Annotated in this window: 46 protein-coding genes and 6 tRNA genes (2 of these 52 only partly in view); 19 read left to right on the plus strand and 33 right to left on the minus strand. The window is 59.0% G+C overall.

Going from position 1 to position 57671, the window contains the following annotated elements; translation table 11 throughout:
• The 13 genes from AAAX73_RS01410 to rpsF all read right to left on the minus strand — a co-directional run.
• Positions 1–2001 carry the 5' end (the start) of a discoidin domain-containing protein gene (locus AAAX73_RS01410; RefSeq protein ID WP_349124829.1) on the minus strand. 4413 nt of this gene lie to the left of the window's left edge, so only the first 2001 of its 6414 coding nucleotides appear in the window; the start codon lies at positions 1999–2001; its stop codon lies beyond the left edge, outside the window.
• Between the two features lie 725 nt (positions 2002–2726).
• Positions 2727–6041 carry a carbamoyl-phosphate synthase large subunit gene (carB, locus tag AAAX73_RS01415; RefSeq protein WP_349124830.1) on the minus strand — a complete coding sequence of 1105 codons (3315 nt, stop codon included), beginning with the start codon at positions 6039–6041 and terminating at the stop codon, positions 2727–2729.
• A 1-nt stretch (position 6042) separates the two neighbouring features.
• Positions 6043–7482, minus strand: coding sequence for a glutamine-hydrolyzing carbamoyl-phosphate synthase small subunit (carA, locus tag AAAX73_RS01420; RefSeq protein WP_117584039.1), 1440 nt, complete (start codon positions 7480–7482; stop codon positions 6043–6045).
• Between the two features lie 207 nt (positions 7483–7689).
• A complete protein-coding gene (locus tag AAAX73_RS01425) occupies positions 7690–8655 on the minus strand; it encodes a hypothetical protein (protein WP_117584038.1) in 966 nt (321 codons plus the stop codon).
• 19 nt (positions 8656–8674) lie between these two features.
• On the minus strand, positions 8675–10447 hold the full coding sequence (locus AAAX73_RS01430; RefSeq protein ID WP_349124831.1) for an ABC transporter ATP-binding protein: 1773 nt from the start codon (positions 10445–10447) through the stop codon (positions 8675–8677).
• Between the two features lie 247 nt (positions 10448–10694).
• Positions 10695–11390 (minus strand): NUDIX hydrolase, encoded by a 696-nt coding sequence (locus AAAX73_RS01435; protein WP_349124832.1) that lies wholly within the window; start codon positions 11388–11390, stop codon positions 10695–10697.
• 21 nt (positions 11391–11411) lie between these two features.
• Positions 11412–12716, minus strand: a complete 1305-nt coding sequence (gene purD / locus AAAX73_RS01440; RefSeq protein WP_349124833.1) for a phosphoribosylamine--glycine ligase — start codon at positions 12714–12716, stop codon at positions 11412–11414.
• A gap of 118 nt (positions 12717–12834) precedes the next feature.
• A complete protein-coding gene (locus AAAX73_RS01445) occupies positions 12835–14121 on the minus strand; it encodes an adenylosuccinate synthase (RefSeq protein ID WP_349124834.1) in 1287 nt (428 codons plus the stop codon).
• A gap of 91 nt (positions 14122–14212) precedes the next feature.
• Positions 14213–15610: a replicative DNA helicase gene (gene dnaB / locus AAAX73_RS01450; protein WP_117778659.1), complete on the minus strand. Its 1398-nt coding sequence runs from the start codon at positions 15608–15610 to the stop codon at positions 14213–14215.
• Between the two features lie 218 nt (positions 15611–15828).
• Complete coding sequence (gene rplI, locus AAAX73_RS01455; protein ID WP_161194402.1) at positions 15829–16368, minus strand: 50S ribosomal protein L9; 540 nt, start codon at positions 16366–16368, stop codon at positions 15829–15831.
• Between the two features lie 15 nt (positions 16369–16383).
• The gene (gene rpsR, locus AAAX73_RS01460) at positions 16384–16650 is read right to left on the minus strand and encodes a 30S ribosomal protein S18 (protein WP_117778657.1); all 267 of its coding nucleotides are present in this window, start codon (positions 16648–16650) and stop codon (positions 16384–16386) included.
• A 72-nt stretch (positions 16651–16722) separates the two neighbouring features.
• On the minus strand, positions 16723–17175 hold the full coding sequence (ssb, locus tag AAAX73_RS01465) for a single-stranded DNA-binding protein (RefSeq protein ID WP_006235830.1): 453 nt from the start codon (positions 17173–17175) through the stop codon (positions 16723–16725).
• A gap of 48 nt (positions 17176–17223) precedes the next feature.
• On the minus strand, positions 17224–17517 hold the full coding sequence (rpsF, locus tag AAAX73_RS01470) for a 30S ribosomal protein S6 (RefSeq protein WP_006235831.1): 294 nt from the start codon (positions 17515–17517) through the stop codon (positions 17224–17226).
• 275 nt (positions 17518–17792) lie between these two features.
• On the opposite strand from rpsF, the gene AAAX73_RS01475 reads away from it, so the two are divergent.
• The 5 genes from AAAX73_RS01475 (at position 17793) to AAAX73_RS01495 (ending at position 20623) form a co-directional block, all read left to right on the plus strand.
• A complete protein-coding gene (locus AAAX73_RS01475) occupies positions 17793–17960 on the plus strand; it encodes a hypothetical protein (protein WP_195246532.1) in 168 nt (55 codons plus the stop codon).
• Positions 17961–18023: 63 nt separating this feature from the next.
• Positions 18024–18114 (plus strand) — tRNA-Ser (locus AAAX73_RS01480).
• A 48-nt stretch (positions 18115–18162) separates the two neighbouring features.
• Positions 18163–18253, plus strand: a tRNA-Ser gene (locus AAAX73_RS01485).
• Between the two features lie 428 nt (positions 18254–18681).
• Positions 18682–19371 (plus strand): TRIC cation channel family protein, encoded by a 690-nt coding sequence (locus AAAX73_RS01490; RefSeq protein WP_349124835.1) that lies wholly within the window; start codon positions 18682–18684, stop codon positions 19369–19371.
• A 106-nt stretch (positions 19372–19477) separates the two neighbouring features.
• Complete coding sequence (locus tag AAAX73_RS01495; protein ID WP_349124836.1) at positions 19478–20623, plus strand: polymer-forming cytoskeletal protein; 1146 nt, start codon at positions 19478–19480, stop codon at positions 20621–20623.
• Between the two features lie 129 nt (positions 20624–20752).
• On the opposite strand, the gene typA is transcribed toward AAAX73_RS01495, so the two are convergent.
• The 14 genes from typA to AAAX73_RS01565 form a co-directional block, all read right to left on the minus strand.
• Entirely contained in the window at positions 20753–22591 is a 1839-nt protein-coding gene (gene typA / locus AAAX73_RS01500; protein WP_118226034.1) for a translational GTPase TypA, read from the minus strand.
• A gap of 117 nt (positions 22592–22708) precedes the next feature.
• The gene (locus AAAX73_RS01505; protein ID WP_035136509.1) at positions 22709–23158 is read right to left on the minus strand and encodes a hypothetical protein; all 450 of its coding nucleotides are present in this window, start codon (positions 23156–23158) and stop codon (positions 22709–22711) included.
• 30 nt (positions 23159–23188) lie between these two features.
• Positions 23189–23578 (minus strand): hypothetical protein, encoded by a 390-nt coding sequence (locus tag AAAX73_RS01510; protein WP_349124837.1) that lies wholly within the window; start codon positions 23576–23578, stop codon positions 23189–23191.
• Positions 23579–24079, minus strand: coding sequence for a bifunctional nuclease domain-containing protein (locus tag AAAX73_RS01515; protein ID WP_195363842.1), 501 nt, complete (start codon positions 24077–24079; stop codon positions 23579–23581).
• 159 nt (positions 24080–24238) lie between these two features.
• Positions 24239–24315, minus strand: a tRNA-Ile gene (locus AAAX73_RS01520).
• 4 nt (positions 24316–24319) lie between these two features.
• Positions 24320–24395 (minus strand) — tRNA-Ala (locus tag AAAX73_RS01525).
• 67 nt (positions 24396–24462) lie between these two features.
• Positions 24463–24539, minus strand: a tRNA-Ile gene (locus AAAX73_RS01530).
• A 300-nt stretch (positions 24540–24839) separates the two neighbouring features.
• Positions 24840–27527 (minus strand): DNA gyrase subunit A, encoded by a 2688-nt coding sequence (gene gyrA, locus AAAX73_RS01535; protein ID WP_349124869.1) that lies wholly within the window; start codon positions 27525–27527, stop codon positions 24840–24842.
• Positions 27528–27736: 209 nt separating this feature from the next.
• Positions 27737–29767 carry a DNA topoisomerase (ATP-hydrolyzing) subunit B gene (gene gyrB, locus AAAX73_RS01540; RefSeq protein ID WP_349124838.1) on the minus strand — a complete coding sequence of 677 codons (2031 nt, stop codon included), beginning with the start codon at positions 29765–29767 and terminating at the stop codon, positions 27737–27739.
• Between the two features lie 105 nt (positions 29768–29872).
• Complete coding sequence (locus AAAX73_RS01545; protein WP_349124839.1) at positions 29873–30436, minus strand: DciA family protein; 564 nt, start codon at positions 30434–30436, stop codon at positions 29873–29875.
• A complete protein-coding gene (gene recF, locus AAAX73_RS01550; protein WP_349124840.1) occupies positions 30423–31529 on the minus strand; it encodes a DNA replication and repair protein RecF in 1107 nt (368 codons plus the stop codon). The genes AAAX73_RS01545 and recF overlap by 14 nt, the downstream gene beginning before the upstream one ends.
• 9 nt (positions 31530–31538) lie before the next feature.
• Positions 31539–32642 (minus strand): DNA polymerase III subunit beta, encoded by a 1104-nt coding sequence (gene dnaN, locus AAAX73_RS01555; RefSeq protein WP_117629990.1) that lies wholly within the window; start codon positions 32640–32642, stop codon positions 31539–31541.
• Positions 32643–32880: 238 nt separating this feature from the next.
• Positions 32881–34587, minus strand: coding sequence for a DnaA/Hda family protein (locus AAAX73_RS01560; protein ID WP_349124841.1), 1707 nt, complete (start codon positions 34585–34587; stop codon positions 32881–32883).
• 15 nt (positions 34588–34602) lie between these two features.
• Positions 34603–35910 carry an ATP-binding protein gene (locus AAAX73_RS01565; RefSeq protein WP_349124842.1) on the minus strand — a complete coding sequence of 436 codons (1308 nt, stop codon included), beginning with the start codon at positions 35908–35910 and terminating at the stop codon, positions 34603–34605.
• Positions 35911–36276: 366 nt separating this feature from the next.
• Between AAAX73_RS01565 and rpmH the strand changes: the two genes are divergently transcribed.
• The 9 genes from rpmH to AAAX73_RS01610 all read left to right on the plus strand — a co-directional run bounded on the left by rpmH (position 36277) and on the right by AAAX73_RS01610 (position 41313).
• Positions 36277–36411 (plus strand): 50S ribosomal protein L34, encoded by a 135-nt coding sequence (gene rpmH, locus AAAX73_RS01570; protein ID WP_019127408.1) that lies wholly within the window; start codon positions 36277–36279, stop codon positions 36409–36411.
• A 20-nt stretch (positions 36412–36431) separates the two neighbouring features.
• The gene (gene rnpA, locus AAAX73_RS01575; RefSeq protein ID WP_117716212.1) at positions 36432–36770 is read left to right on the plus strand and encodes a ribonuclease P protein component; all 339 of its coding nucleotides are present in this window, start codon (positions 36432–36434) and stop codon (positions 36768–36770) included.
• Entirely contained in the window at positions 36767–36991 is a 225-nt protein-coding gene (yidD, locus tag AAAX73_RS01580) for a membrane protein insertion efficiency factor YidD (RefSeq protein WP_022093804.1), read from the plus strand. The genes rnpA and yidD overlap by 4 nt, the downstream gene beginning before the upstream one ends.
• Positions 36992–37020: 29 nt before the next feature.
• Positions 37021–37791, plus strand: a complete 771-nt coding sequence (locus AAAX73_RS01585) for a YidC/Oxa1 family membrane protein insertase (protein ID WP_349124843.1) — start codon at positions 37021–37023, stop codon at positions 37789–37791.
• Between the two features lie 44 nt (positions 37792–37835).
• On the plus strand, positions 37836–38405 hold the full coding sequence (locus AAAX73_RS01590; protein ID WP_349124844.1) for a R3H domain-containing nucleic acid-binding protein: 570 nt from the start codon (positions 37836–37838) through the stop codon (positions 38403–38405).
• Positions 38406–38506: 101 nt separating this feature from the next.
• Positions 38507–39238, plus strand: coding sequence for a 16S rRNA (guanine(527)-N(7))-methyltransferase RsmG (rsmG, locus tag AAAX73_RS01595; protein ID WP_349124845.1), 732 nt, complete (start codon positions 38507–38509; stop codon positions 39236–39238).
• 132 nt (positions 39239–39370) lie between these two features.
• Positions 39371–40171, plus strand: a complete 801-nt coding sequence (locus tag AAAX73_RS01600) for an AAA family ATPase (RefSeq protein WP_349124846.1) — start codon at positions 39371–39373, stop codon at positions 40169–40171.
• The gene (locus AAAX73_RS01605) at positions 40164–41069 is read left to right on the plus strand and encodes a ParB/RepB/Spo0J family partition protein (RefSeq protein ID WP_349124847.1); all 906 of its coding nucleotides are present in this window, start codon (positions 40164–40166) and stop codon (positions 41067–41069) included. Before AAAX73_RS01600 ends, AAAX73_RS01605 begins: the two co-directional genes overlap by 8 nt.
• A complete protein-coding gene (locus tag AAAX73_RS01610; RefSeq protein ID WP_349124848.1) occupies positions 41059–41313 on the plus strand; it encodes a hypothetical protein in 255 nt (84 codons plus the stop codon). Before AAAX73_RS01605 ends, AAAX73_RS01610 begins: the two co-directional genes overlap by 11 nt.
• Positions 41314–41505: 192 nt before the next feature.
• Here the strand turns inward: AAAX73_RS01610 and rlmN are convergent, their stop codons facing one another.
• Entirely contained in the window at positions 41506–42558 is a 1053-nt protein-coding gene (gene rlmN, locus AAAX73_RS01615) for a 23S rRNA (adenine(2503)-C(2))-methyltransferase RlmN (protein WP_349124849.1), read from the minus strand.
• 85 nt (positions 42559–42643) lie between these two features.
• On the opposite strand from rlmN, the gene AAAX73_RS01620 reads away from it, so the two are divergent.
• Positions 42644–43609: a D-alanine--D-alanine ligase gene (locus AAAX73_RS01620; protein WP_349124850.1), complete on the plus strand. Its 966-nt coding sequence runs from the start codon at positions 42644–42646 to the stop codon at positions 43607–43609.
• Positions 43603–46497 (plus strand): helicase C-terminal domain-containing protein, encoded by a 2895-nt coding sequence (locus AAAX73_RS01625; RefSeq protein ID WP_349124851.1) that lies wholly within the window; start codon positions 43603–43605, stop codon positions 46495–46497. Before AAAX73_RS01620 ends, AAAX73_RS01625 begins: the two co-directional genes overlap by 7 nt.
• On the opposite strand, the gene AAAX73_RS01630 is transcribed toward AAAX73_RS01625, so the two are convergent.
• Positions 46494–47411, minus strand: a complete 918-nt coding sequence (locus AAAX73_RS01630; protein ID WP_349124852.1) for a WYL domain-containing protein — start codon at positions 47409–47411, stop codon at positions 46494–46496. The genes AAAX73_RS01625 and AAAX73_RS01630 overlap by 4 nt on opposite strands.
• Positions 47398–48420, minus strand: a complete 1023-nt coding sequence (locus AAAX73_RS01635; protein WP_349124853.1) for a WYL domain-containing protein — start codon at positions 48418–48420, stop codon at positions 47398–47400. Before AAAX73_RS01635 ends, AAAX73_RS01630 begins: the two co-directional genes overlap by 14 nt.
• Positions 48421–48617: 197 nt before the next feature.
• Here AAAX73_RS01635 and AAAX73_RS01640 point away from each other — a divergent pair, with 197 nt between their 5' ends.
• Both AAAX73_RS01640 and AAAX73_RS01645 read left to right on the plus strand, forming a co-directional pair.
• The gene (locus AAAX73_RS01640) at positions 48618–51710 is read left to right on the plus strand and encodes a M28 family peptidase (protein WP_349124854.1); all 3093 of its coding nucleotides are present in this window, start codon (positions 48618–48620) and stop codon (positions 51708–51710) included.
• Positions 51711–51731: 21 nt separating this feature from the next.
• Positions 51732–51950, plus strand: a complete 219-nt coding sequence (locus tag AAAX73_RS01645) for a hypothetical protein (protein ID WP_349124855.1) — start codon at positions 51732–51734, stop codon at positions 51948–51950.
• A gap of 62 nt (positions 51951–52012) precedes the next feature.
• On the opposite strand, the gene AAAX73_RS01650 is transcribed toward AAAX73_RS01645, so the two are convergent.
• Positions 52013–55444, minus strand: coding sequence for a SpaA isopeptide-forming pilin-related protein (locus AAAX73_RS01650; protein ID WP_349124856.1), 3432 nt, complete (start codon positions 55442–55444; stop codon positions 52013–52015).
• Positions 55445–55741: 297 nt separating this feature from the next.
• Here AAAX73_RS01650 and AAAX73_RS01655 point away from each other — a divergent pair.
• A tRNA-Gly gene (locus tag AAAX73_RS01655) sits at positions 55742–55816 on the plus strand.
• 201 nt (positions 55817–56017) lie between these two features.
• Here the strand turns inward: AAAX73_RS01655 and AAAX73_RS01660 are convergent.
• Positions 56018–57418 (minus strand): hypothetical protein, encoded by a 1401-nt coding sequence (locus AAAX73_RS01660; RefSeq protein ID WP_349124858.1) that lies wholly within the window; start codon positions 57416–57418, stop codon positions 56018–56020.
• A protein-coding gene (locus AAAX73_RS01665; RefSeq protein WP_349124859.1) for an N-6 DNA methylase crosses the window boundary here: on the minus strand, positions 57415–57671 show its end. It continues 1723 nt past the right edge of the window; only the last 257 of its 1980 coding nucleotides appear in the window; its start codon lies off the right edge, out of view; its stop codon occupies positions 57415–57417. The genes AAAX73_RS01660 and AAAX73_RS01665 overlap by 4 nt, the downstream gene beginning before the upstream one ends.

The following is a 57671-nucleotide window of genomic DNA, read 5'->3' on the forward strand; positions in this document are numbered from 1 at the left end:
ATACTGGTACTGCGTCGAAGTGCTTGCGGCGTACTCGGAGTTGTCGGAAAGCAGCATGGCGCGGATCATGGGCAGGCCGGCATCGCCGTTACCCGTGTCGATGTTGGCCGCCGAGGCCGCGCTCGTGTAGATATAGGGCATGAGCTGCGCCTTGAGCTTGAGGTAGAAGCGCGAGATGCCTGTGTAGGGATCGCCGTGCGTCATGGGCGATTTACGGTAGGTGCCCCAACCGTCCATGTCAAGCATAGAGGGCGTGAACGTCTTCCACTGGTAGTCACGCGCAGAGATGATGGGGTCGCCGCCAAAGATGCCATCCATGTCGGAGCCGATGTTGGGGTTGCCCGAAAGACTCTGACCGATATACGTGGGGATATGGAAGCGAATGTACTCCCAGTTACCGCCATACTGGTCGCCGGTCCAAATGCCACCAAAGCGCTGCGTGCCGGCCCAACCATCGAGCGTGATGATGTTGGGGCGCTTGTTAGCGCCGGTCGTCACCGTGTCATAAGCTGTCTTGATGCCATTAAGACCAAAGGAGTAGCCAGATCCAACCCAGGCAACGTCGGTCTTAAGGGTAGTGATGCCTCCCGTCTTGACCTCGGCGTCGAAGTCGCGAAGCAGATGCCACGGGGTCTCAGGGTTGCTGTCGGGCTCAAGGTTGGACTGGGTCCACAAGCCCGTGCTCACACCCTTGGAGTTGGCATACTCGGTGAACTTCTTAAGGTTGTCGACATTGGCACGCACAGCGTTAAGACGGTCGGCCGAGCTCGCTCCGTCGGAGTTGACGCCGCCGGTCTTGTAGTAACCGTTCTGGCCATAGCCGGCGCCGTAGCCGTCGTTCGGCAGGAACCAACCGAGCGGCATGTCGTTGTCCTCGTAGTCATCGATAACCTGCCGAGCAGAGAACTGGCGGTCGAAATCGGTCGCTTTCATGTTCTCGGTATCAACCGAAGGGCCCTCACCGTTGAGCGTCTCGGCCGCAAGTGTGCCGTCGAGCTTGTAGCCCGTCGACATGCCAGACTCGTACTTAACGTCGCCCTTCTCGCTCGAGGACTTGCTGCCCTTGGTCTCCCACTTCTTTTGACCCGAGGTCGTTGACCAGCCATCACGGTTATAGGCATTAAGATGACCAAGGTAGAACCCGTACTCGGGCAGCAGTACCGGGTTACCGGTCACCTTGTAGTAGTCCTGCAGCATCTCGGTTGCCACGTTCGAAGCGCCCTCGTTGGTCGCCACGAAGTAGTAGGCATCAAACTCATTCTCGCTGTGCAAAGTCGTGACCGTCGATGAGTCCGTGGAACCGAAGTCGTAGGAACCCTCTGCAAACGTGTTTCGGAGTACGCCGTAGCCGTCACTCGTCCAATAAAACGGGTTGGGCGAGGCAACGCCGCCATCAGTCCAGTTGTTCGTGTTGGAGATGGCGATGGTCTGGTTGGTGTGCAGGAAGCGTCCGTTCTGGGTGCCGCCGCCAAAGAAGTTCTCGGACTTCTCCTTGGCGAGCGTCTGGACGGTACCCTTCTTATCAAGGTCGAGGGACGCGGACTCGGAAACCACGACACGGTCGCCTGACTTGATACTCATCTTGCCAGTCGCCTTGTCCAGGATCACGGTCGCCTTTCCGCCGGTGATCTCGATAGTGTCGCCCTTGTCGGCAACCGTCGCGCTCGGCTTGCTGTAGGTGTCCGAGGTATCGGGCTGAGCCTGGATTTTAGCCGTGTGGGACTTACTGCGCGGTGTGGCGTAATCGGAAAACTCACCCTTGGGGTCGACGTTATAACGGAAAATACCGTCCTCGAGGAACGTAATACGGCCCTTGATGCCGTCAGCGAAATCGATGTCGACGACATTCGAGGCAGACTGGGACACGGTCGCTGAGTCGACGCCCTTGAGTGGCGTGGCAATCGCCTGCTGGGGATTGGCAAACACGAGCGTCGCTGCAGTGGCAACGAGGACCGCGCTTCCCTTCACCCACCGTTTCGTAAAAATGGAATTCCTGCGCACCTGGGCTCCTTTCTTCCGACATGCCGAGGACGCCCCCCCCCGGCAGCATGGGAAAACGTATCAAACGGGGATGTTCGGTACATTCCGCACAATGGGGCCACCCGTTACCAAGGGGCCAACTGGTAGTAACCAGATAGCCACCTACTAGGTCATATAATATATGGGAGCACTTGCGCAACCAAGTTCGGAAGTCCACCAACGGCAGTAAAATGAGCGTCAACGGCAAGGTAGGCTTAATAAGCCATACCAATTGGTTCTTCAGTCAAATACCAATCTAGCAAAAATGTACTGTTTATCTGGTATTACACAGACCATACCTTTCCCTCGGGAACTGGGCTTCGCGAAGTTTCCCGAGAGAAAAGCTCGACCGCCGCCCTGCGACCTACCGGAGATTGCCATGACGTACGTTGGCTGATTTGGTTTGGAATGAGAGGTTGACGGAGGGTGGTGGACAGTTAGTTCAGCGGCACTCTCAGCCAGCCACAAAAAGGTCCTCCGGTGAATGCAATTCACCGGAGGACCCCATACAAAACGTGGGCTCTGCCCACACTCTCTTTTTTCTTCAGCCCTAGTCATCGCGCAAAGCTCCTTCGGCAGCACACGGTGCAGCCGAGTCACCGTAGGCCGGGGCGGAGGGGGCCGAGTTTCCCACTGAGCGACTCTGCTTGCAGCCGGAGCGAAAGGGGGAAATCTCGGCCCCTCCCGCCCCGGCCGACCAGGTCACACTACACCGTGTACTGCGGCAGGTCCTGCAGGGCGATGACGTCCATGCCCATGTCGTTGGCGCTGCCGTGACCCTGCTGGTCCTCGCGCACGGCCTCGATGGCACTCACGTACGTGTTGGCCGCAGACATCGCGGTCACGCAAGTCACGCCGCGGCGCACCGCCTCGGTACGCAACAGATAGCCGTCGCCGCGCGAGCCCGGACCGTACGGCGTGTTGATGATCACCGCGATCTTGCCATCGGCGATGAGGTCGCCGATGTTGGGGCGCTCGCCGTCGTGCGGGCCGCTAATCTTCTCCACGATCTCGCACGTCACGTTGCCTCCACGCAGCACGCGCGCCGTACCCTCGGTGGAGCAGATGTCAAAGCCCAGGTAACGCAGGATACGCGCGACCGAAAGGATGTGGCGCTTGTCGCGGTCGCACACGCTGATGAATACCTTGCCGGCGCTCGGGTCGGGCAGCTTGTAGTCGATCGCCAGCTGCGTCTTGGCGTATGCCTCGGGATAGCTCTTAGCGATACCCATGACCTCGCCCGTCGACTTCATCTCGGGCCCCAAGATGACGTCGGCGCCCGGGAAACGTCCCCAGGGCATGACGGCTTCCTTCATGCAGAACCAGTCCAGCTGACGTTCGTCGCTCGGCAGGCCCAAGCTCGCGATGGAATCGCCTGCCATGATGCGCGCCGCGCATTTGGCCAGCGGCACGCCGGTGGCCTTGGAGATAAACGGCACGGTACGGCTGGCGCGCGGGTTGGCCTCGATCACGTAGACGGTCTCGCCCTTGATGGCATATTGCACGTTGACCAGACCGCGGACTCCCAGCGCCATCGCGATGCGGCGCGTGGTCTCGCGGAGCTTCGCCTGCAGGCTCTCGCTAAAGCTGAACGGCGGGATGCAGGTCGCGGAGTCGCCGGAGTGAATACCGGCTTCCTCGATATGCTCCAGGATGCCGCCGATGTATACCTCTTCGCCATCGCACAGGGCGTCGACGTCGGACTCGATCGCACCCTCCAGGAAGCGGTCCAGGTACACCGGGTAGTCGGGGCTAATGCGCGCAGCCTCGGCCATGTAATCGCGCAGATGCTCGGCATCGTAGGCGATCATCATGCCGCGGCCGCCCAGCACATAGCTCGGGCGCACCAGCAGCGGATAGCCGATGTGCGCGGCCACGGCCTCGGCCTCCTCAAACGAGGTGGCCTGGCCCGCCGGCGGGTACATGATGCCCAGCTTGTCGAGCAGAGCGGCGAAGCGCTCGCGGTCCTCGGCAAAGTCGATGGCATCGGGCTTGGTGCCCATAATGTTCACGCCGCTCTCCTCGAGCATGCGCGCCAGCTTAAGCGGAGTCTGGCCGCCGAGCGTCACCACGACGCCGTCGGGGCACTCGACATCGATAACGTCCATGACGTCCTCGTAGGTGAGCGGCTCAAAGTACAAGCGGTCCGAGGTGTCGTAGTCAGTCGAAACGGTCTCGGGGTTGCAGTTGACCATGATGGTCTCGAAGCCGCGAGCCGCCAGTGCGTAGCTCGCGTGCACGCAGCAGTAATCGAACTCGATACCTTGGCCAATGCGGTTGGGGCCGGCGCCCAGGATCATCGCCTTGGGCTTGTCCGCCGGCGTGGTCTCGTCGGGAGCCACGCACTTCTTGGCATCCGGGCTCGTGCGGTAGATGTTCTCGTACGTCTTGTAGTGGTACTCCGTGGCGCTCGAAAACTCCGCAGCGCAGGTATCGACCGTCTTCATGCTGGGAACCACGCCCAGACCCTTGCGATAGGCGCGCACAAAGCGCTCGTCCGAGCCGGTCAGCGCGGCAATCTCGGCGTCGCTCGTGCCGTACTGCTTGAGCAGGCGCATCGCGTCGGCGTCGATATCCTCCACACGCAGGCCGCGGATGCTCTCCTGGACCTGCACCATGTCGTTGATACGGTTGAGGTACCACGGATCGATACCGCAGATGGCATGGATGTGGGCGATGTCCCAGCCACGGCGCAGGGCCTCGACCACAAAGAAGATGCGGTGCTCGGTCGGGGTTGCCACGGCCTGAGCGAGCTCATCGTCGCTCAGCTTGTCGGCACCCTCCTTGCCACCGGCGCAGATGCCCTGGTGACCGTCCTCCAGTGAGCGCATGGCCTTGCCGAAGGCCTCCTCAAAGGTGCGGCCGATCGCCATAATCTCGCCCACGGCCTTCATGCGCGTGGTGAGCGTGGGGTCGGTACCCTTAAACTTCTCGAAGGCAAAGCGCGGCACCTTGACCACACAGTAGTCGATCGTGGGCTCAAAGCAGGCGGGCGTTGCCTTGGTGATGTCGTTGACGATCTCGTCGAGCGTGTAGCCCACGGCCAGGCGAGCGGCGGCCTTGGCGATGGGGAAGCCCGTGGCCTTGGAGGCCAGTGCGGACGAACGGCTCACGCGCGGGTTCATCTCGATGACAATCAGGCGGCCGGTCTGGGGGTTCACGGCAAACTGCACGTTAGAGCCACCGGTCTCGACGCCGATCTTCTCCAAGATAGCGAGCGAGGCGACACGCATGCGCTGATACTCAAGGTCGGAGAGGGTCTGCGCCGGCGCCACGGTGATGGAGTCACCGGTATGCACGCCCATGGGGTCGAGGTTCTCGATGGAGCACACGATGATGCCGTTGCCGGCGTGGTCGCGCATGACCTCCATCTCATACTCTTTCCAACCCTCGATGGACTCCTCGACCAGCACCTCATGGGCAGGCGAGAGCTCAAGGCCCTGGCTCACGATGGAGACGAGCTCCTCGTGGGTATGCGCGATGCCGCCGCCGGCGCCACCGAGGGTAAAGCTCGGGCGCAGTACGCAGGGATATCCCACGCGCTCGGCGATAGCCTCGGCGTCGGCCACGCTGTAGGCATAGCCCGAGCGCGCGACCTCCAGGCCGATCTCGGCCATGGCCTCGTTAAAGAGTTTGCGGTCCTCGCCGCGCTCGATAGCGGCCAGGTCGCAGCCGATCATCTCGACGCCGTACTTGTCGAGCGTGCCGTCCTTTGCCAGCTCGACGGCGGCGTTCAGACCGGTCTGGCCGCCCAGCGTGGGCAGCAGCGCGTCCGGGCGCTCTTTCTTGATCACGCGCTCGATAAACTCGGCGGTGATAGGCTCAACATAGGTGCGGTCGGCCAAGCCCGGGTCGGTCATGATGGTCGCCGGATTGGAGTTGACCAGGATGACCTCAAAGCCATCCTCCTTGAGCACCTTGCAGGCCTGGGCGCCGGAGTAGTCGAACTCGCAGGCCTGGCCAATAACGATGGGGCCCGAACCAATAACGAGGATGCGCTTGATGTCAGTACGTTTAGGCATGTTAGTTCTCCTCGGTCGCAGCGTTCTCGGACTCGGCGAAATTCCAGCCGGCGAGGCGGTCCTTCGCGGTGTCGATGTCCAGGTAGTTCTCCTCGCCGTCCATGAGTCGCGTAAAGGCGGTAAAGAGATAGTGGGCATCGGTGGGGCCGGGCGAAGCCTCGGGGTGGTACTGGACCGAGAAACACGGGGCGTCGAGCAGCTGGATGCCCTCGGCGGTGCCGTCGTTGAGGTTCACATGTGTCAGGCGAATGCGACCAAAGCGCTCGTTCATCACGACCGGCGCGACGCCGCGACGCACCCAGGCGCGCAGGTCGCCATCGGCCGCATGCTCGGTTTCGCCGCCGGAAAGCTCCGGAATCAGTTTGCCCAGACTGGGGAACAGCAGGCCAAAGCCGTGGTTTTGCGCGGTGATCTCCACGCGACGGCTCACCAGATTCATAACCGGCTGGTTACCGCCACGGTGACCGAATTTAAGCTTTTCCATTTGGGCGCCGCAGGCCAAGCTGATCATCTGGTGACCCAGGCAAATACCAAAGACCGGCACCTTGCCGATCAGCTGCTGCACCTGCTCGTAGGTCTCCACCACGGCATCGGGGTCGCCGGGGCCGTTGGACAAAAAGACGCCATCAGGATTCATGTCGAGCACCTGCTGGGCGGGCGTATCCCACGGCACGACGGTGAGGTCGCAGCCGGCACGGACCAGGCCCTCCAGAATACCGCGCTTCACACCGCAGTCGTAGGCGACCACTTTGTGACGGGCAGGAGCGGCAGCCACAAGCGCAAAGCCATGCGTGGCAGGCAGGTCGGCGGCCACGAACTCGTGAGGCGCGGGACAGCTCACGGTCTTGACCAGGTTCTCGCCCACCAGCGTGGGCGCTGCGTCCAGACGCTCGGCGAGCTCGTCGACGTCGAAGATCTCTGTCGAGATAATGCCCATCTTGGAACCATTGTCGCGCAGATGGCGCACCAGAGCGCGGGTGTCGACACCCTCGATAGCGACGATGCCGTGAGCGCGCAGGTACTCCGGCACGCTGACGGCCGAGCGCCAGTTAGAAGGCGTGGCGCACATGTCGCGAACGATCATGCCGCGCATAGCCGGAGCGCTCGCAGGGCGCACGGCGTCGCCGGGGAAGGCCGACTGGACATCGGTCTCGTCGATACCGTAATTGCCGATCTGCGGATAGGTCATGGTTACAATTTGGCCGGCATAACTCGGGTCGGTCATGACCTCAAAGTAGCCCTCAAGCGAGGTGTTGAAGCAGACTTCGCCGGTCGCGGTGCCCTCGGCGCCGCATGCACGTCCATAAAAAATGGTCCCATCCTCAAGATACAGGATACAGGGACCGCAGGCGCCCTTGCTGGTTTTGGCCAGCATACGCTGGCAAAGCTCGCTGGGCGCGAAGGTGCGGGCGGCAGCGCCCGCGGTATGGTTGTTCGCCATAATTCTCCTTCCCGGTCTCACAGGACCGGCTTAAAGGTGTGTAGTTAGGCCTCGCGGTATTGTAACCGCAAGCATGCCTCATGGCGTTAATTTCATCGAAATGTTTACGAAATGATAATTATGACTTTCTATGCATAATGATTTTTTAATCCCCGTCCCGGAAAAATCATCCCGCGGGGCTTGTGGCTCACGCGGGATGATGGCGTCTTATTTTATCTTGTCCTGCTCCAGCAGTTCGGACGGTGTGCGATCGGGCTTGCCGCCGCGGAAAATCTCGCGGCCATGCAGACGATGCTCCAGGTCACGTTCGGCCTTTTCCTCGTCAATCTTGGTCTGGCTCACCACCGGGTCCTCAATCAACGACGACACCGAGTTCACCTGCTTCTGAATGCGCTCGGCGATGGTGTCATCCATACTCACGATGCGCATCTTCCAGTCGATACTCGTAGCGTTGGATGAGCTCTTGGTCCACACGAACGTCAGGATGGCGCTCTGGTGGCCCTGGGCGGGAAACATGCCAAAGAAGGAATCGTGCTGAATGTTGCTATCCTCGTCGATATAGGCGTGAACGTTATACACCACGCGGTCGATCTTATCGTTGAGCAACGCGTTGGTCGCAAGCGCCGCGGCCTGAATCTGCCCGTTGGACAGCAGCTCGAGCTCGTTGGCAGACGATGTGTCCAACACCGTCACCTCGACCGTGCCCGTACGCTCATCGGCTTCATCGACGGTAAAGTCGAGCGGGAACTGCGTAAAGCCGTTGCCCCACTCAAGGCCGCCCTTCAGCGCCGTCGAAACGGTATCGACCGAAACGCTCTCGGACAGGTTGGCGGTGTTCAGGCGACGCATCACGCCGTAGCCAATCTGCATGCCCACGATCAGCACCAAAATACCAATGACCACGGCCATCGCGGTCTTCGTAATGGTATGACTCACCTGCGAACCCGAAGGATCGTCCTCGGACAGCGGGTCGATATGTTTTGCCTGGCTCGCGCGGTCCTCGCTGCGCAGCTGCGCTAGCGCCGCTTTGTCACCGCGCTTGGCCGCCGCCTCCTTCTCGCGCATGCGCTCGGTGCGCTTTTTGGCAAGCGTGGGATCCAAGACACCGGATGCATCGATTTCGGAGAATAACTCCGTCACTTCTTCCGGAGTCAAAGGGTTCTTGTCAGCCATAAACTTCCTGTCATATCAATCAGTCGAGCTCGTGCGCACGCGCACCTTCGAACTGCATTCGATAGTAACGGGCATAGGTGCCGCCACGGGCGAGAAGCTCCTCGTGCGTGCCACGTTCCACAACGCGACCATGCTCAACGGTCGCAATCTCATCGGCGTGTTTAATGGTCGAGAGACGGTGGGCGATGATAATCGTGGTGCGGCCGCGTGCCAGCTCTTCGAGCGACTCCTGGACCGCCTCCTCGCTCTCGTTATCCAAAGCACTCGTCGCCTCGTCCAAGATCAAGATTTTGGGATTCTTGAGAAACACACGCGCGATGGCAACGCGCTGTTTCTGTCCGCCCGAAAGACGGCTGCCGCGCTCGCCCACGACCGTGTCATAGCCCTGTGGAAGCGACTCGATAAAGGCATCGATGTTGGCGCGACGGGCGGCCTCGGCGATCTCTCCTGCCGTAGCGCCCGGCTTGCCGTAGGCGATGTTCTCGCCAATCGTGCCATCAAACAGATAGACATCCTGCTGCACCAGGCCGATGGCGCGACGCAGGCTCTGCTGCGTCACATCGCGCACGTCCTGGCCGTCGATGCTAATGGATCCGGCGGCCACGTCATAAAAGCGCGGCAGCAGCGAACAGGTCGTCGATTTGCCACCGCCCGAAGGGCCAACCAAAGCGATGGTCTGCCCGGGCTTGATAGACAGATCCATATGGTCGATAACGGGACGCTCGTCGGCATCGCCCTCGCCCAGCTCAACATCCTCGTAGTTAAAGCACACGTCGTGATACTCCACGGCGCCGGCAGTCACCTGCAGATCCGTGGCGCCCGGCTTGTCCTGGATATCCGGCGCGGTCGAGAGTACCTCGTCCATACGCTTAAAGCCGGCGATAGCCTTCTGATACATTTCGGCCGAATTGACGAGTGTCTCGAGCGGCGTGCAGAACAGCGAAATGTAGAGCGCGAAGGTTGCCATATCGACTGCCTGCAGCTGGCCTTGGGCAACCAGCCAACCGCCCAGCAGCACCACGATCACATAGAGCACACCCGAGAGCAGGCCATACGTCGCGGTATAGACGCCCATGGCGTGATACATGTTCTCCTTGGACGAAAGATAGCGATTGTTGGAGGCGCGGAACTTGAAACGTTCGGTCTCCTCATTGGCAAAGCTCTTGACCACGCGCATGCCCGCCAGCGAATCCTGCAGCTGCGCATTGATGCCGCTGATCTTTTTGCGGTTGTCGCTAAAGACCTCGCGCATGCGCATGTTCTGCCAAAACATGATGACCGCAAACGCCGCCGTCACCACGGCCATGGCGAGCGCCAGCACCGGGGCGATGGTAAAGAGGATCACAAACGAGCCGATAATCTCGATGCCGCAGATGATGATCCACTCGGGCACGTGATGCGCCGCCTCGCAGATATCGAACAGGTCGTTGACCACGCGGCTCATCATGTCGCCCGAGCTGTTGCGGTCAAAGTACGCAAAGCTAAAGCGCTCATACTGGTCAAACAGGTCCTCGCGCATTTTGGACTCCATACGCGCGCCCATCACGTGACCCCAATAGCTCACAAAATAGCGGCAGGCGCAGCGGACGGCATACATCAGCACCAAGCCCACCGCGATCATGCCGAGCGCCTGCATAATGACAGCCTGACCCTGAGTAAACAGCCCACCGGTCAAATTGCGCAGGATAATGGGGAACGCCAGGTCAATGGCGGCAAGCACCAGAGCACAAACAGTATCAGCAACAAAAAGCCCCATCTGGGGCTCGTAATACGAGAGAAACCTTTTAAACATGCAATCCTCGAAGAGAAATAAATAGCGTGAGAAATCCGGTTGAACCGGTCAGGCTGAAAACAAAGCGTCCCAACAAGCATAACGCCGATGTTCTGGCAGCGTCAGCGAAAACGTCCCTAAGCGAGCAAGGTGCCTTGAAAGAGGAGCGACGCGTACTTCGGTACGCGAGCGACGATTGAAAGGCAGATTGCCGCTTAGGGGCGTTTGCAGCGTCGACTCGTTACGCGGTTTGGTAAAACCGCGTAACCTAGAGCTCTGCCCCGCCTAGTCGGTGAGCGATACTGTCGCAGGCAAGAGCGCCCACGACGGTCTTGGCGTCTTCGATCTTGCCGTCGAGCACGGCGTCGATCAGCTCGTGCAGCGGCACCAGGTCCACGTTGACAAACTCGTCATCATCGGGGTTGGGCGCATCAAACTCGAGCCTGGTAGCCAAGTAGATGTGAATGATCTCGTCGCAAAAACCACAGGACGTGACAATGGACGTCAAAAAGCGAATGCGACCGGCCCTAAAGCCCGTCTCCTCATGCAGCTCGCGTTTGGCGCAATCGAGCGGGTCCTCGCCTGGATCGAGCTTGCCGGCGGGAATCTCGACCGTCACGCGGTCGATGGCGGTGCGGTACTGACGCACCAGTACGATCTTGCCGCTCTCGGTCAGCGCCACAACGGCCGCCGCACCCGGATGGCGAACGATATCGCGGGCGCTGCGGCGACCGTTGGGCAGCTCAACCTCAAGACGGTGGACGTCGAGGATCTTGCCCTTCCAGGCGCACTCCTCCGAAAGAATCTTCTCGTGCAGCTCGGCATCGTGCGGGTCGTCGTCGCCCAGCACCAGCGCCGGCTCGTCAGCGACCTCGCCACCAGGCTCGCCCTCGGCGTGCCCATACATGCGGCTGTCCTCCTCGACGATCTGCGCGTCCACGAGTTCTTCGTTCTTCTCGTCCATCCGTCTCATTCCTCTCGGATTTTAGGCATCCCAGGCGTCGCGGCCGCGCAGCGCGCGCAGGCCGATGTCGTGACGCAGGGTCTTGCCCTCAAAATCAATCTTCTCGCAGGCCTCGTAGGCAAGGTTGCGAGCGTTCTCGAACGTGTCGCCCAGCGCGGTCACGGCAAGCACGCGGCCACCATTGGTCACGAGCTGGCCGTCCACCACGGCAGTGCCCGCGTGGTACACGGTCACGTTCTCCATGGCCTCGGCGTCGGCGATACCGGTGATGACCTTGCCCTTCTCGTAGCTGCCGGGATAGCCCGCGCTCGTCAGGACAACGGCCACGGCCCACTCGTCACGCCAGTCGAGCTCAATCTGATCGAGCTCGCAGTTGGCACAAGCCAGCATGACCTCGACCAGGTCATTCTTAAGGCGCGGCAGCACGACCTGAGTCTCGGGATCACCAAAGCGGGCATTGAACTCCAGTACCTTGGGACCGGCAGGCGTGAGCATAAAGCCACCGTACAGGCAGCCGCGGTAGTCGATACCCTCGGCAGCAAGCTCGGCCACGGTCTGCTCCATGACCTTCACCATGATGGCGTGCTCCTCGTCGGTCACGATGGGCACCGGGCTGTAGACGCCCATGCCGCCCGTGTTGGGGCCCTTGTCGCCCTCGAGCGCACGCTTGTGATCCTGCGAGGTGGCCATGGGACGCACGGTCTTACCGTCGGTAAAGGCCAGCAGCGAGCACTCGGGGCCGGTCAGCATCTCCTCGATGACCACCGTGTTGCCGGCATCGCCAAAGGTGCCGCCAAAACACTCACGCACAGCCTCCTCGGCCTGCGAAAGCTCGGTTGCCACGATAACGCCCTTGCCCGCGGCAAGGCCGTCGGCCTTGACGACCAGCGGAGCGCCCTGCTCGCGCACATAGGCAAGAGCCGAAGCCTCGTCGGTAAACGAACCATAGGCTGCCGTCGGAATGCCCGCACGCTCCATGAGCTGCTTGGAGAACAGCTTGGAGCCCTCCATCTGGGCGCCCTCGGCACCCGGGCCAAAGCAGGGAATACCCGCCGCGCGCACGGCGTCGGCCACGCCCGCCACGAGCGGAGCCTCGGGGCCAATTACCACGAGTCCGCATCCGTGGCTCTGCGCAAACGCCGTCACGGCCGCAGGATCGCAGTCGTCGAGAACAACGTTCTCGCCGCAGCTCGCGGTGCCGCCGTTGCCCGGCGCGATGTAGAGCTTGCCGGCGCGCGGTGATGCTGCGAGCTTAGCTGCCAAAGCATGCTCACGGCCGCCGCTGCCCAACAACAGGATGTCGATGGTTTGAGTGTCCGCCTTCAAGGGTGCCTCCTCTATGGATTAACGGCCCGCTCCACGCGAGCCCTTTGCAAGCAAATATACCCCTCGGCCGCCCGCTTGGGCTGCAAAGGGGTATATCGCAATAACCAAATAGTCCCGATTACTTCCAGAATCGGTTGATGATCTGCTCGCGACCAGCGCCAACGCCAATAAACGTCACGCGGGTGTGTGCCAGATCCTCGATAAACGCCACATAGTCCTGAGCCTCTTGCGGCAGCTCGTCAAAGCTGCGGCAACCGGTGATGTCGCACTTCCAGCCAGGGAGCTCCTCGTAGATGGGCTTGGCGTGCTCAAAGCGCACCTGATGCTCGGGCACGCTCGTGTAGCGCTCGCCATCGACGTCGTAGGCCACGCACACCTTGATGGTGTCGAAGGCCGAAAGCACGTCGAGCTTGGTCACGGCGATGTCGGTAAGGCCGTTGACGCGCGAGGCATAGTTGGCGATAGGGCCGTCAAACCAGCCGCAGCGACGACGGCGACCGGTGGTCACGCCGTACTCGTAGCCCTCCTCGGTCAGCGTGTGGCCGGCCTCGGACTCATAGGAAAGCTCGGTGGGCATGGGGCCCGAACCGACGCGGGTGATGTAGGCCTTCATGACGCCCAGCACGCGGTCGACGTTCTTCATGCCGACGCCGGAACCGGTAATGGCGCCGCCGGCGGTGCAGTTAGAAGACGTCACGTACGGATAGGTGCCGTGATCGATGTCGAGCAGCGTCGCCTGGGCGCCCTCAAACAGCAAATCCTTGCCCTCATCGATCATGTTGTTGAGCAGCAGGCTCGTCTCGGTGATGTAGGGGCGCAGGCGCTCGGCCATAGGCAGGTACTCGTCGCAAATCTGATCCACGGTGTAGGTGGGCAGGTGGTAGATGAGCTCCAGCTCGGGGTTCACGCGGGCAAGAGCGGTCTCCAGCTTATCGCGGAACAGCGCCTCATCCAGCATGTCCTGCATACGCAGGCCAATACGGGCCATCTTGTCCTGGTAGCACGGACCGATGCCGCGCTTGGTGGTACCGATGTTCTTCTTGCCGAGCTTCTGCTCAAAGGCGCCATCCAGATCGATGTGGTACGGCATGATGACATGCGCGTTGCCGCTGATCTTGAGATTCTTGGTGGTGATGCCATCGGCCTCGAACATGTCGATCTCCTCAAGGACAACCTTGGGGTTGACGATGCAGCCGTTACCGATTACCGACACGTGGTCGGAATACATGATGCCGGAGGGCACCTGGTGCAGGCCGTACTTCTTGCCGTTGACGACGATGGTGTGGCCGGCGTTGTTGCCGCCCGAGTAGCGCACGACGGCATCAAAGTCGCCGGCGACCAGGTCGCAGATCTTACCCTTGCCCTCATCGCCCCACTGGGCACCGACCAAAACGGTTGACGGCATGTTTACTCCTCACATTCATGGACTGTCCGCGCACCGCAAGCGCGCAGAAGCACAAAACATTCCCAGTATACCCGTGCAACGGGCGCCTGTCCTACTCCTCGGTATGCGCCCCATCAAGCTCATAGAACTTGGTGGATGCCGGCAGGAACATCAGGTCGACGTCGCCAATCGGGCCCGAACGGTTCTTGGCCACGACGATACGCGTAACGCCCTCGTCGGGTCGGTCGTCGCGCGAGGCCTCGGCCTCGTCGGCGGATCGGTCCAAGAACATGACGATATCGGCGTCCTGCTCGATGGAGCCCGATTCACGCAGGTCGGACAGCTGCGGGCGCTTGCCGGTACGGGATTCAACCTGACGCGACAGCTGCGACAGCGCGATCAGCGGAATCTTGAGCTCCTTGGCCATAATCTTCAGACCACGCGACATCTCGGAGACCTCGACGGTACGGCTCTCGGAACGACGTCCCGGCGGAGGACTCACCAGCTGCAAATAGTCCAGGATGATGATGGCCTTCTCCTTGTTATGGAGCATGCGGCGGCTCTTGGCGCGAATCTCGGTCACCGTGGTGCCGGGCGTATCGTCAATCAGAATATCGAGCTTGGACAGCGTCTGCGTGGCCTCATTGATGTTGGCCCACTGCTCGGGACTAATGCGGCCCGTACGGAAATCGCTGATCGAGATCATGGCATAGGCGCAAATCAGACGCTGGGCAATTTCCTTGCCCGACATCTCCAGCGAGAAGAAGCCGACGGTATAGCCCGCGGCGGCGGCGTTGAGCGCCAAGTTCAGGGCGAACGACGTCTTACCCACGGCGGGGCGGGCGCCGATGATGATGAGCTGACCTTCGCGGAAACCCATGAGCATACGGTCGAGCGACGGGAAGCCCGTGGGCACGCCTGCAGCCTGACCGCCAGCCTTGCACACTTCCTCGGCCTCGTTATAGGCCTCGACCATAAACTCGGTCAGCGTCTTGTAGCTCGACTTAACCTCACGCGCCGTGACCTTGAGCAGCTTGCTCTCGGCCAGCTCCACGACCTCTTTGGTGTCGGTGGGGGCGTTGTAGGCCAGCGCGTTGATCTCGTTGGTGGCGCCAATCAGCTCACGCAGCATCGAGTCGCGGCGCACGATGGCGGCATGGTGCTGCCAGTTGACGAGCGACAGGGTCTGTCCCATCAGCTCCAAAATGTACGCCTCGCCGCCCACGGCATCGAGCTTGTTGATGCTTCGCAGGTAATCGATCAGCGAGATGGAGTCGATGGGGATGCGACTGTTGTACATATCGACCATCGCGGTATAGATGGTCTTATGAATGGGCCGGTAGAAGTCATCGGGCTGCAGCTCGACCTGGGCCTCTTCGACCACCTCGGGCGATAGCAGCATAGCGGCCAGTACGTTGGCCTCTGCATCTTGGTTTTGGGGGAGACCCAACTTGGAACCGCGGTCCTCGACCGTCAGTCCCGTCTCCCTATCGTCATATGCCATGAGCATCCTCATTCATATCGCTTGCGAGCATCCATAGTATCAGCCACGGCTATAAATCGAGCCGCGCCTTGGCAATCATCACCGAACCAAACGGATGAACGGTCCCATACACGGAGCCGCATCTCGATGACCGCCGCGGCACTCATCCAGCGCAAAAAATAAAAGGGCACCCTGGTCTCCCAGAGCGCCCTTCTTAGAACAAGATTGTTGCGTTGCAGCAAATGCTACTCGGCAGCAGCCTCGGTCTCGACCTCGGCGGTCTCGGCCTCGGCGACCTCAGCGGTCTCCTCAACCTCAGCCTCGGCAGCGAGCTCCTCGGCGGTAACGCCGACGAGAACGACAACCTCGGCCTTGATCTCGCGGTACAGCGAGATAGCAACGGTGTGGGCACCGGCAACCTTGATGGGCTTACCGAGCTCGACGCGCTTGCGGTCGATGTCCATACCGAGCTGATCCTTGATGGCGTCAGCGATCATAGCGGCGGTAACGGAGCCAAAGAGGATGCCCTCGTCGCCAACCTTGACGTCAACGGTGACCTGCTTGCCCTCGAAGGCAGCCTTGGTCTCGTTGGCGGTAGCCAGACGGACGGCCTCGCGCTTGGCGATGTTGTTGCGACGCTCGTCAAGCTGCTTGAGGTTGCCCTTGGTGGCGGCAACAGCGAGCTTCTTGGGGAACAGGAAGTTCTCAGCGTAACCCTGAGCGACCTCTACGACGTCACCCTCGCCGCCCTTGCCCTTGATCTCATCGAGAAGAATAACCTTCATGATGCGTCTCCCTTCTTAGCCGCGGTCGCGGTTGCCACGAGAGGAAACCACGGGGACGGTGTACGGCAGGAGAGCCATCTCGCGGGCGCGCTTGATGGCGTTGGCGATGTCATGCTGATGCTGCGTGCAAGCGCCAGTGACGCGACGGGGCTTGATCTTGCCACGGTCGGTCATGTACTTACGGAGAAGCTGAGTGTCCTTATAGTCGATGAACTCAGTGTTCTCCTTGCAGAACTGGCAGTACTTACGACGCGGCTGACGTGCAGAATAATCATTAGCCATGTCAAAATACCTTTCGTTTGGCAACTTCGGCGAGCCGAAGCCGCCTCTCACTCAAAAATAGGTGAACAACCCTTAGAACGGGATGTCCTCATCGTAGACGTCGACCGCGGGCGGCGTAGCCACCGGTGCGGCAGGACGCGCTGCGGGCGCGGGAGCTGCGGGGGCGTAACCGCCCTGATCGTAGCCACCCTGGCCACCACGGGAGCTCATAAACTCGATCTCATCGACGATGACCTCAAGCTTGCTCCTGCGCTGACCGTCGCGCTCCCAAGAGCTGTAGCGCAGCTTGCCCTCGATCGCGACCTTGTTTCCCTTTGCCAGGAAACGGCTCACGGCCTCGGCGCGGGTGCCGAACATAGTGCAGTCGACAAAGTTGGGATAGTCCTCCCACTCGCCAGTCTGCGCGTTGCGGCGACGATCGTTCACGGCGACGCCAAAGGACAGAACCTGGGTTCCGCCGGCGGTGGCGCGCAGCTCGGGATCGCGGGTGAGGTTACCGGTGATGTTCACTCGATTGATGCTCATAACTCACTACTTCCTCTTGGGGCACAAGCCCAGTCCAAAACGACAGTCTTACTCCTGGTCGTCGCGACGGACGATCATGTGGCGGACCACAGCGTCGGTGATGCGCAGGACGCGATCAAGCTCGGCGATCTGGGTAGGATCTGCGTGGAAGTTGATGAGGGTGTAGTCACCATCGGTGAGGTCGTTGATCTCGTAGGCGAGCTTGCGCTTGCCCCACTCGTCAACGGAGTCGACCTTGCCAGCGCCCTCAGCGATCGTGGTATCGATACGCTTCATAACAGCGAGACGAGTCTCGGGGTCGAGCGACGGGTCAACAAAGAACAGCAGTTCATAAGCCTTCATATTGTCACCTCCTCTGGGCAAATGTGGCTTCAGGTCGTGAAGGTGCGCCTGAAGCAGGAAAAGACTTGGTAATAATATCTTTCAACCTCCCAGGCTGCAAGAATATGCAGCTACAACCTCATGACCTCCACATATACCCATGCTTACACGGCTCTTCATGCGTATTCCAACCAAATGCTGACCAAGAGCTTGACGAATTCGATAGCAAGATACGCTGCGGCGAGGACAACCTGAGTCAAACCGCAGGTCGCCGATTGCAGGGTTGTGGTCACGAAATGCATACCACCGGTTCAATCGATTGCCTCAAAATTTTTAAATTCGCTGCCACGTCATTCATGAATACCTATTTTGAACAGATCATCGAGCGGGATCTGGCTGGTCAGGATGCTTTTTTAGTACTCATCTGGCACATGCCGGATACGGGTGCGGAGCGAGCGCTTTAAAAAATGCCAAGTTTTCTGTTTGCACTTTTCGATTCCTCGTGTATACTGACTTTCGCATTTAACGGAGAGTTGTCCGAGTGGCCGAAGGAGCACGATTGGAAATCGTGTAGGCGTCAAAAGCGTCTCCAGGGTTCAAATCCCTGACTCTCCGCCAGTTAATTCCAAAGCAGGCCTTAGTGCCTGCTTTGTTTTTACCCCACGCGGAGGGGTGGCAGAGTGGTTGAATGCGGCGGTCTCGAAAACCGTTTGGCCTGTATAAGGTCACGAGGGTTCGAATCCCTCCTCCTCCGCCATTTTGGTTGAGAAAGCTCCCGGGAATGGGGGCTTTTTTGTTTTGAGTCCCTAACAAGCAAATACGGCGAAGAAGGAGGGGTTCGAACCCGCCAGGGCGCAAAGCGTAAAGAAAACGCGCCGGTGGCGCGTTTTTAGCGCAGCGCGGTCGGCGCAAGCCAACCGAATAAATTTTGAGCTCCGCTCAAAATTTAGACATCCCTCCTATTCAGCCACGCCCCCATCGCATTCAGCATCAACCCAGATCCCCAAACACGTACATCACCCCCCAAAAACGATATTTTTCGACATCTTTGGAGGGTGATGTACATGCTTGGGCCCTATGACCGTACCCAGTCCCGACCGTTTGCCGAGCAATAGGGTCGCAATAGGCGCCGAACATGTACTATGTACGGGCATTGTCCAAACCCGCAACTCAAAGGACCCCATCTTGCCCGTCGTCGCCGCCACAACCGTTACCTCACATGCCTCGGATGCCATGGTCGCTATCCCATTTTGGCTCGAGATGTTCGCCGTTGTCGCTGCATCGATCTCGGGTGTGCTGGTTGCGCGCGAACACAAGCTCGACCTGGTGGGCGCGGTCGCACTCGCGGTAGTCTGCGGTCTGGGCGGCGGTCTTTTGCGCGACATGACACTCCAGGTCGGCAACGTCTACATCCTCAACCAGCCAATGGCGCTGCCGCTCTCCATCGCCACGGCGGCCATCATTTACATCTTCCCGGCAATCGTCGATAAGCCCGACAAACTCATCCCCCTGCTCGACATCATCTCGGTCGGCATCTATGCGGCAACCGGCGCAGACAAGGCACTGGTCTACGGATTTGCACCCGTCGTTTGCATCATGATGGGCTTTTTCACCGCGGTGGGCGGCGGCATGCTGCGCGACGGCTTTATGGGCGTGGTTCCGGGCATTTTCCAACGCACCAACTTTTATGCCATCGCGGCCATCGCCGGATCGGCAAGCTATGTAAGCCTCGTCATGAGTGGCTTGGTCAGCAATGTCGCCGCGCTGGTCGTATGCGTTATCGTGACCATGGGTCTGCGCTGGCTCTCGCTGCGCTTTGACATCAAAAGCCCCACCGAAGAAGACATCGCGCACTTTTTACATCGCAAAAAGTAGATAGCACGGCACGACCTTTCGAAATGCAACCGAGAGGTTCTTTTAGAGCGCTCGCACGTTGGGTACCCTGTTAGATATACGCCGAGTATCTAACGAAGGATTCACTATGCCTTGCAACCTAGAACCGTCGACCAAGCGCCACAAAGCGCAGGCCCGCATCGCCCTCCTATTCGTACTGATTGCGCTTGCGCTGACCGTACTTCCCACGGCGTCGTTCGCCGGCACAGACACCGCGGGCAACGTACTCGCAACCGAAGCTGACTCAAATCCGTCTGGCGTCGCGGGCGACCTGTACTGGGCTGGCCAAAGCCTTAACCTGGACGATGCCTCCATCGGCCGCGATATTATCGCGGCAGGCGACAGCCTATCGATTCGCGACTGCACCGTAGGCGGCGCCATTCGCCTGGCGGCGCGCACCATCGATATCTCCAAAACCGCAATCGATGGCAGCGTGACGGTAGCCGGTCAGCACGTCGTGCTCAACACCGGTAGCACCGCCAACTGTTTTTACGCGATGGGCGATACTGTTGCCCTGCGAGGCTCCACCAAGTCGGCAGCACTTGCAGGCGATACGGTGACCATCGACGGCACCGTCGAGGGCGATGTCGAGGTTTGGGCCGACAAGCTCGTCTTGGGCAAAAACGCCCGCATCACCGGCACCGTGAGCGCGCATGTTTCCGAGGACCCCGAGCGGGCCGAGGGCGCTCAGGTCGGAGCCCTCAAGATCGACCGTACCGAGAACGAGAACACCTCAACGATTAACGACACCATCGGCGGCATCGTCGCCGCGGCGCTTTCCACCTGCTTTGTCGCGATCCTCCTCGAGCTCGTCTTTCCGCGCGCGACCGCCAGCGCCGCCGGCATGCTTCGTCAACGACCTACCCCTCTGTGGGTGAGCGGTCTTTTGGGCACGGTGGCCGCCGTTCCCGCCGTCCTGTTACTCATCATCTCGATTGCAGGTCTGTCACTCGCCGGAGCTCTCATGTGCGCCGTGATCGGTATCGCTCTGGTCTCGGCGGCGTTTACGGGCACCGCGATCGCACGCATGATCGGACACAGCCAGAACCGCTACGCCATGGCCGCCGTGGGCGGTATCGCCGCGGGCGCACTCACGGCACTTCCCCTTATGGGCAGCTTTGTCAGCGGCGTAGCCTTCGTCTTTACGCTCGGCTACGTCATCCAGATCATCTGGCGCAACGCCCGCCTCAAGCCGCAGCAGGCCGCCAATACTCCGGGCCTTCCTTCCGCCTAGCCGTCAACCACCACAAAGGGGACAGACACCTTTGCGGTGGTGCAGACCAACTCAATCCCTGTGCACCAAAAAGGGCACCGACCGCGATGGTCGGCGCCCTTTCTTGTTAGTCGCTATAAAGCTCGGCGCTTATTTGTTGACCTGACCGGCGCGGACTGCGGCCTTCTTGCGGTCGGTAGCATTGAGCAGACGCTTGCGCAGGCGGATGTTCTTGGGAGTGATCTCCACCAGCTCGTCGTCGGCGATGTACTCCAGCGCCTCCTCCAGCGAGAAGGTGCGGGGCGGCACCAGCTGGACGGAGATATCGGAGGTCGAGGAACGCTGGTTGCCCAGGTTCTTGGTACGGGCGATGTTGACGACCATGTCGCCGGCCTTGCTGCGCTCGCCCACGATCATGCCCTCGTAGCACTCGGTACCCGGCTCAACAAACAGCTGGCCGCGCTCCTGCAGCGTGCCCAGAGCGTAGGCAACGGCCTTCTCGGTGGTCATGGAGATCATGGCGCCGTTCTGGCGGTTGCCGATCTCGCCGGCATAGGGGCCGTACTCCAGGAAGGTGTGGTAGAACACGCCCTCGCCGTGAGTGACGTTCATGATGCGGTTCTTAAGACCCATGATGCCGCGGGTCGGGATCTTAAACTCGAGGTGCGTCACGATACCCGAGGTATCCATGCTCGTCATGATGCCGCCGGAGGTGCCGAAGACCTCAACGACCTTGCCCGAGTACTCGTCCGGGCACTCGACGACGGCCTGCTCGACGGGCTCCAGCTTATTGCCGTTCTCGTCCTTCTTAAACAGAACGCGGGGACGGCCGACCTGGAACTCAAAGCCCTCGCGACGCATGGACTCCATCAGGACGGACAGGTGCAGAATGCCGCGGCCCGAGACCTCGACGCCGCTCTTGTCCTCGAGCTCCTCGATCTTCATGGTCACGTTGTTCTCGGCCTCGTTGAACAGGCGCTCCTTGAGCTGACGGGCACCCACGATGTCGCCGTCGCGGCCGACGAGCGGGGAGGTCGAAGCCTCAAAGACGATGGACAGGGTCGGCGGGTCGATCTCGATGGGTTCGAGCTCAACGGGGTTCTCGGGATCGGTGTAGACATCGCCGATATCGGTGCGGTCGATGCCCACGACGGCGGCGATGTCACCGGCGCCGACTTCCTGGCACTCGGTGCGACCCAGGTAGTCGAAAGTAAAGAGCTGCTTGACGGTAGCGGTAGCGCTAGAACCGTCGTTCTTGACGACCAGGATCTGATCGCCCTGGTGAATGGTGCCGGAGTACACGCGACCGATACCGATGCGGCCAACGAAGTTGGAGTGGTCGATGGTCACACATTGCATGGCCAGCGGGGCGTTCTCGTCAACCTCGGGCGCGGGCATGTCGTCAATGATCATATCGAGCAGCGGATACATGTCCATGTTGCCGTCGTTGGGGTCAAGGCGGGCAAAGCCATTCATGGCGCTGGCGTAGACCACGTGTTCCATGGCGAACTCAAGCTGGTCGTCGGTGGCGCCCAGGTCGGCCATAAGGTCCAGGCAGTCGTTGTAGGCCTTCTCGGGGTTGGCGCCCGGACGGTCGATCTTGTTGATGACGATCATGATCTTGAGGCCGGTGTCGATGGCGTGACGCAGCACGAAGCGGGTCTGGGGCATGGGGCCCTCAAAGGCATCGACCAGCAGCAGGGCGCCGTCGGCCATACGCAGCACGCGCTCGACCTCGCCGCCAAAGTCAGCGTGGCCCGGGGTGTCGATGACGTTGATCTTAACGTCCTTGTACTCGATAGAGATGTTCTTGGCGAGAATCGTAATGCCGCGCTCGCGCTCCTGGTCGTTAGAATCCAGGACGCGGTCCTCGACCTGCTGGTTGGCACGGAAGGCGTCCGTGGCACGCAGGAGCTTGTCGACCATCGTCGTCTTGCCGTGGTCGACGTGAGCGATGATGGCGATGTTCCTCAGATTGTCTACGCGCATGTAGTTCCCCTATCTTCTATCTATATACAACCGGCACGCGTATGCGACCCGCCCAGCAACACAACGCTCGGCGGGAATTTTGAGCCTTTTACCGAAAACTCGTTTATTTTAGCGATTTTAGATAAGAGGGGTTTCCTCGCCTGCAGGTTCAGGGTCGCTCCACATAAAACCATCGCCGGCGCCCACACCCTCGTACAGTACGTATGCCGAAAAGCCGCTCTCGAGCGTCGTCTCAAAGAAACTCACAAGCAGGGCGTCATGGTAGCCGCCATCGATCTCGACACAACCGGTGTAGCCGATGGCGTAACGGGCGATGCGACCCAGGCCCTCGTCCTTAAGGCCCATCTTGTGCTCGGAGATAAAGTTGGTGGCAGCCTCGAGGCATGCCTCCTCGCCGTCCTCGTCGAGTGCCGCCAGATAGCGGTTGGACGCGGCGTCTTCGATCGCAACGACAACGCCGGGGTTCTCACCAGCGGCCAGATCGTCTAAAAATGCCCCGATGAGGTCGCACACCATGGCGTCGAGCTCGGCGGAGACGTTTCCGGCGTCCTGCATATCCTGTGCCATTTTTAGACCTTCCCATCGAGTCCGGCGTCGTTACATCTCTTGTGCCTCGGCAGCGATCTTGGCGGCGGCGTCGCGGGCGCGCATCATATCGGCGGCGCGCTTATCGAGTACCTTGATCTGGTTGGTCAGCATCACGGCATCGACCACGCCCCAGATGACCAAGCCCGTCGAAATCGAAAACCCAAGCGCACCAACTGTACCACGAAGGCGCGAGGAGATTGCTGCGACAAGTGCGGAGACGGCAACCATCTTGATAAAGGAGGCACGGCGCTCGCGAAGTGTGCGGGCCTGCGTCACACAGGCAATGCGTGCGGCCTCGGATGCCTCCGAGCGCATCTGGGCCTCGCGGGCAATGGCGGCGGCCTCGGCTGAAACGCCGCGACCCATCAGTGCACACTCAGTCTCATGGCTACTCGTCATTTAAAAATCATCGGGCGAGAGCGTATGGACGAACTCGTCGAACTTCTCAAATTCCTGCTCGTCATCGATTTCCTCGGCAACCGGAGAGACGGTCCCCAGGCGGTTCATGATGTCGTCCTCAACAAACATGGGAGCATTGCTGCGCACGGCGAGGGCGATGGCATCGCTCGGACGCGCATCGATCCTATGCTCACTGCCGTCGGCCAAAACGACGACCGTCGCGTAGAACACGGGAGGCTCGGCACGGACAATCTCGATGCGCTCGAGTTTTGCATCCAGGGCATCAAGCGTATCGAGCAGCAGGTCATGGGCAATCGGGCGCTCGGCACGACCGCTGTCGATACCACGGCTAATAGCCGCAGCCTCAAAGGAACCAGTTTGGATAGAAAGGGAGCGCAGTGGCGCAGGGGAGTCCGATTTGCTGCAGCGCTCGCGAAGTACGATAAGCGATGGCACGGGACCGGCGGCCATGACGATGGTCTCTATGTCGACACGAACCATGGAACACCTCCGGTACGTAGCGGTTAACACGCGGCGCCTTCGCCGCATTGAATAGCTATACTACCCAATCTTTCGCACAGCACACAAAACCAAAATGAGTTTTATCACACACAAGAAAAAAGCCCCGAGGCCATGCCTCGAGGCTCTTCACAGTTTTTATGGTGGACCTGACAAGATTCGAACTTGTGACCTCCCGGTTATCAGCCGGACGCTCTAACCAACTGAGCTACAGGTCCATCATGGTGGAGGTTAGGGGGATCGAACCCCTGACCTCAGGCTTGCAAAGCCCGCGCTCTCCCAGCTGAGCTAAACCCCCACGGAGACAGTAATAAACACCCCAGCGGCGACTCGGCTCTCGCTGGGGTGTTTATTGCGAAAGAAAGTGGTGGACCTGACAAGATTCGAACTTGTGACCTCCCGGTTATCAGCCGGACGCTCTAACCAACTGAGCTACAGGTCCATCGCGCAAGGGATATATTAGACGAGTCGTTACGCGCGCGTCAACAACTTTTTTGAAAATCTTTGGAGGGTGTTCGCCCCGGCCGCACGGCGGCATGTGAAGTCGCCTGCTCGGACAGTCCTAACTCGCGCAGAGAGCACATTAAGTGCTCTCTGGCTCGTGCGGAACTCGCGATCGACTTCACATGCCGCCGTGCGGCCGGGGCGAACGCGAGTCCCGAGGTTTTCAAAAAAGTTGTTGACGCGCAGTGCGCCGACCGCCGATATATGGGGTCTGATATTTTCTACCAGCTAGGGCCTCTTACTCGTCAAGGAGATCTTCTGGCATGTCGTTGCCATCGCCTAGATCGACTGGGGTTTCTTCGGGGGCAGAGCCATCTTCTGTGGCTTCGCCTTCGGGCTTCTCCTTGGCGGCTGTCATGCGGGCTACGGCGCATACGCGGTCGTTGTCGTCGACGGTCATCATCTTGACGCCCTGGGTGGCTCGGCCGGTCTGGCTAATCTCATCGGTCTTGACGCGAATGACCGTCGCGCCTTCCGTCACGATGAACAGCTCGTGCTGCGGACCCACCGTCTTCATGGCCGCGAGGTTCCCCTTACGCTCGGTCATCTGGATGGTGTAGACGCCCTGACCGCCGCGGTTCTGCTCCGGATAGTCCGCGACCGGCGTGCGCTTGCCGTAGCCGCGCTCGGTGATGACAAACAGGTCGCCGTTGCCGTTGGTAACCTCCATACCCAAAACGCTCACGCCGTCCTTCATGCTAATACCGCGAACGCCGCTGGTGTCGCGTCCCGTGGCGCGAACCTGGTCCTCGGGGAACATGATCGCCTTGCCCGCAGTGGTGGCCAGGATGATCTTGTCGCCCTCGCGCACACGGCGCACGGCGAGCAGCGCGTCGTCGTCTCTCAGATTGATGGCGATCAGGCCATCACGGCGGCTGCGGTCGTAAGCGCTCATCACGGTCTTCTTGACCATGCCGCTCTTGGTGGCAAACATCAGGTACTCGTCGGCGGGGAACTCGCGGCAGCTGATGACGCTCGCGATCTTCTCGCCTTCCTCAAAGGGCAGCAGGTTGACGATCGCGGTGCCACGCGCCTGGCGCGTACCCACCGGCAGCTCGTGTACCTTCAGGCGGTAGACCTTGCCCTTGCTCGAGAAGAACAGCACGTACTCGTGCGTGGATGCGATAAACATCTCGTCGATGACGTCGTCCTCTTTAAGGTTGACGCCCGACACGCCCTTGCCGCCGCGCTTCTGGGCGCGGTAGGCAGCCACCGGGATGCGCTTCACGTAGCCGGTGTGGGTGATGGTCACGACCATGTCCTCGTCGGCGATGAGGTCCTCGACATCCAGATCCTTTTCGACATGGCTGATCTCGGTGCGGCGTTTGTCGCCGAACTTTTTCGAAATCTCACGCATCTCCTCCTTGATGACGCCCAGGATCTTCTCCTCATGCGCCAGCAGGTCCTCGTAGTAGGCAATGGCGCGGCGCAGACCGTCCAGCTCTTCCTGGATCTTGTCGCGCTCCAGGCCAGTCAGGCGGCGCAGCTTCATCTCGAGGATGGCCGTGGTCTGCTCGGGCGTAAAGCCAAAGCGCTCGATCAGGCGGCCGCTTGCCTCGGAGTCGGTCTGCGAGGAACGGATAATGCTGATGACCTCGTCGATATGGTCGAGAGCCATCAAGTAGCCCTCGAGGATATGGGCACGCGCCTGGGCCTTCTTAAGGTCAAAGCGAGTGCGGCGGGTGACGACGTCGACCTGGTGGTCGATGTAGTGCTGCAGCATCTCGCGCAGGCTCAGGCATTTGGGAACGCCATTGACGAGCGCCAAGTTGTTGGCGCCAAAAGTCGTCTGCAGCGAGGTGTACTTATACAGGTTGTTGAGCACGACCTGCGGAATGACGCCCTTCTTGAGCTCGATGACCAGACGGATGCCCTTTTGGTTGGACTCGTCGCGCATGTCCGAGATGCCCTCGATGCGCTTGTCGTTCACGAGCTGGGCGATCTTCTCCTGCAGGGTGCCCTTGTTGACCATGTAAGGGATCTCGGTAAAGACCAGGCGGCTGCGACCGGTCTTGGTGGATTCCACGTGAGCCTTGGCACGCACGGTAATGGAGCCGCGACCGGTCTCATAGCTCTGCCTAATGCCGGCGCTGCCCATGATGATGGCGCCGGTGGGGAAGTCCGGACCAGGCATGATCTGCATAAGCTCGTCGACGGTGGCGTCGGGATTGTCGATCAGGTAGCAGGTGGCCTCGATCGCCTCGGTGAGGTTGTGCGGGGCGATATTGGTGGCCATGCCGACGGCGATGCCCTGACTACCGTTGACCAGCAGGTTGGGAAAGCGTGCGGGCAGCGCCACGGGCTCGGCGAGCGACTCGTCGTAGTTGGGCTGCCAGTCGACGGTATCCTTTTGCAGGTCGCGCAGCAGCTCCATGGCAGGCTTTGCCAGGCGGCTCTCGGTATAACGCATGGCCGCCGCGCCGTCGCCATCGATGTTGCCGAAGTTGCCGTGGCCATCGATGAGCGGTGTGCGCATGGAGAACCACTGCGCCAGACGAACCATGGCCTCGTAAACCGCGAAGTCACCGTGCGGATGGTACTTGCCGATAACTTCGCCGACCGTCCAGGCCGACTTCTTATGCGGGCGGTTGGGGTAGATGCCGCTCTCGTTCATGGCGTACAGGATGCGGCGGTGCACCGGCTTTAGGCCGTCGCGCACGTCCGGCAGGGCGCGCGCCGTGATGACCGACATCGAGTACTCGATGAACGACTGCTTCATCTCGCGGCCGAACTCCGAAATCTGGAGCTGACCGCCGTTGATATCCTCGCCGGCCGAGGCGCCGCGGTCGACCGCACCGAAGCTCTCCTCGAGCTCGGCGTCGTCATCCTCATCCTCTTCATCCTCGGCGTCGGGGTTATAGGAATTCGGATCGCCGTCCTCGCCCTGCTCAGCGCGGGCGAGCAGGCGCTTCAGATCATCGGGCATGCCGGCGTCGCCGGCCTCGTCCACACCCTCGTTGTTGTTGATATCGTCTGCCACGTTACCTCCTCATGGTTTGCGTGGTCCATTAGTTCCCTACCACGGAGACGGCTTTCCCAGGTGCCGCAGATTCGCCCGAAAGAGGAGGGAAGCGTACTTGGGTACGCGACCGACGATTGAGGGCGAAGGTGCGGTGGCTGGGAAAGCCGCAGGGATTAGGCATCCAAGAATCGTGCATCATGTGCGTGCTTTTCAATGTACTCGCGGCGATAGCCGACCTCGGAACCCATGAGCTCGCGCACGGCGCGGTCCGCCACCACGGCGTCCTCGATCGACACGCGCTGCAGGATACGGGTCTTGGGGTCCATCGTCGTCGAGGCAAGCTGCTTGGGGTCCATCTCGCCCAGGCCCTTGTAGCGCTGAACGGTATAGCCCTTGCGCTTCTTGGTGATCTTGCCGTCCTTGGCCTTGCCGTCCTCGTCGTTGTCGTCGGGGTTCAGGCCCAGGCTCTGAATGGTGTCGCGCAGAATCTCGTCTTCGGGCTGGCGGCCGTTGGGATACACGTAATGGATCTTGTTGCGTACCTTAATGCCAAAGATGGGCGGGCAGGCAACATAGACATAGCCGGCATCGATCAGCGGGCGCATGTACTTGTAGAAGAACGTCAGCAGCAGGATGCGGATATGCGCACCGTCAACGTCTGCATCGGTCATGATGATGATCTTGTGGTAGCGCGCCTTGCTGATATCGAAGTCGCCACCGTCGCCGGCGCTCGTCGTGACGCCGCAGCCGATCGCGGTGATCAGGGATTGGATGGTGTCGCTCGAGAACGCGCGGTGGTCACCCACGCGCTCGACGTTCAAAATCTTGCCGCGCAGGGGCAGAATCGCCTGGATGTCTCGGCGACGGCCGTCCTTGGCCGAACCGCCTGCCGAGTCGCCCTCTACGATAAAGAGCTCGGTCAGCTCGGCATCGCGCACCGAGCAGTCGGCGAGCTTGCCGGGCAGCGACGCCGTCTCGAGCAGGCTCTTGCGGCGGGTCGCCTCGCGCGCCTTGCGGGCGGCGTTGCGGGCCTTGCATGCCTGCTGGGCCTTCTTGACGATCTCGCGGGCGGGCTTGGGGTGCTCCTCCAGATAATCGGTCAGTCCATCGGTCACGATCTTGAGCGTGAGCGCGCGCATGTAGGAGCTGCCAAGCTTGGCCTTGGTCTGACCCTCAAACTGCGGATCGGGCAGCTTGACCGAGATGACGGCCGAAAGGCCCTCGCGCACGTCGTCACCGCTCAGGTTGGCGTCCTTCTCCTTGAGCAGGTTCTGCTTGCGGGCGTAATCGTTAATCACGCGGGTGAGGGCGGTGCGGAAGCCCTCGAGATGCATGCCGCCCTCGGGGGTGTAGATGTCGTTGGCAAACGACATGACGTTCTCGCCATAGCCGGCATTCCACTGCAGGGACACCTCGACCTCGCCCATCTTGGTCACGGGCGCATCCGGATCCGATTTACCCTCGATATAGATGGGCTCCTTAAAGGCCTCGGGGACGTCTTTGCCGTCGTTGAGGAACTTAACGAAGTCGATGATGCCGCCCTCGTAGCAGAACTCCTCCACGTGGGGAGTCGCCTCGCGCTCGTCGGTCAGCACAATCTTTAGATTCTTATTGAGGAACGCCGTCTCCTGCAGACGGTTGTGCAGCGTATCGAAATCGTAGACACAGGTCTCGAAGATCTCGTCGTCGGGCCAGAAGTTGACGGTGGTACCCGTCGAATCCGAGGTGCCCACGACCTCCATCTTCTTGACGGTCTTGCCGCGCGAGAACTCCATCTCGTAGACGTTGCCATCACGGCGCACTTGCACGACCACGCGCTTGGACAGCGCGTTGACGACGGAGATGCCCACGCCGTGCAGGCCGCCCGAGACCTTGTAGGCCGAGTTATCGAACTTGCCGCCGGCGTGCAGGATCGTCATAACGACCTCGAGCGTCGGGATCTTCTTGATGGGATGCTCGTCGACGGGGATGCCTCGCCCGTTGTCGACGACCGTGATGGAGTTGTCGGCGTGGACCGTCACCTGAATCTCGGTGCAGAAACCGGCCATGGCCTCGTCAACGGAGTTGTCAACGATCTCCCACACCAGGTGGTGCAGGCCGCTGGCGCTCGTCGAGCCGATGTACATGCCCGGGCGCTTACGAACGGCCTCGAGACCTTCGAGAATCTTAATCTCGCCGCCATCGTAATCGTTTTCGTTTGCCACACGTCCTCCTTCAGCTAAGAAAATGTGTACAGCCTTACTAGTTTATCGTAAAAAAATACCCTCGGGAACGAGGGTATTTGGCTCTACAAGGCCACCAGATGCGATTTAAGGCTCTTTTTTGCTTTGCACGCCCTTGGCCCACTCGGCACTGGCTCTCATGGCATTCTCGAGGGCCTCGCGCAGTTTTTGATCTTCGATGGGCGCCACTTGGCGCTCGATCTCGCCGCGTTCGGCTTCGCTGAGATCGGCGTGCGGAGCCGGCGGGCGCTCGGTCACGGCCGGGCGCAGGCGCTCCTTGGCAGCCGGCGGCGTGTGACCGGGCGCGGTCGTTTTGAACACCAGGCCGTCCACATGCGCCCCGGCCCGCTCCATGCGTGCCCGGATGATCTCGCGCAGCAGCGTCATCTCCTGCGTCCACGAGGGCGAATCGAGATACACCAGCAGCTCATTGGACTCGGGCAGGTAGCGCAGGCCCGTCACGTGGCGTCCCTCGCGCGTGCCCGAGCACACCGCATTCCAGGCGCGATAGACCGCACGAGATTCCTCTGCAGCCTCCATTTGCGCGCGGCGCTCAGGTGTTGCGGCCGCCAGGATGCGCTGACGCTCGGCATCCAAAAAGCCGCCAAAGGCAACCGTTCCGTTCTCGCGCTCGTAATTAGCACGTCTCACCCATGCTCACCACCTTGGCTCGATCAAGCAGGTCATCGGTAAAATACCCCAGATTGGTGGTGGTTATGACCGTCTGGATATCATCACCGATCAGCTGCAGAAAAGCGCCTCGCCGCCCGGCATCGAGCTCGCTCATCACGTCGTCCAAAAGCAGCAGTGGCGCGGTGCCCAGGATATCGCGCGCCACGGCCACTTCTGCCACCTTCCAGGCAAGCACCAGCGTTCGCTGCTGGCCCTGGCTGGCAAATGAACGGGCCGATCGGCCCGCGACGGAAAACTCAATCTCGTCGCGATGCGGACCCACAAGCGTCACGCCGCGGCGCATCTCCTCATCGGCACGCTCATCGAGGGCCGCGAGCATATGCTCGTACGCCCAACCTTTCAGTTCCTCGCGCCCTTCGGCTTGAGGCAAATCCCCCAGCGTGGACACATAGGACACGTCTGCGTCCTCACCGGACGCCACCTGCCCGTACGCGGCGCGCACATGGCCCGCCAGCCGGTCGAGCAGGGCCAAACGATGCACGAGCAGGGCGGACCCGGCGCGGGCGATGGAGTCATTCCATGCGCCAAGCATCTCGCGGCAGCACCAGGACTCCTTGAGCAGGGCGTTGCGCTGCGCCACGCAACGCCCGTAGGTGCTCACCAGGCCGGCGTAACGGGCGCTCAGCTGAACGCCAAAGTCGTCGAGGGCGGCGCGGCGCACACTGGCGCCGCGCTTGACCATATCCAGATGATCGGGGCAAAACAGCACGCTCGGCAAAACCCCGCGCACGCCGGCGGCCGAGCATCTCTTGCCGTTACGGCTAAACGAGCGCTTGCCGTCCTCAACGCCCAGCCCCATATCGAGCACGCGGCCATCGCCCTCGAGTCTCAACTCGAGCCTGCACGAGCCCGTGCCGTCGTGCACGAGCTCGCCAGCGGTGGGATGCCTAAACGAGGCGCCGCTCGTCAAAAGCTGCAGCGCCTCTATGAGGTTGGTCTTTCCCGCCGCGTTGGGTCCCGCAAGCACCGTCACGCCTTCGTCCAGGTCAAGACGGTAGCTATCGAAACTGCGGTAGCGCGCGACGGAAAGGTTGCGGGCAAACATGGTCATGGCGCAGCGCTAGATGCGAACCGGCATGACCAGGTACAGATAGTTGATCTTGTCGTAGGACTTAAAGATACCCGCCTGCGAGTAGCTCTTGAGCTCCAGCGTGATCTCCTTCTCCTTGGATAGGGCATTGAGGCAGCCAAAGATGTAGTGGTAGTTAAAGGCGATGGTGCCCGACTCGCCCTCGGCCTCGACATCGATTGTCTCCTGCGCCAGATCCTGGTCATTGGAGATGGAGGACAGGCCCATCTGGCCGTTCTCGACATCGATCTCGAACTTGACTGCGGGGTTCGCGCTCGCGATGACCGCCACGCGCTTGAGGGCGGCATTAAAAGCCGCCACGTCGATCTTGACGCTCGTCACGCACGAATCGGGGATGAGCTGCTTGTAGTTGGGATACACACCCTCGATACGACGCGACACGTAGGTGGTGTTGCCGGCCTCAAAGACAACCTGGGTGTCGGTGGCACCGATCATGATGGTCGCCTGGCTGGCCATGATGCTCAGGGCGTCGTTGAAGGCGTCAGCCGGGACGTTGAGCTCAAAGGACCCCTCGAGCGTCGAGGTCTCGACCTGGGTGTCGCATACGGCCAGGCGGAAGGAGTCGGTTGCCACCAGGCGCACGGTGTTGTTCTCGACCTTCATATGCACGCCTCCCAGGATGGGACGGGCCTTATCGGTCGAAGTGACGCGCCATACGCGCCCGACCATCTCGGACAGGATGTCGGTCGGGAGCTCCACTGCGCTCTCGATAGCATAGGCAGGGAACTCGGGAAAATCGTTGGCGTCGAGCGTGTTGAGGCGGAAGGAGCTCTTCTCGCATCCGATCAGTACCTGACGCTCCGAGAGCTCAAAAGTAACCGGGGCATCGGGAAGGGTCTTCGTGATGTTCGAGAGCATCTTGCAGGGAATCACCATCTCGCCCTCTTCTTCCACATGCGCGGCAATGCGATGACGAATCGAGATGGTGTAGTTTGAGGTTTGGAATTCCAAGATGCCGTCCTGCGCCTTAACGAGCACGCCCGACAGGATGGGAAGGGTAGATGCCGAAGCGACGCCTTTCATAACGACGCCGATGGCTTGCGTGAGCGAGCTTTGGCTGACGGTGAACTTCATCTTTTAATACCTTTCTATAGATATAAATATCTTAATAATAGTAATAGCACTGACGAAACTGTTGATTACTTCCAAAAGCGCTGGTCAACCCCAAAAAGAGAATCGACAGCACCCTGTGCGCAACCGACCGCGTTTTCCACGTTCAAAACCTGCGGAAAACTTTTCGTCGCCTTGGGGTGAGTTTTAGACACGTTATGCCCGGCGTTTCGACAAGTTTTCAACAGATGTCTCTATTTCCCTACGAGCGCAGTGTAATTTTATCTCGTAGCGACTTGAGGTCCTCGGTTACGGTGCGGTCTTCCTGAATCATCTTCTGAACCTTTTTGTAGCTCGTGCTGACGGTCGAGTGGTTGCGGTTGCCAAACTCCGCGCCCACCGCCGTGGTCGTCATCTCGCACATCTCGATGGCCAGATAGATGGCGATATGACGGGCTTTGGCTATGTTGGCGTTGCGCCGCGGTCCGATAAGCTCCTCGTGCGTCACGCCGTATTGCTCCTCGATGACAGACTGGACCGTCTGCACGTTGATCTTCTTGGCCGACGTATCGAAGTATTGGCTTGCGATGGCGTCGATGTCGTCGAAGCTGAGCTCGCTGCCCTCGCGTTCGCGGTCTCCTGCCTCGCCGGCGCAGCGTTCGCAGAAGCTCTCGAGTTCGCGGATGTTGGTTCCCGACACCTCCGCCATGTGTTTAAAATGCTCGTCGGTCAGATGCCCACCATCGCCGCCATAGGCCGCCAGCAGCGAGTCGTCACCCGCCTCGGGCGTGGTGGCTATCGTGTTCTCGTAGTAACGCTGCAAGATCTTGTATTTCATCTCGTAGCTGGGCTCCGCCACCAAACAGAGCATACCGGCATTAAAACGGCTGGTAAGGCGCTCGTCCATGCTCAGGTCTTTGGGCGCACGGTCGGCTGCGATGACGACTTTTTTGTTGTTGCGGATAAACTCGTCCATGAGCTGGAAGAAGTAGTCCACGCTCGCGCGCTTGCCGATGATGTTTTGAATGTCGTCGATGATGAGCACGTCCACGTCGTGGTATGCCTGCATGATGGGGGCGTTGCTCTTCTTTTGGCGGTCGAACTCCGTCATCAGGTCATCGAGGTACGCCTGTGAGTTGGCGTACTTTACCTTGATCTCGGGCGACTTTTCGGCGAGCTCGTTTTTGATGGCGAGCAGCAGATGGGTCTTGCCCAGCCCCGATTTGCCATAGATGAACAGGGATGTGCATGTGCCGCGTTCGTCCGCGAGCGCGGCAAACTTGAGGGCTGAGCGATAGGCATGGCTGTTTTCTGGGCCGTAGACAAAGTTTTCGAAGGTGAATTTCGAGTTGGCCGCGAGCGGCGCGCCGTCGGTGTTCTGCTCGATCGGTGCCGCAGCTGCGGGGGCGCTCATGGGCGATGTGGAGGCTGGTTTTGCACTCTTTGCAGGCGCCTCGCCTTTCATCTGGTTCATCATGCGGCGGAAATCGTCGGCCGAAAGCGTGTTTTTGATTGCGATGCCCGAATCCTCGCCCGGTGTTGCGTCGTGCGCGATAGGCATGTGTGTGGCAGCGGACATGGGGGCCGCCGGCGTCGAGACGGTGGGCATGGTTTCACGGGAAACATCGCCGATTTGATGCTCGGGAGCCGACACTGTGGTGGTAGCTGGCGCCGCCGGGGGAACGACGGGTGCCGCGGGTGCGGCGTTATCTGCCGCGGAGCCCTGTGGTGCCACGATGTTGAGCGCAATCGGTGCAAAGGCGATCTCTTCCAGGTACGCCTCGATGGTCGGCTGATGCTTTTTGAGCTGAGCGATGGCAAATCGTGAGGGGGCCTCAATCGTCAAGGTGTCCTCGGTCAGGCTCACAGCACGCGATTGCCCCAGCATGTTGATGAGGCGCGCATCTTGGCCGTCGCGCTGACAAAAGGCGATGGCATCCCCCAGGATGATGCTTGCTTCCTCGTCCACTGTCTCTCCCGTTCCTTAAGCTTGGGCCCGCACGCGAGCGCTTCCGATTTCGGTCAGATGGTATTTCTGCCCATGTTTGACTATCAAGCCCGTCTGCGCCAAATCGTTGAGCGTGCGCGACCAGGTGGGTGCAGAGTTTCCAAACGCCCGCGCCAAGTCCGTCGCGCCGCACTCTTGATGTTGGGCCAGATACCCTAATGCAGCGTTGCCGCGTTCGCTTATAAACACGTCCGACTGCGGTTGTGCGTATTGATTCGCCGCATTAGGATACATCATTTGAGCTGCTGGTTGTTGAGAACTCTGCATGGGCGGCATCTGCTGTTGAAAACTTTGCGGCCACTGTTGGTAAGGCTGCGGCGGCATCTGCTGAGTCCAGGGGTTGAGGTTTCCCTGCGGCATCTGCTGATACGGCTGCTGGTACGGCTGAGGATACTGCTGTGGATACGGCTGGGCATATCCCTGCTGCGGCATATATTGGGGAGGATACCCTTGTGGGTACGGTTGGTAGCCCATTTGCGCGACGTTTGGCATGGCCGCCGTCTGCTGCACGGCGCCTGTGTCCGGATCTGCCGAGCCTATCCCCTCCGGCATGTTTTGCACTGGGTTGCCCAGCGGTGTCTGGGGGTCTTGCATGGGAAAACTTCCAGGCTGCTGCATCTGCTGCGCCACGGGCTGCTGTGCAAACGTGCTGGATAGGGGATACGCCGGCTGCTCCGTCTCGGGGCGCACGGCGGCCCCTCGCCCTCCGGCGCGCTCGATTTCCTGTACGCGCTTGGGATTCAGGCTTACCGTGACCACGGTGCCGTTGCCCATGTTGTCCTCGATGGATACAGCGCCGCCGGCGTTTTCCAGGTACTCCTGCACCATGGGAAACCCGGCTCCGGTTCCGCGGATGTATCGTTTCATGTTGCTGTTTGCGCTGGTCACGCCAAAGTCGAAGGCGCGTTCTTTGTCTTCGATCCCCGGCCCCTGGTCTGCGAATCGAATGGTATCGCCGCCGTCCAGGATCGAGATGATAGGCTCTGCAAAGTGGGCGTGGATAAAGTTTTCGACAATCTCGCGGATAACCATGAGCGAGATGTGCCCGCCCTGCTCTTTCATGCACTGGTAGACGGTGTTGGTTGTCTCTTCCAGATAAGTGCGCACGTCCTTAGGTTTGATGACGATGACGCGCGGCGTCGACAGCATGTCGTCATAGACCGCGATGCGTGCGGCATACATGGCAGCCTGCGTTTTCGCAGCGGCCTGCTCTTCCTCGCCACGCTTTTCGCGCACGCCGGTGATGTGCTCGTTGTCGGGTGCCGGGTCTCCGGAATCGACCATGGTGTAAAAGTCGTCAGACATGCCGCTCGCAATCTTTCAAAAGGTTTCGAACAAATAGTAGCTCACCGTGCAATGTTTCTCATCTTTCGACAACTTTTCAAAACCTGTTGAAAACTTTGGAAAACTGGCGAAAAGTTCTCAACATTGCCAACATGACCTGTTGAAAACTCGATGAAATATCATGAAAAGTTGCCATGTGTCGCAAATTTCGGTTGAGCTTATGACGGAACCGTGTGAACTACGCAACCTTTTACCTTTGATTTCTTGACATTTGAACATTGATTTCCCTACAATCTTCAAGCTCACGTGTCTATATCTACGTCCGCGCTCCCGCGGACACTCGAAATGCAGCAGGAGGAACTTAAGATGAAGCGTACGTATCAGCCTAATAAGCGTAAGCGTGCCAAGACCCATGGCTTCCGTGCCCGTATGGCCACCAAGGGTGGTCGTGCCGTGCTCGCCCGTCGCCGCGCCAAGGGCCGCAAGCGTCTCACTGTCTAGCAGCGATACACACATCTCGCATGAAGACTATTAAGTCTCGGCAAGATTTCGAGCATGTGTTCAGTCAGGGGCGTCGTTTCAATCACCCTCTGATTCGAATGACCATATGTGAATCGGTTGGCGAAGGCGACTCCGGAAGGGTCGCCTTCGTTGGTGCTAAACGGCTCGGTTGTGCCGTCGTGCGCAACCGTTCTAAGCGTGTGATGCGCGAGGCCGCCCGCAGCTGCGGATTTCCCGTTGCGGGTTATGACATCATCTTGTTCGCGACTCCCAAGACGAGGATCTCCTCGCCTCAGGAGATGGACAAGGCATTGCGTTCGCTTATGAAACGCGCCGGCGTTGCCGGGGAGGAGCGATGAGCAATCACGTTTTGCGACGTGTTGCCATCGCTCCTATTCGCATATATCAACAGGTTATTTCGCCCTTATTACCTGACGCCTGCATTTACTACCCAACGTGTTCGCAATATGCCGTTCAGGCGATTGAGAAGTACGGTGTTTTGAGAGGCTGCTGGCTTGCCGTGAGGCGCATCGCTCGCTGCAATCCCCTGCACGTCGGCGGTTATGACCCTGTGCCCTAGCGGGCACTCGCTATCGGAGGAAAACTTACATGTGGGATTGGATCGTTAACATCCTTTTCGAGCTGCTCAAGCTCATCCAGACCTTTGCGGTCGACTGGGGCCTGTCCATCATCATCCTGGTGGTCATCATCCGTCTGCTGCTGACGCCGCTTATGCTCAAGTCGACTAAGTCGACGGCTCGCATGCAGGTGCTGCAGCCTAAGATGCTCGAGATCCAGGAGCGCTATGCCGACGATCCCCAGCGTCAGGCCGAGGAGATGCAGAAGTTCTACAGCGAGAACAAGTTCAACCCCATGGCTGGTTGTCTGCCGCTGTTGATCCAGATGCCTGTCCTGTTCGCCCTGTTTACGCTGCTGCGTAACCTGCCGCAGTACTTTAGCGACGGCACGTTCTCGTTCTTCAACATCCTGCCTGACCTTACCACCACGCCGAGCGCTTCTTTTGCCGATGGCTTTATGGTTGCGCTGCCTGCACTGGTTTGCCTGATTCTGTTCGCTGTCTTGACCCTGATTCCGCAGCTGTATATGTCTCGCAATCAGACCGGTCAGCAGGCCCAGAGCATGCGCATGATGGCCGTCGTCATGACCGTCATGATGCTTTGGATGGGCTGGAGCCTGCCCGTCGGCGTTCTGCTGTACTACGATGTGTCTTCTGCCTGGCAGGTTATCCAGCAGATCTTCGTGACGCAGAAGGTTATCGACAAGGCTAAGGCCGATGAGGAGGAGCGCCTCAAGAACGCTCCGCTGCAGGTCGAGGTTACCCGTCGCGAGAAGAAGCCGCGTCCGCACAAGAAGAAGTAGTGGGATAGTATTCTTATTTAGGTACCTAACTTTTGGAGTTCGTTATGTCTGAAGAGATCGTCGAGGATATGCTTGAGGAGGTTGCCCCGCGGGTCGCGGGCGATTATCCCGAGATTGCACAGCGTTACAAGGCTGGTGAAGAGCTGACCGATGAGGAGCTCGACACCATTGCCGATGTGGCTATTTCCATTCTGCGTTCCATCCTTTCGCACTTCGATGCGGCGAACTCACCCATCGATGAGTATGAGGGTGACGAGGGCGAGTTGATCCTGGACGTAACTGCTCCTGATCTTGCTGTTCTCATTGGCCGTCATGGACGTACCCTCGATGCTCTTCAAGTTATGTTCTCCCTATTGGTGAGTCGCAAGCTTGGCTTTAGGTATCCGGTCGTCGTCGACGTCGAAGGTTATAAGAGCCGTCGACAGGACAAGGTTGCTTCTATGGCCCAGTCCGCTGCCGAGCGCGCTATTCGCACTCATAAAAGTGTTTCCTTGCCGCCCATGAATGCCTACGAACGTCGACTGGTTCATATTGCCCTTCGTGGTAACGATGCTGTCGACACGCATTCTGAGGGCTCTGACCCCGATCGCCATGTTGTGATTGTTGCTCGATAATCTTCTCGAGTCTATGCTAAGGGGACGTGGTTTCCACGTCCCCTTTTTTTGTCAAAAGTTCTCGATACACTGATTTTTGTCACATAGGAGTCGTCTTGTTTGTGTTATCTGATGAGCAGGCAAGCCAAATGCTGAGCCGTCTAATTTCGTATTGTAAAGACTATTCTTTGAAGGTCTCCGACGATAGCCTTCGTGTCTGTATCCAGCATCTTGATCTTGTTCTGGAGGCAAATAAGACTACCAATCTAACGCGCATCCTGAATGTTGATGATGCAGCCGTCCTTCATATTCTGGACTCACTTGTTTTGCTTCCCTATATTGATAAAGCTCCTGAAGGTGCTTTGCTTGATATGGGTACCGGTGCTGGATTCCCAGGTATTCCATTGACTATTGCAAGTGGACGAAAGGCTACTTATATCGATTCCGTTGGCAAGAAAGTCGATGCAGTTAATTCCTTTGTTAAGAAGCTTGGCCTTAAGCATGCTCATGCCGTTCACAATCGTCTTGAAGAATATGCTCGATCCCATAAGAAGCAATTTGCTGTTGTTACCGCCCGCGCGCTCGCACCATTACCGGTTCTTCTTGAGTATGCATCTCCTTTTCTAAAGGATGGTGGCCTCTTTGTCATTACGAAGGGGAATCCATCTGATGAAGAGCTTCAATCTGGTCTTGCGGCTGCAAAGATATGCGGCTTTACCACACTTATGACGGACGACCTTGGTTTGCCGAATGGTCTGGGTCACCGTGAATTTATTATCCTTAAAAAGACTCGTCAGGCATCTGTTTCTCTTCCGCGTGCTAATGGCATGGCAAAAAAGAATCCGCTTGCCTAGATGTTTCACGTGAAACATAATGGATAGTGCTGATTGCAATGTTTCACGTGAAACATTGCAATCGGTGTCGAATCGGATTGTTTCACGTGAAACATCCTCCATTCAACAGCTTTAAATACACCAGGAGGGACCGTGGGATTTCGCGACGTTAAGCGTTCTAAGAGCGCAAAAGGCACGCGTATCATCGCTATCATCAACCAAAAAGGCGGCGTAGGTAAGTCCACCACAGCTGTAAATCTTGCAGCGGCGTTGGGTGAACTGGGTCGAAAGACGTTAATTGTCGATTTTGACCCACAGGGTAATAGTACGAGTGGTTTTGGAATCGAAAAAGAAGAGCTCGATCACTGCATCTATGATGCATTGCTGAACGATGTTCCGGCAGAATCGCTCGTTCTTGATACAAATTGCAATAAGGTTTTTGTAATTCCGGCTACTATCCAGCTTGCAGGTGCGGAAATCGAACTTGTCAGTGCGATTGCCCGCGAGACTCGCTTAAAGGATCTACTTGAGCCTGTTCAGGATGAGTTTGATTTTATATTTATTGACTGTCCGCCATCGCTTGGTTTGCTAACCATTAATGCGTTAACAGCTGCGGATAGTGTTTTGATTCCTATTCAGTGCGAATATTACGCACTCGAAGGTGTCACAAAGCTGCTTGAATCGATGAAGATGGTTAAAACACGCCTTAATAAGAGCCTTGATACTTATGGCGTGCTTATGACTATGTACGATTCGCGCACATCGCTTTCGAACCAGGTTGTGGAAGAGGTTCAATCATATTTTGGCGACAAGGCATTCAAGACCTTGATTCCACGTACAGTTAAAATTTCAGAAGCACCCTCGTTCGGTGAGCCTGTAATTACTTATGCGCCGCAGAATAAGGGCGCAAAGGCGTATATGAACCTTGCTAAAGAGGTGATTAAGCGTGCCTAGTCCTAAGAAGCGCGGCGGCTTGGGTCGTGGACTCAATGCACTGGTTTCGGAAGCTGAATATGAGACTGGCGGATCTGCATCGTCAGCATCAAATGCCGCTTCGGAAACTAAGCTTCCAATTGAAGACATCGTTCCGAACCCAAATCAGCCACGAATTCACTTCAACGAGACCGAGCTTCGAGAGTTGAGTGAGTCAATTCAGGAGCATGGCGTTCTTCAGCCGCTTCTTGTGCGCAAGCACGGTAATGGCTATGAGATTATCGCGGGTGAGCGCCGTTATCAGGCTTCGAAACTTGCGGGTCTTGAGGAGCTCCCCGTCATCATTAAAGATGTTGATGATGAGCAGATGCTTGCACTCGCGCTGATTGAAAACCTTCAGCGCTCTGACCTTAACCCCGTCGAAGAGGCAAAGGGATATCGACAGCTCATCGATGCGAGCGGTATGACTCAAGAAGCCTTGTCAAAGGCTGTCAGCAAGTCTCGTTCCGCAATCACGAATTCGTTGCGCTTGCTTGATCTTCCAGAGGTAGTTCAGCATATGATCTTTGAAGGCAAGCTAACTGCTGGTCATGCTCGTGCAATTCTTGCGGTTCCGTATGAAGATGCGCGCATTAATCTTGCTGAGAAGGTTGTTGCAGAGGGATTGTCTGTCCGTGCGACAGAAAATCTTGCCCCACTGTTTTCTGCCGGAGAGACGCCTAAAACACCTCGCCCTGCAACGCCTCAGTCTTTTAAGAAGGCTGCACGCGTTCTGCGTCAGGTGTTTAACACGAACGTTCGCGTCAAGAGCTCGCGCGGCAAGAATAAAATCGAGATCGAGTTTAAGGATGAGGAAGAGCTGTCTCGTATTCTTGGCGAGATGATTCAATTTGACAAGGGAGATCAGGATGAAGAATAAAGTTCTGACTGCTCTTGCCTTGGCTGCAACGGTAGCGGTTGGTGCATTTGCGGGATTTAAGGTCGCAACAGATGATGAATTGCGTGGTCGTCTGCTTCGCGGAGCGCAGGATATCGTCGATACGTCCAAAAAGAAAATGGATGTTATGACTGAGGATGTCGCTATGCGTACAGCTCAGGTAACTAAGAATCCCAAGATTAATCAAGATTGGGTTAATCATCAATGGGTAAATGTAGGCTTTTAGGTACCTAACAATTACTAGCCTTTTTTTAGGGGTCCTTGTCTGAACGCCAGAACAAGGACCCCTTATTTCTTTCGAAAAAGTTGTTGAACAATCGCGCGATGCAGATTAGCGATAGATATGAAACAGCCCCGGTTGCAATTAAACAACCGGGGCTGTCCGATGTTTCACATGAAACGTTTAGGTTGGTCTCCCCTATGCGTTCTTCTGAACCTTGAAGCGCTGTTTGAGTTGCCCGCAAGCAGCGTCGATATCGTTGCCGCGAGAGTTGCGGATCGTGGTCTCAATGCCACGGGACTCAAGACGACGCTGGAGGTCTTCCACCTTATGGATCGGCGACGGCTTGAGAGGGCTGCCCTCGATATCGTTGAGCTGAATCAGGTTGACGTGGCACAGTGTGCCCTCGCAGAAGTCGCAGAGCGCCTGCATCTCGGGGTTTGTGTCATTGACGCCTTCGATCATGGCGTACTCATAAGTTGGGCGGCGGCCTGTCTTTTCGGTGTAGAGCTGCAGTGCCTCATGAAGGCGCAGAAGCGTGTACTTTTTGACGCCAGGCATAATCTTGTTGCGCGTGGACTGGATGGCGGAGTGCAACGACACAGCGAGCGTAAACTGCTCGGGAATGTCGGCAAACTTGCGAATGCCAGGAATAACACCGCTGGTAGAGACAGTAAGGTGACGGGCTCCAATACCGATACCGTCGGGATCGTTAAGGATGCGCAATGCCTTGAGAACCTCGTCGTAGTTGGCAAACGGCTCGCCCTGGCCCATGAAGACGACGCTCGTGGCACGCTCGCCAAAGTCGTTGGATACATGAAGTACCTGGTCGACGATCTCTTGAGCGGTCAGAGAGCGCTTGAGGCCGTTAAGGCCGGTGGCGCAAAAAGCGCAGCCCATGCCACAGCCTGCCTGGGTGGAAACGCAGACGGAAAGCTTGTTACGACGGGGCATACCGACGGTCTCGACGGAGATGCCGTCGTGGTACTCGAGTAGGTATTTACGAGAGCCATCCTTAGACACCTGTTTGGTGAGCTCGGTCGGCGTGTCGAAGGCAAATGCCTCCTTCAGCTGCTCGCGGAAGGCTCTGGGAAGGTTGGTCATGTCATCAAACGAACAAACGTTCTTCTCAAAAACCCATTCGATGAGCTGCTTTGCGCGAAAAGCGGGTTGGCCGAGTTCGGCGACAAGTTCGCGAATATCGTTTTGGCTCAAGTCGCGAATATCTTGAGATTTAGTCCTGGGATTCATGGAAGCCTTTCGATTTTGGGGAAACGTAGAGGGTATCGCTACAATATGGTATCAGCTGCAGGAATTATAGAGGAGGAGTCTGCCCATGCCGGGTAAAAGCCTAGAGAACATGCACGTAGCGGTCTTGGCGGGCGGCCATTCCGCCGAACGCGAGATTTCGCTCAATTCTGGAAAGAATGTCGTGGTGGCACTGAAGGAGGCCGGCTACACCTCGGTGGAGCTGCTCGACACCGCCGCCGATGACTTTATGGTGACTATGGCGACCGGTGGCTTCGACGTGGCGTTTATCGCCATGCACGGCGCCGGCGGCGAGGATGGCGCCATGCAGGGGGCCATGGAGACGCTGGGTATCCCCTACACGGCGTCAGGCGTGCTCGCCAGCGCATGTGGCGCCGATAAAGAGGTTTCAAAGCTTCTGTATGCCAAGGCGGGCATCCCCATTGCCCCCGGCCTGGCGCTTGAGGCGGGCGACGAGGTCGATATCGATCGTATCGTCGAGATTTGTGGCGAGCGGTGCTTTGTAAAGCCCGCCGTCAACGGCTCCAGCTATGGCATCTCTCTGGTCCATGAGCCCTCCGAGCTACCCGCGGCAATCGCCAAGGCGTTTGAGTACGGCGACAAAGTGCTGGTCGAGAAGTGCATCGAGGGTACCGAGATTACCGTCGGCGTATACGGCGAGGATGACGTGCGCGCCCTGCCGATTGTTGAGATCCGTAAGCCCGAGGACTGCGAGTTCTACGATCTGGACGTGAAGTATGTGGACCCCACGGATATCCATCGCATTCCGGCGCAGATTTCCCCCGAAAACTATGCACGTGCCCAGGAACTTGCCTGCGCGGCCCATAAGGCACTCGGCTGCCTGGGCATTTCGCGCAGCGACTTTATCGTGAGCGAGGATGGCCCCGTCATCCTCGAGACCAACACGATTCCCGGCATGACCGATACGTCGCTGTATCCGGATGAGATTCGCCACACCGGTGACATGACGTTCCCACAGGTCTGTGACAGTCTGATTCGTATGGGACTTCGTCGAGCGGGCGTTGCATGCTAATCGAGGACGCTGTTTCGTCGGGAACGCCGCAGTTTGTCATCGATTCCTATGCCACGCTTGCCGAGCGTGCCAAAACCCAATCGTTTGGTCTCATCGAGGAAGATGTTATCGTCCTCGATACCGAAACCACGGGTCTTTCGGTGCAGGACAATGAACTGATTGAGATCTCGGCTGCCCGTCTTTCGGGCCGCGAGATCGTCGACCGGTTCGATACCTTCGTGCACCCCAAGCAGCTGATTCCCGCCGAGATTACCGAACTCACGAGCATTACAAACGCCGATGTGGTGGATGCCCCATCGGCCGTCGATGCCGTGGCCGCTCTCGCCGATTTTGTCGGCGGCTGCCCGGTGATTGCGCATAACGCCACCTTCGACCGTTCGTTTATCGAGTCGGTCAAGGGCGGTGTCAACGTCAGCGACATCTGGATCGATTCGCTGGCACTGTCGCGCATCGCACTTCCGCGCTTGGCCTCGCACAAGCTGTCTTTTATGGCCGACTTGTTTGGGTGCGATTCGGTGTCGCATCGCGCGAACGCAGACGTTGATGCCCTGTGCGGTGTGTGGCGCGTGCTGTTGGTTGCGCTTACCGACCTGCCTTCGGGCCTTATGGCGCGCTTGGCGGACATGCACGCGGACGTGCCTTGGTCCTATCGCCCCATTTTTTCTTTTTTGGCCGGCCAGAACCCGGGTTCGATATTTTCGCTCAGCGCCGCTCGTGCTGACGTGCTCAAGGCCGATCGTGCAGACGATCGCGTTGATGCGGACGAGTTGCCGGTCCTTAAGATGCCGAGCCGTGAAGAGATCGAGGCGGATTATGCCCCCGGTGGCCTAGTCAATCGCATGTATCCCACGTACGAGCCGCGCGATGAGCAAATCGCGATGGCGCTCGAGGTCCGTGACGCGCTCGTTACGGGAACGCATCGCGTGATTGAGGCGGGGACGGGCGTCGGCAAATCGATGGCTTACCTGGTGCCTTTTGCCGAGGCCGCACGCCGCAACAACATCACGGTTGGTATCGCGACCAAATCGAATAATCTTGCCGACCAGCTTATGTACCATGAGCTGCCAAAGCTCGCCGAACAGCTGGACGGGGGCCTGTCGTTTTGTGCACTCAAGGGCTATGACCACTATCCGTGTCTACGCAAGCTCGAGCGCATGAGCCGTGGTCAGGTTGAGATCACCACCAAGCGCGATCCTGCTGACACGCTCACGGCGGTTGCGGTGATCATGGCGTATGTGTGCCAATCTGCCGATGGCGACCTCGATTCGCTCGGCATTCGCTGGCGCAGCGTCAACCGTCCCGACTTTACGACGGCTTCGCGCGAGTGTGCTCGTCGTCTGTGTCCGTTCTTCCCTGACAAATGCCTGGTCCACGGGGCGCGCCGCCGAGCGGCACATGCCGACGTGGTGGTCACCAACCATTCCCTGCTGTTCCGCAACGTGGCCGCCGAGGGAAGGATTTTGCCTCCGATTCGTCACTGGGTGGTCGACGAGGCCCATTCCATCGAGCGTGAGGCCCGTCGCCAATGGGCGCGCGTGGTTTCGGCAGATGAGTCGCGCGTGCTGTTTGAGCGCTTGGGTGGGTCGAGTGCCGGCGCGCTGAGTCAAGTTTCCCGTGACCTGGCCACTTCCGAGGGCTCCACGCTCTACCTGGGACTCACCGCCAAAGCGACGTCGACGGTTGCCCGCGCGAGCATGGCGATTGCCGATGTGTTCGATGGTGTGCGCGAGCTCGGCCGTCGCGCCCGTGGGAGCTACGATAACGCGAATCTGTGGATTGGCCCCGAGCTGCGCGAGTCGGATGACTGGCACGATTTTTTGCAGTCGGCCCATACCGCAATTGATGCGCTGGACCAGGCGGATAAAAGCGTAGACGCGCTGGTGCAGACCGTCGCCGCCGATAAGCCCGAGGTCGTTGTCGACCTAGGCGACATTTCGCGCCGTCTGCACGAGCTGGACGAGAACCTCAAACTCATCATTGAGGGTACGGATGAGCACTATGTGTACTCGCTGCAGGTGAACCGTCGGCTGCGCGCGGGCGGGGAGTCTATGACCGCCGAGCGCATCGATATCGGCGAGGCCTTGGCGAACGAGTGGCTGCCCGAAGTGCACACGGCCATCTTCGCTTCGGCGACCATGACGGTGTCCAAGAGCTTTGAGCATTTCAACCATGCTGTCGGCCTCGATCGCATCGGTGAGTCGACATCCTCATCGCTGCACCTGGATTCGAGCTATGACTTTGACTCGAATATGGCCGTGGTCGTGGCGGGGGACATTCCCGATCCGCGCGATCGCGAGCGCTATCTCTCGGCGCTCGAGTGCGTGCTGGTCGATGCCCATCTCGCCATGGGTGGATCGGTGCTCACGCTCTTCACCAACAGGCGCGATATGGAGGACCTGTATGCCCGTGTCGAGCCCAAATTGGCGCGAGCGGGCCTGGAGCTCAATTGCCAACAGCGCAACTCGTCCCCGCGTCGCCTGCGCGATCGGTTTATCAACGAGCCGACCTCATCGCTCTTTGCGCTCAAGGCCTTTTGGGAGGGCTTTGACGCCAGCGGCGAGACGCTGCGTTGCGTCATTATCCCCAAGCTGCCGTTCTCGAGCCCCACGGATCCCCTTTCGTGTGAGCGCAATCTGCGTGAGGACCGCGCCTGGGCGCGCTACTCGCTGCCCGAGGCGGTGCTCGAAGTCAAGCAAGCCGCCGGCCGTCTCATCCGCTCGTCAACCGATTGCGGTGTGCTCATCTTGGCAGATCCGCGCTTGGTGACAAAGGGCTACGGCAAGAAGTTCTTGACGTCGCTGCCCACGACTTCCTACCAGCGTATCGAGTCGGCGCAGATCGGTCATTATTTGCAGCTGTGGCGTGCACGCCACGAGAGGCGCCGTTAAAGCGGGCAGGTCAGGCTCTTCGCCATATCGCATAGACGCTTTGCCGAGGCGGGGTCATCCAGTATGCGGATGGCTCCGCCCGCTGCGATTACCTGGCAGAACAGCCAGTGCTCTGACCCATAACGCACGGTCACCGTCGCCATGTCTGCCCCGTTTGGCTCAATCGACATGATGCCGGCCCAGTCTAGGCGCTCTGCCATGTCGAGCGGCATGAGGAGTTTTGCGCTCTGCTCCGCTTTGGAAAGGGATTCGTGGAGGGATGCGGACGCGGGCGCGTGGCGCTCCACGGAATCGTCGGTAAGGGTAAGGCCTTCGATTTTGTCCATGCGGTAGGAGCGCTGCTCATCGACTTCGACATCCCAGGCAATCAGATAGGTTTGGTCGCCATGCGTCGCGATGCGCAGGGGGTCGATGAGACGCTCACGCGGCCGTGTGTCGTCCATCGAACGGTAGATGATGCGGCATCGAACGCCGTCTTGAATCGCGCAGTTCAGCTGTTGCCAGTGCGATCCTCGGGCAACGGTATCGACGACGCGCTGGTTGTAGCCGAGTTTCTCGGGTAGGAGGGCGTGTCGGATACGCTCTGCTGCCCGAGAGTCGATTCCCATCGATTCGAGTTCGTGGTTGAGCACGGCACCTTCGGCGGCACTTAGGCGCAAGGGCAGCACACGCCCCGCATCGCCTGTCAGGATGATGCACTCGCCGTGGCGCTCGCAGATGATGCGTGCGCCCGACTCACGGTCAGCGAGGGTCGAGACGATATCGATAATTTCGTCGAGCGCCGCACCCGTGATATCAAAACGGCTGCAGATATCCCCTCGTGTCATACCGGTCTCACCGGCAGCGTAGAGGGCCTCCATGATGTCAATCGCACGCGAGAGCCTTTGCTCGCTGGTGAGTTTACGCACGGGCATGCTCGTGCACCGTCCTTTCGATGAGGTGGTTCCACGCCAGTTTAAGTGCATCGGGGGCAACGGGTCTCATGCCGTCCATGGCGTGCTCCATACAAAACGAGGCAGCGGCATTAAGGTCGCGCACGCCGACGGTCCAGGTCCAACCCTCTTCGGTGTGCGTGAGCTCCCCGCGACCGCGCGTTAGGCCGCTGACCATGTCGGCCTGGGCTTGCGGGGCAAACGAAAAGGTCGCCATAACGGGCTTGCAATCGGCAAAATCAAACTCGAAGAACAGGCGATCGTTCAGGTTAAAGTCGGCGGGGATGGAGTAGGCCTTCGAGGGGCGCCATGCGCGAACGATACGGTCGCAGCGAAACGTCCTGATTTCATCGGTGGCGTTGTCGAGTCCGCAAAAATACGCCACACCCTCGTGCTCAAACATGCCGTATACGCAGACGGTGCGCTCTTTTTGCTCCCCGTGCCCGTTTTGATACAAAAAGCGCAGTGCGCAGCGTTCGGCGAAAGCGCTCCACACCGCATCGACGGCGGGTAAGCGACGGGCGGGAGGCTCTTCTGCGGTCGATGCGCCGGTGAGGTAGGCGATCTTGGAGCGTATGTCTGCAAGCGGCGTGGCAAACGCGGCCGAACCGGTCGCAAGGGTCTGGTCGATAGCGTCGAGCAAGATGTCCGCGTCGTCTGCGGTGATGAGGCCACCGGCCGCAAACGTGTGCTCGCGATCGATGGTCCACGCGCTTTCTTCGGTTTCTTGGGCGCCCGCTGCGCGAACTTCCTTGATCGTGATTCCGCGTTCGAGGAGTTTTTCGCGATCGCGGCGAAACTTGCGCTTGTCCGAGTCGATATTGCCCGACCCATAGCCAAGATCGGAATCCAGGACAATTTGCTCTGTGGTCAGTGGCTCGGGAGAGCTGTTGAGGACAAAGAACAGATTGAGGATGCGCTGGGCGGTCTTGTCGAAACCGGGTTCCGGCGCCCCATTTTTATTCGTTACGGTTGTATCGCTTGCCGTCATAGAATCCTCGCATGGGAAGGTGTTTGATGCCATGATTTTAGTCCGATATGGAGATTAGGCTATATCCTTGTCCGTTTGGGGCGTTAAGATGCCCAGAATTCGGCCGTTTGCGCCCGCTCGGGGTATACTTTCGACTATATACGGTTCTAATGTGCATACATTGGGCCTATTTGTCGGATTATGGATGTGGAGCGCATATGGCGAACACCCAGAACTATATTAACCACCTGTTGCAGAACACTGGCATCACGCCGGCGTGCAGCGAAGAAGAGCGCTTGGCTGCCGAAGATATCGCTCAAATTTTCCGCAACCACGGCTTTGATCCCGAGGTGCAGGAGTTTAATGCTCCCGCGCCGAGCAGGATGGCGTTTGCCGTTACGGGCATTCTGGCATTCGCCGGTGCCCTGCTTATGGGCATCGGTGGCGGTATCGGCTTAGTCGGCACCCTGTTGGCCATTGTCGGAGCCGTGCTCTATGTGCTCGAGCGAACCGGGCGCCCCGTGATCTCGCGCCTGGGCAAGACGGGCGTGAGCCAAAATGTCATCGCCTATCACAAGGCCTCTGGCACGCTTGCCTCTCCGCGCAATCGCCCGGTTGTCGTCGTCGCGCACTATGACTCCCCGCGCGCCGAACTGCTCGCTCGCGAGCCCTATGCGCCGTACCGAGCGCTGATCGCCAAATTGCTCCCGATTGCCACGATTGCTCCCGCGGCTATTGCCATCCTGCGCATCTTGCCGCTTCCCGGCGCGTTGAAGGTCCTGCTGTGGATTGTCGCGATCCTTGCCTCCCTCGTGGCGCTCGCCAATGCCGCCAATATCATTTCCAATCGTTTCGTCCTTCCCTACACGTCCGGCTCGGTTTGCAACAAGTCCTCTGTTGCCGCCATGCTGGGTGTCATGGATAACGTCGCCCCCTATCAGGGTGAGAACGAGTTCCCTGACGATATTCCGTTTGACACGTATTTTGGCGAGCAGAAGCGTCGCGCCGAGGAGATGGCGCGCGCGGCAGCCGAGTACGCCGCGGCCCAGCAGCAAAACGATTACGGCAATACCATCGAGTACGAAGAGCCTGCCTATACCGAGGATGAGTATGGCCAGCCGGTCGCTCCCGAGGGTGAGCAGGGCGAGGCTTTTGATGAGCAAATCGATGGATTCGAAGGTGCTTCTGCCGACGAGACCCTGATTGGCGTCATTGCACCCGAGTCCCAGGTCCAAGATATTCCGGCCGAGGAGCCCGTTGCAGACGAGTCCGCTGCCGAGTCGGCAGAGGAGCCTGCCGCGGCCGAGCAGGCCGAGCCCGAGCCCAAGCTTTATCGCAATGCCGCCGGCAACATCCGGTTTGGCTCGGATGCCATCCGTGCCCTGGGAATGCTTCCCGAGTCCTGTACGCTCGATTACGAAGAGGGCGAGGAGCCGACGTTCGAGCCCGCGCCCCAGCCCGATCCGGTCGTGGCTGCGCAGCCCGATGAGGCCAATGCCGTCGAGACGGAAGCCGATGCGGAGACTGCTATCGATCCCGCAGCCGGTCTGGACGTCATGGCGCCTGCCCCGGCGCCCGAGGAGCTCGATAATACCGAGGACGACTACGATGCGTATCCGCAGCGTGTGTCCTACGAGAGCGACACCGATTTTTCTGCCGAGCTTCCGGTGACGACGCCCCATGCCGATATCGCTTCCGCGTTTTCTTCGATCGGTGCCAGCGCCTCCCATTTCTTTAAGGGGGCATTCGAAAAGGGCAAGAAACTCGTTGACGACTTTGAGGAAAAGCGTGCTGCTGCCCGCGAGACAGCCGCGCGCGAGGCTGCAGCCAAGCAACAGGCGGCCGAGCGCGAGCGCGCGGCACAGGAATTTGAGCAAAACGCCGCCGAGCAGCCGGTATCGCCGGTATCCGTTGATGTTGCCGACGCCACGACGTCTTTCGAGGCGCCGCAGCCTTCGCCTGCGGATGTTGCCGGGGAGACGGCGACTTTCGAAACCCAACAGCCGGTCGACAGCACTGTGTCGTTTGATGCCACGATGACGTTTGAGAAGCAGGGCACCGCTATCGCCGAGCCCCTTTCCGCTCCTGTCGAGGACGAGCCTGCTGCGCCCGATACGGTCGAGGATCAATCTGCGGCGGAACAGGTCGCTGCGGACAGCTCCGAGCAAGAGCCTGAGCCCGTGGCCCCCGAAGCTCCGCAGGCGGATGAGTCGAGGCCCTACTCTACGCAGATCTTCACCATGCCCGCGCCGAGTGATCCCGGCGCCACGGTTGCCAACGCTGCTCCGTCGCAGGCCGAGACGGTCGATGCTCTGATGGCTCAGATCTCGTCTCAGGCGTCGCCGCGCCCGAACATGAATGTTCCCGACCCGGCATCCGCGCCGGCTCCCATGCCCTCTGCGTCTCCGCTGGCCTCGGTCCCCGATCCCTCGATGCCTTCGATGCAGCAGGCCAATGTCGCCTCGCGAACCTCGCTGTTCGACCTTCCCGACCCTTCGGCTCAGGTTAACGATCCCTTCGCGACGGCACAGGGTCCCGAGCCCACATCGGCTCCGGTTGTTCCCCCCATGCCGGTCACCTCGGATGTTCAGCCGCTTGAGACTATCTCGGCTCCTGCCGCTCCGGCCACCAAGCCGCAAAAGCGCGGCTTGGGCGGTCTGTTCGGTCGCAAAAAGAAAAACGAGCAGGACAGCATGAGCGATTGGCTTGGCGTCGAGGATGATTACGACGCCAAGAAGTCTGGTCGCGGTATCGGCTCGTGGGATAACTTCGAGGATGACGGCGACGGCTGGAAGGGTGGCGCCACGTCTTCCGATGGAGCTTCCGCCGAGGATATGCTCGCTGCCGTTGCCTCCATGGGTGATGATGAGCTGCTTGGCCACGACATCTGGTTTGTGGCTACAGGCGCTTCCGATTGCGACGGCGCCGGCATGAAGGCGTTCCTGGCCGCGCATCGCGACAAGCTCCGCGGCGTGTTCTTTATCAACCTTGAGTCCATTGGCGCCGGCAGGCTTTCGGTCGTGACGGTCGAGGGCGAGCAGCAGTTGCTCAAGGGTGACCGACGCATCATGAACTTGGTCAACAAGGTGTGCAAGTCGTTCCATGTCGATTGCGGTGCATTTGAGATGCCCTATGCCAAGACCGATGCCTATGCTGCTCTCGAGGCAAGCCGACGCGCCCTTACCATTGCCGGCGTCGACGGCCCGCGTTTGGCATGCGCTCACACTGAGGACGATCTGCCGTACAACGTCAATCCGACAAATATCGCTATGGTGTCCGAGGTCGTGACCGAGGTCATTCGTCGTTCGTAGGTTGACCTATAAGGAGTCTGCGTGTTTTCGTACATCAAGCGCCACTGGCCCGTCTATCTTATCTTGGTCCTGATCGCCATTGCCCTTGGTTTCGGGGCCGCGTATATCGTGGGTGTTAAAGGCTCAACGCCTGAGTCCACGATTAGCGAAGAAGTGGAGCACGAGCAGAGTTTGGGAGCCGATGGCATCTCCGAGTCCGAACAAGCGCTCATCGACGGTGGGTCTGCATCTGGGGAATAGCCATTTCGCCACGAACGAATAAGAGGCGAGCCGGGAGACGGGCTCGCCTCTTTTTTATTGCGTCAGCGACGTTTTGACGCCAGCTTTAGACGGGCAAACCAGATTGTCGCGGCGCCGGAGGTCACGAAGGCGGTGAGGCAGGCGGCAATGGGAAGGGAGCCCGTTGCCGGTAAATCTTGCGGCATGACGCATCGCTGGATGACGCGATCCTCGTCATGTGATTCAAGGTTGCTACCGCCGCCATTGCGACAGAGGTCAACGCGAGCGCTGTTGGCGAGTGCGGTCTGAGGCGTGTAAGACGATGCGGCCTGCATATGGATGACGGCACCGTGAATATCCGAGTCAAGGACGGCGCTCACATCATCAAGGTCGTCATGCTCGTCTTTGAGGTCCTCGCGGGTCCAAGATTCTGCAGCGCCTCTTGTCGTGAAGTCGGCCGATACGGCCCCGTACTCAAGACGAATGCCCGTGACGGCGGTATCGTCCAAAAGAGCGAGCTCTTTTGCCTCGAGGGTGACCGACTCCGTTGTTGGGATATCGTCTTTCCAAAGATGCCAATCGCCGTAATCGACCATGCGCAAATCGTCACCTAGGAGCTTTTTGACCTCGTCCGTTTCGAGCCAGGGGTTGTCATGCCCGTCGCTGAGCGTTGCATTGGCCTGTTCGCCCGTATCGATACTTCCCACTGGAGACGTTCGATACCACACGTTGCAAAGACCGTCGATGTCCCCGGTCGCGACAGGGGTTTCGATGGCGATGAGTTTGGCAGTGCCTTCCTTGGCGCATTCGAGATCGTCAGTGATGGTGAATTCATCAACCCAGGTATTCGACTCATTTTTAGCATCGAGCGTATAGGAGAAGGAGCCGTCCGCATCGGATTGTGCCGCGGCTCGGTTTTTGCCATCGCCGTTGGCGACGAGACCCTTACCGATAGGGCGGGCGATCTCTTGCCGCTTGTCGACTTTGCCCTCGATCTCGATGGGTGCGTCCTTCATGGTTACCGTCTGCACTTCTCCTGTGGCCTTAATTTCAAACGTCATGTCTTCGGCAAGGTCGTAAGTGCGCGGGGGCATCACTTCGCACAGGGTGTAGGTGCCGGGCAAAAGATGCTCGATGCGATGCGGTTTGTCAGAGGAGGTCCAAGCGTCAATTTCGGTTCCGTCGGCACCGTGGAGGGAGAGCCGGGCGCCTTCCACTTCTTGTTTGCCGGTCAAATCTACTTTGGAGATGTCGATTTTGGTGTAGTCGTTAGAAACATCGAGGTGCGCATTGATCACGGGTGTTTCCTGACCGGCATACGACAGCTCGACGGTGTGGACGCTTTGGTCGAGCAGGTAACCTTCGGGTGCCTGCACCTCGATTACCTCATAGGTGGCGGTTCCGCACCCCAGTGAAAGATGAGTCGCGCACGCAAATCCCCGCTCGTCGGTCGTGATGGATGTGACGGTTTCGCCGTCCAGGGCAGCAATGCTGCCGTCGGGGCGCACGATATCGCCCGCGGCACGGATATCAAAAACAGCACCGGCAAGGGCGCGCCCACCTACGGCATCGTTCTTGACGATCTCGATGCTTCCTGTTGCCGCGTCGTCGTAAAACGAGGCGACCGCGACGGGCGTTAAGTTCATGTCGGCGGGAATCGTTATCTCCAGATCTTCACCAACAAGATACGGTTCCTTGGCGGAAGTCTCTCGTATGTAATACGTGCCCGGGTTAAGCGATTCGGGTAGGGTGACGGTGCCGGTTTCATCGGTCGTAAAGGTATTCATAACGGTATGGGCGGGATGCCAGGATGTTTGCGAGATGGGCTCACGGTCGCCGTTGAGCAGCTGAAAGGTGAACCCAGCGCGTGGTACGGCGTTGCCGGTCTGAGCATCGCGCTTCACGATTTGAAGATGTGTCGACAGGGCGTGGTTGTCTACGATGTACTGAAGCTCTGCGCCGTCCGTGATCTGCTCTGCTGTGATAGTCCATTCCCCTGCCTGCTTAAAGCCGTCGGGCACAGTGTCGACAACCTCACGAATGGTGTAGCCGGCACGGTCATACGGTATGGTTCCGCTGACGCCATCGGGGCGCTCTCCTGCGCCAAACCATGCTCCGGCCTGGTCTTTGGTCGATGCGAAGCCGTAGATATTGGTGGTCAGCGTTCCAACAACCTGCTGCGAAGTGTTGCTTGCCACTTCAAAGACCACGCCTTCCGCCGGCTGCTCTACACCAGATTCGTCACTATTACCGCAGTCCTTGAACTTTGAAATTTCGAGGTCAAAAGCGATGGGGATGTTGGGGATGCGGCGCTCGAGCTCAACGACGCCCGCGTCTCCGAGCTGATCGGCACCGATGGTGTAGCTCCAGGTTTCATCGGAGGGCAGATAGCCCTCGGGAGCTCTTGACTCATAGATGGTAAAGGTGCCCAGGGGGATGTCGGTAAGTGTTGCCCGGCCGTCCTCATCCGTCGTGAGGGTGTGCGACCAGCCCGGGGTAGACTGTGAGACGCAGGTGAACTCAGCGCCGGCAAGTGACGCGCCGACTTGAGGACCTGCCCCTGTCGCGGCATCGACCTTTGCGATGCGCAGGGTAATGGTACCGGGCTGCTCATCGATGACGACATTCCCGCCGTCATTGCCGGTGGAAAAGGCGATGCGGTCACTCCTGGGGATATAACCCGCTGGAGCTTTGGTTTCGACCAGATAATATGCCGTATTGGGCAAAAGTGTCGCCTGTGCGCGACCGCTGCTGTCCATCTGGATGCTGCCGACACGCTTGTCGCCGGCGCTCTCATAGATGTCGAACCTCGCTCCGTCGAGCCTGTAGGTATCGTTTTCGCTCGTGATGGCGGCGTTGGCTGACTGTTTTTGGAAGGATGCGGAGACGGCCGGGAGCACGTAGAGCATGTCTTGACGCTTGCTGCCGCCCGACACAGTTCCCAAATAGCGCCGTGCGCGATGCGGTGCGGCTTTAATGCTTCCCGATTTGGCGCTGTCGTGGAGCCAGCGCGCTGCGGCAACGACCTCATTGTCGCCGGAAAAGTTTCCGCTCTTTGTGACGCCCTGGGCGGTTGTATATGAGAATGATCCGTCGGTATGGGTGGTGCCGTTGAGCATCCAGACGGCAAGTTGGGTTGCGGCGCGCGCTCGATCGGGGGACAGGTTATGCCCGCCAAAGGATGTGGCGGTGGGGTAGCCATGGCAGATGATGGCCGCGAATTCGTCTTCGAGCCATACCCAGCCCTGATTGTAGGTGAGCCAGGGTCCGCCCGGTGTGCTGGGGCCAAATCGGTCCTGGTTCATACAATAGGCAGTCGAAGAATCCTGTGCCTCGTATTTGCCAACTCCAAAAGGACCGCATTCATTGCTGATAGTGCGGAATCCGAGCGATTCGTAACCGTCGACGGCGAGCGCGGCATCCGGTGTCATGCAGCCTAAAAGTAAAAAGAGGACTAGGAGCAGCGATCCTGCTGTGATTGCGCTGTGGACAGAGTGCGTGGGTGCGTTGGACATGGCTGCTCCTTATCCCTCGTGCGCCGCACGGGGAGGCCGCGGCGCGTAGGATGAGGCTATCCCCAAGGTTCATGCGGGTAAGTACCGGAACCTGACCAAATGCTTGCCCGATATCTGACAAATGGCGCCTATGAAAGATAATGGAATAAATCTGCAGGTAGACAACGGTAAATAGAAGAACGTACAGGTCCCTATCTTCACAATTGGCCTGTTTTTAGGACGATTCTCCACAGCTAAAACAAGCATCGTCACCCTTGTATCGAACAAGACAACCGCGTTATACTATCCTCCACATATGCGGGCATCGCCAAGTGGTAAGGCATCAGCTTCCCAAGCTGACACTCGCGGGTTCGAGTCCCGTTGTCCGCTCCAAAAAAGTAAAAGCACGACACCGTTTCGGTGCCGTGCTTTTTTCAACAAAGCGCCGGGACTCGAACCCGACAGGGTGCGAGTGTAAAGCAAATGTCCAAGTGTGAATTCTCACGCTATGCCGTTAACCAACTTACTACGATACGCGTTGCATTTTGTTTGCGTTGAGGCTATGGACTTAACGGCGGTTAAAAGGTCGCCTTACTAGGTGTTGGAGACAACCTTCTCGATGGCGATATCGACCTGTTCCTGCGCCAGCTTGGTAGCCTCGTTTTCAAGTCGGTCAGCCTTGGCCGAGGTGCTCACGCTCCTGTCCATAAGGTCGGCGATGGCAGATTCGACGTCCGCGCCGAGGCGAGGGACGCGAATTTTTTTGATATCGATAGGGCTAAGTTGAGGCACCGAGGTTCCGTATGCGCAACGAACGACCGACGGCCTGCCAACGGTGGGACTGTTCAGAAAAGCGAGCAGGTAGCCAGTTCGGATCTTTGTAACGTCGGGATAGATTCTCAGCAGATGGTTGCTGCCAAACATTCCCTCATGATTCTCCGTGAGCAAAAGAGCTCGTCCTAGGATGCCGTACTTTTGACCAGAGCATGCCATGACGAGAGTTCCCGGCTTTAGGATGTAACGCTCCCAGTTTTTAATGAGCTTAGCGTAAACAAATTTTGTCGGTTGAGCGTTAACGTCAAAGATCTCGGACACACCCACAAAGGGAACGTCGGAATCGCCATAAAACCGCTTGAAGCGAGGAAGCTCTTCGACGTCCTCTACAAGTTCAGCAAGTGGCGCATGCTCCATTACGTCAACCAATGAGTCTACGGCGCTTATGGAGCCGGCATAACTGTCGGCATCAAGGCGCGATCTGTTGTCAATAACTTTGGATAAACTCACCACGCATGTTCCTGCAGGACTTTCTGCCTCACAAGCAATACCGACCTCCTTCTCCAACAGCTTAAACGCCTCGTCCCGCAGCCTCCATGCTTCGCCGCGCAGGCGCACGGCCTTGGCGGCTTTGTCGCCGATGGCTTTGCGCGTGGCCGCATCGGGCATGATGACCGGAAACTCGTTGGCGTGGGCCACCTCGATGTGCTTGATCATGTGCCCATACTGAGCTGCTCGCGCAATCTGCTTGAAGAAGCCCGTCTTCATGTACGCGTAGAGCCAGCCGTACTCGGCCTGGTCCTTCGGCTCGATGCGCAGCAGGTCGTGCGTGATAATCCTGTTCATGTGGTGCGGGTACACGGCGGTAACGTTGCCCACCACGCCCGAGCAGGAAAGCAACAACCAGTCTTGCTTAACGTATCTGGAATCAGCTTGCGGCACAAAGGGCGCTGCGAGCCACTTTCTCACGCGGGGGAAGTCCTCGAACACCTGGCCGGCGGTAAAGAAGGGCAACCCCTTGCCTTCCGGCACGGTGTACCCCGTCAGTCTGTTCGGCTGCCAGATGTCGGCAAGATCGCCAAGCCTCTTGTGGTTGTCGCACTGGTTGGCAAGGCTCACGAAGCCATACCCGTCGCGCAGGTAGGTCGAGGCTTCGAGCCGCACGTCGCCGCCCAGCACGGTGGAAAGCCGGATGCTCTTCACCAAAGGTGCGTTCGTCATTGGTCGCGCCTCCATTCAAGGAAGGCATCGGCTATTGCTATCGTCTCGTCATCCACCACACGCTCCGTCGAAGTGTGGCCGCTCTCCTCCTCGGATCCCACCTTGCCTGTCACCGCGGTGGTCTGCTCCCGCACGATTGGGTAACCGTTGTCGTCGCGCACGTAGGTGGTCTGTCCGCGCTTGTCGTGCCCCACGTGGTCGCAGATGGCCATGAACATCTTGTAATCCTGGAAGGTGCCGTCCTTGCAGTACG

The sequence above is a fragment of the Collinsella sp. CLA-ER-H9 genome, assembly GCF_040092295.1.
Classification (GTDB): domain Bacteria; phylum Actinomycetota; class Coriobacteriia; order Coriobacteriales; family Coriobacteriaceae; genus Collinsella.

What these genes read in the sequence shown, in the direction of transcription:
- carB (WP_349124830.1), bottom strand. Translation starts at nt 6,041, where the DNA reads ATGCCTAAACGTACTGACATCAAGCGCATCCTCGTTATTGGTTCGGGC.
- carA (WP_117584039.1), bottom strand. Translation starts at nt 7,482, where the DNA reads ATGGCGAACAACCATACCGCGGGCGCTGCCGCCCGCACCTTCGCGCCC.
- AAAX73_RS01425 (WP_117584038.1), bottom strand. Translation starts at nt 8,655, where the DNA reads ATGGCTGACAAGAACCCTTTGACTCCGGAAGAAGTGACGGAGTTATTC.
- AAAX73_RS01430 (WP_349124831.1), bottom strand. Translation starts at nt 10,447, where the DNA reads ATGTTTAAAAGGTTTCTCTCGTATTACGAGCCCCAGATGGGGCTTTTT.
- AAAX73_RS01435 (WP_349124832.1), bottom strand. Translation starts at nt 11,390, where the DNA reads ATGGACGAGAAGAACGAAGAACTCGTGGACGCGCAGATCGTCGAGGAG.
- AAAX73_RS01445 (WP_349124834.1), bottom strand. Translation starts at nt 14,121, where the DNA reads ATGCCGTCAACCGTTTTGGTCGGTGCCCAGTGGGGCGATGAGGGCAAG.
- dnaB (WP_117778659.1), bottom strand. Translation starts at nt 15,610, where the DNA reads ATGCTCATGGCATATGACGATAGGGAGACGGGACTGACGGTCGAGGAC.
- rplI (WP_161194402.1), bottom strand. Translation starts at nt 16,368, where the DNA reads ATGAAGGTTATTCTTCTCGATGAGATCAAGGGCAAGGGCGGCGAGGGT.
- rpsR (WP_117778657.1), bottom strand. Translation starts at nt 16,650, where the DNA reads ATGGCTAATGATTATTCTGCACGTCAGCCGCGTCGTAAGTACTGCCAG.
- ssb (WP_006235830.1), bottom strand. Translation starts at nt 17,175, where the DNA reads ATGAGCATCAATCGAGTGAACATCACCGGTAACCTCACCCGCGATCCC.
- rpsF (WP_006235831.1), bottom strand. Translation starts at nt 17,517, where the DNA reads ATGAAGGCTTATGAACTGCTGTTCTTTGTTGACCCGTCGCTCGACCCC.
- AAAX73_RS01475 (WP_195246532.1), top strand. Translation starts at nt 17,793, where the DNA reads ATGCATACCACCGGTTCAATCGATTGCCTCAAAATTTTTAAATTCGCT.
- AAAX73_RS01495 (WP_349124836.1), top strand. Translation starts at nt 19,478, where the DNA reads ATGCCTTGCAACCTAGAACCGTCGACCAAGCGCCACAAAGCGCAGGCC.
- typA (WP_118226034.1), bottom strand. Translation starts at nt 22,591, where the DNA reads ATGCGCGTAGACAATCTGAGGAACATCGCCATCATCGCTCACGTCGAC.
- AAAX73_RS01505 (WP_035136509.1), bottom strand. Translation starts at nt 23,158, where the DNA reads ATGGCACAGGATATGCAGGACGCCGGAAACGTCTCCGCCGAGCTCGAC.
- AAAX73_RS01510 (WP_349124837.1), bottom strand. Translation starts at nt 23,578, where the DNA reads ATGACGAGTAGCCATGAGACTGAGTGTGCACTGATGGGTCGCGGCGTT.
- AAAX73_RS01515 (WP_195363842.1), bottom strand. Translation starts at nt 24,079, where the DNA reads ATGGTTCGTGTCGACATAGAGACCATCGTCATGGCCGCCGGTCCCGTG.
- gyrA (WP_349124869.1), bottom strand. Translation starts at nt 27,527, where the DNA reads ATGCCCGATGATCTGAAGCGCCTGCTCGCCCGCGCTGAGCAGGGCGAG.
- recF (WP_349124840.1), bottom strand. Translation starts at nt 31,529, where the DNA reads ATGACCATGTTTGCCCGCAACCTTTCCGTCGCGCGCTACCGCAGTTTC.
- dnaN (WP_117629990.1), bottom strand. Translation starts at nt 32,642, where the DNA reads ATGAAGTTCACCGTCAGCCAAAGCTCGCTCACGCAAGCCATCGGCGTC.
- AAAX73_RS01565 (WP_349124842.1), bottom strand. Translation starts at nt 35,910, where the DNA reads ATGGTCGATTCCGGAGACCCGGCACCCGACAACGAGCACATCACCGGC.
- rpmH (WP_019127408.1), top strand. Translation starts at nt 36,277, where the DNA reads ATGAAGCGTACGTATCAGCCTAATAAGCGTAAGCGTGCCAAGACCCAT.
- rnpA (WP_117716212.1), top strand. Translation starts at nt 36,432, where the DNA reads ATGAAGACTATTAAGTCTCGGCAAGATTTCGAGCATGTGTTCAGTCAG.
- yidD (WP_022093804.1), top strand. Translation starts at nt 36,767, where the DNA reads ATGAGCAATCACGTTTTGCGACGTGTTGCCATCGCTCCTATTCGCATA.
- AAAX73_RS01585 (WP_349124843.1), top strand. Translation starts at nt 37,021, where the DNA reads ATGTGGGATTGGATCGTTAACATCCTTTTCGAGCTGCTCAAGCTCATC.
- AAAX73_RS01590 (WP_349124844.1), top strand. Translation starts at nt 37,836, where the DNA reads ATGTCTGAAGAGATCGTCGAGGATATGCTTGAGGAGGTTGCCCCGCGG.
- AAAX73_RS01610 (WP_349124848.1), top strand. Translation starts at nt 41,059, where the DNA reads ATGAAGAATAAAGTTCTGACTGCTCTTGCCTTGGCTGCAACGGTAGCG.
- rlmN (WP_349124849.1), bottom strand. Translation starts at nt 42,558, where the DNA reads ATGAATCCCAGGACTAAATCTCAAGATATTCGCGACTTGAGCCAAAAC.
- AAAX73_RS01620 (WP_349124850.1), top strand. Translation starts at nt 42,644, where the DNA reads ATGCCGGGTAAAAGCCTAGAGAACATGCACGTAGCGGTCTTGGCGGGC.
- AAAX73_RS01625 (WP_349124851.1), top strand. Translation starts at nt 43,603, where the DNA reads ATGCTAATCGAGGACGCTGTTTCGTCGGGAACGCCGCAGTTTGTCATC.
- AAAX73_RS01630 (WP_349124852.1), bottom strand. Translation starts at nt 47,411, where the DNA reads ATGCCCGTGCGTAAACTCACCAGCGAGCAAAGGCTCTCGCGTGCGATT.
- AAAX73_RS01635 (WP_349124853.1), bottom strand. Translation starts at nt 48,420, where the DNA reads ATGACGGCAAGCGATACAACCGTAACGAATAAAAATGGGGCGCCGGAA.
- AAAX73_RS01640 (WP_349124854.1), top strand. Translation starts at nt 48,618, where the DNA reads ATGGCGAACACCCAGAACTATATTAACCACCTGTTGCAGAACACTGGC.
- AAAX73_RS01650 (WP_349124856.1), bottom strand. Translation starts at nt 55,444, where the DNA reads ATGTCCAACGCACCCACGCACTCTGTCCACAGCGCAATCACAGCAGGA.
- AAAX73_RS01660 (WP_349124858.1), bottom strand. Translation starts at nt 57,418, where the DNA reads ATGACGAACGCACCTTTGGTGAAGAGCATCCGGCTTTCCACCGTGCTG.